The organism is Catalinimonas locisalis (assembly GCF_038039535.1).
Classification (GTDB): Bacteria; Bacteroidota; Bacteroidia; order Cytophagales; family Cyclobacteriaceae; genus Catalinimonas.
Genome location: NZ_JBBPHP010000047.1, coordinates 1 through 50197, shown reverse-complemented (window position 1 = coordinate 50197; position 50197 = coordinate 1). Strand labels below are relative to the sequence as shown.

General features: G+C 44.3%; 34 protein-coding genes and 1 pseudogene. 23 read left to right on the top strand and 12 right to left on the bottom strand.

Annotated elements, in window-relative coordinates:
• Positions 1–132: 132 nt before the first annotated feature.
• Positions 133–417, top strand: coding sequence for a hypothetical protein (locus WJR50_RS29690; RefSeq protein ID WP_341296962.1), 285 nt, complete (start codon positions 133–135; stop codon positions 415–417).
• 299 nt (positions 418–716) lie between these two features.
• Positions 717–1550 (top strand): hypothetical protein, encoded by an 834-nt coding sequence (locus WJR50_RS29685; protein WP_341296961.1) that lies wholly within the window; start codon positions 717–719, stop codon positions 1548–1550.
• Positions 1551–1743: 193 nt separating this feature from the next.
• Here the strand turns inward: WJR50_RS29685 and WJR50_RS29680 are convergent, their stop codons facing one another.
• Positions 1744–2556, bottom strand: a complete 813-nt coding sequence (locus WJR50_RS29680; protein WP_341296960.1) for an SDR family NAD(P)-dependent oxidoreductase — start codon at positions 2554–2556, stop codon at positions 1744–1746.
• Between the two features lie 57 nt (positions 2557–2613).
• Here WJR50_RS29680 and WJR50_RS29675 point away from each other — a divergent pair, with 57 nt between their 5' ends.
• Complete coding sequence (locus tag WJR50_RS29675) at positions 2614–2787, top strand: hypothetical protein (protein ID WP_341296959.1); 174 nt, start codon at positions 2614–2616, stop codon at positions 2785–2787.
• A gap of 3 nt (positions 2788–2790) precedes the next feature.
• Here WJR50_RS29675 and WJR50_RS29670 read toward each other — a convergent pair whose 3' ends face one another.
• Positions 2791–3189: a hypothetical protein gene (locus tag WJR50_RS29670; protein ID WP_341296958.1), complete on the bottom strand. Its 399-nt coding sequence runs from the start codon at positions 3187–3189 to the stop codon at positions 2791–2793.
• 78 nt (positions 3190–3267) lie between these two features.
• Entirely contained in the window at positions 3268–3846 is a 579-nt protein-coding gene (locus WJR50_RS29665; RefSeq protein ID WP_341296957.1) for a Crp/Fnr family transcriptional regulator, read from the bottom strand.
• 714 nt (positions 3847–4560) lie between these two features.
• On the opposite strand from WJR50_RS29665, the gene WJR50_RS29660 reads away from it, so the two are divergent.
• The 13 genes from WJR50_RS29660 to WJR50_RS29600 all read left to right on the top strand — a co-directional run bounded on the left by WJR50_RS29660 (position 4561) and on the right by WJR50_RS29600 (position 24527).
• On the top strand, positions 4561–5130 hold the full coding sequence (locus tag WJR50_RS29660) for an RNA polymerase sigma factor (RefSeq protein WP_341296956.1): 570 nt from the start codon (positions 4561–4563) through the stop codon (positions 5128–5130).
• Between the two features lie 132 nt (positions 5131–5262).
• Positions 5263–6306, top strand: a complete 1044-nt coding sequence (locus WJR50_RS29655; protein ID WP_341296955.1) for a FecR family protein — start codon at positions 5263–5265, stop codon at positions 6304–6306.
• 32 nt (positions 6307–6338) lie between these two features.
• Entirely contained in the window at positions 6339–10001 is a 3663-nt protein-coding gene (locus WJR50_RS29650) for a SusC/RagA family TonB-linked outer membrane protein (RefSeq protein ID WP_341296954.1), read from the top strand.
• Positions 10002–10022: 21 nt separating this feature from the next.
• On the top strand, positions 10023–11612 hold the full coding sequence (locus tag WJR50_RS29645) for a RagB/SusD family nutrient uptake outer membrane protein (protein WP_341296953.1): 1590 nt from the start codon (positions 10023–10025) through the stop codon (positions 11610–11612).
• A gap of 102 nt (positions 11613–11714) precedes the next feature.
• Positions 11715–15143 (top strand): VCBS repeat-containing protein, encoded by a 3429-nt coding sequence (locus WJR50_RS29640; RefSeq protein ID WP_341296952.1) that lies wholly within the window; start codon positions 11715–11717, stop codon positions 15141–15143.
• Between the two features lie 54 nt (positions 15144–15197).
• Positions 15198–17111, top strand: a complete 1914-nt coding sequence (locus tag WJR50_RS29635; protein WP_341296951.1) for a hypothetical protein — start codon at positions 15198–15200, stop codon at positions 17109–17111.
• A 76-nt stretch (positions 17112–17187) separates the two neighbouring features.
• Positions 17188–19404 carry a beta-galactosidase trimerization domain-containing protein gene (locus tag WJR50_RS29630; RefSeq protein WP_341296950.1) on the top strand — a complete coding sequence of 739 codons (2217 nt, stop codon included), beginning with the start codon at positions 17188–17190 and terminating at the stop codon, positions 19402–19404.
• A gap of 211 nt (positions 19405–19615) precedes the next feature.
• Positions 19616–20197 (top strand): Crp/Fnr family transcriptional regulator, encoded by a 582-nt coding sequence (locus tag WJR50_RS29625; RefSeq protein ID WP_341296949.1) that lies wholly within the window; start codon positions 19616–19618, stop codon positions 20195–20197.
• A gap of 83 nt (positions 20198–20280) precedes the next feature.
• On the top strand, positions 20281–20901 hold the full coding sequence (locus WJR50_RS29620) for a hypothetical protein (protein WP_341296948.1): 621 nt from the start codon (positions 20281–20283) through the stop codon (positions 20899–20901).
• A gap of 11 nt (positions 20902–20912) precedes the next feature.
• Entirely contained in the window at positions 20913–21908 is a 996-nt protein-coding gene (locus WJR50_RS29615; protein WP_341296947.1) for an NAD(P)-dependent alcohol dehydrogenase, read from the top strand.
• A gap of 97 nt (positions 21909–22005) precedes the next feature.
• The gene (locus tag WJR50_RS29610; RefSeq protein ID WP_341296946.1) at positions 22006–23295 is read left to right on the top strand and encodes an amidohydrolase family protein; all 1290 of its coding nucleotides are present in this window, start codon (positions 22006–22008) and stop codon (positions 23293–23295) included.
• A 5-nt stretch (positions 23296–23300) separates the two neighbouring features.
• Positions 23301–23780 (top strand): DUF8737 domain-containing protein, encoded by a 480-nt coding sequence (locus tag WJR50_RS29605; RefSeq protein ID WP_341296945.1) that lies wholly within the window; start codon positions 23301–23303, stop codon positions 23778–23780.
• Positions 23781–23966: 186 nt separating this feature from the next.
• The gene (locus WJR50_RS29600; RefSeq protein WP_341296944.1) at positions 23967–24527 is read left to right on the top strand and encodes a GNAT family N-acetyltransferase; all 561 of its coding nucleotides are present in this window, start codon (positions 23967–23969) and stop codon (positions 24525–24527) included.
• On the opposite strand, the gene WJR50_RS29595 is transcribed toward WJR50_RS29600, so the two are convergent.
• Positions 24501–24995, bottom strand: a complete 495-nt coding sequence (locus WJR50_RS29595; RefSeq protein WP_341296964.1) for an AAA family ATPase — start codon at positions 24993–24995, stop codon at positions 24501–24503. The two genes, WJR50_RS29600 and WJR50_RS29595, sit on opposite strands and share 27 nt — an antisense overlap.
• Positions 24996–25957: 962 nt before the next feature.
• Here WJR50_RS29595 and WJR50_RS29590 point away from each other — a divergent pair.
• A complete protein-coding gene (locus WJR50_RS29590; protein ID WP_341296943.1) occupies positions 25958–27895 on the top strand; it encodes a DUF8034 domain-containing protein in 1938 nt (645 codons plus the stop codon).
• 67 nt (positions 27896–27962) lie between these two features.
• Here the strand turns inward: WJR50_RS29590 and WJR50_RS29585 are convergent, their stop codons facing one another.
• Positions 27963–28907, bottom strand: coding sequence for an amidohydrolase family protein (locus WJR50_RS29585; protein ID WP_341296942.1), 945 nt, complete (start codon positions 28905–28907; stop codon positions 27963–27965).
• Positions 28908–29070: 163 nt separating this feature from the next.
• Here WJR50_RS29585 and WJR50_RS29580 point away from each other — a divergent pair, with 163 nt between their 5' ends.
• Together WJR50_RS29580 and WJR50_RS29575 are read left to right on the top strand one after the other, a co-directional pair.
• Positions 29071–30138 carry a PKD domain-containing protein gene (locus WJR50_RS29580; RefSeq protein WP_341296941.1) on the top strand — a complete coding sequence of 356 codons (1068 nt, stop codon included), beginning with the start codon at positions 29071–29073 and terminating at the stop codon, positions 30136–30138.
• A 7-nt stretch (positions 30139–30145) separates the two neighbouring features.
• The gene (locus tag WJR50_RS29575) at positions 30146–33268 is read left to right on the top strand and encodes a PQQ-dependent sugar dehydrogenase (protein ID WP_341296940.1); all 3123 of its coding nucleotides are present in this window, start codon (positions 30146–30148) and stop codon (positions 33266–33268) included.
• Between the two features lie 3 nt (positions 33269–33271).
• On the opposite strand, the gene WJR50_RS29570 is transcribed toward WJR50_RS29575, so the two are convergent.
• From WJR50_RS29570 to WJR50_RS29560, 3 genes are all read right to left on the bottom strand, one after another.
• Positions 33272–33436, bottom strand: a complete 165-nt coding sequence (locus tag WJR50_RS29570) for a hypothetical protein (protein WP_341296939.1) — start codon at positions 33434–33436, stop codon at positions 33272–33274.
• A gap of 205 nt (positions 33437–33641) precedes the next feature.
• Positions 33642–35627 (bottom strand): DUF8034 domain-containing protein, encoded by a 1986-nt coding sequence (locus WJR50_RS29565; RefSeq protein WP_341296938.1) that lies wholly within the window; start codon positions 35625–35627, stop codon positions 33642–33644.
• A gap of 158 nt (positions 35628–35785) precedes the next feature.
• Entirely contained in the window at positions 35786–36700 is a 915-nt protein-coding gene (locus WJR50_RS29560; RefSeq protein ID WP_341296937.1) for a hypothetical protein, read from the bottom strand.
• 705 nt (positions 36701–37405) lie between these two features.
• Here WJR50_RS29560 and WJR50_RS29555 point away from each other — a divergent pair.
• The gene (locus WJR50_RS29555; protein WP_341296936.1) at positions 37406–38704 is read left to right on the top strand and encodes an enolase C-terminal domain-like protein; all 1299 of its coding nucleotides are present in this window, start codon (positions 37406–37408) and stop codon (positions 38702–38704) included.
• 2 nt (positions 38705–38706) lie between these two features.
• Here WJR50_RS29555 and WJR50_RS29550 read toward each other — a convergent pair whose 3' ends face one another.
• The 4 genes from WJR50_RS29550 to WJR50_RS29535 all read right to left on the bottom strand — a co-directional run bounded on the left by WJR50_RS29550 (position 38707) and on the right by WJR50_RS29535 (position 48182).
• Positions 38707–42060, bottom strand: a complete 3354-nt coding sequence (locus tag WJR50_RS29550) for a VCBS repeat-containing protein (RefSeq protein WP_341296935.1) — start codon at positions 42058–42060, stop codon at positions 38707–38709.
• A 10-nt stretch (positions 42061–42070) separates the two neighbouring features.
• On the bottom strand, positions 42071–43543 hold the full coding sequence (locus tag WJR50_RS29545) for a RagB/SusD family nutrient uptake outer membrane protein (RefSeq protein ID WP_341296934.1): 1473 nt from the start codon (positions 43541–43543) through the stop codon (positions 42071–42073).
• Positions 43544–43561: 18 nt separating this feature from the next.
• Positions 43562–46645 (bottom strand): SusC/RagA family TonB-linked outer membrane protein, encoded by a 3084-nt coding sequence (locus WJR50_RS29540; RefSeq protein WP_341296933.1) that lies wholly within the window; start codon positions 46643–46645, stop codon positions 43562–43564.
• Between the two features lie 214 nt (positions 46646–46859).
• Positions 46860–48182: a mandelate racemase/muconate lactonizing enzyme family protein gene (locus tag WJR50_RS29535; RefSeq protein WP_341296932.1), complete on the bottom strand. Its 1323-nt coding sequence runs from the start codon at positions 48180–48182 to the stop codon at positions 46860–46862.
• A gap of 96 nt (positions 48183–48278) precedes the next feature.
• Between WJR50_RS29535 and WJR50_RS29530 the strand changes: the two genes are divergently transcribed.
• The 3 genes and pseudogenes from WJR50_RS29530 (at position 48279) to WJR50_RS29520 (ending at position 50085) form a co-directional block, all read left to right on the top strand.
• A complete protein-coding gene (locus WJR50_RS29530; RefSeq protein WP_341296931.1) occupies positions 48279–49211 on the top strand; it encodes an RraA family protein in 933 nt (310 codons plus the stop codon).
• Positions 49212–49503: 292 nt separating this feature from the next.
• A pseudogene (locus WJR50_RS29525) lies at positions 49504–49731 on the top strand (transposase); the annotation flags it as partial.
• Between the two features lie 54 nt (positions 49732–49785).
• On the top strand, positions 49786–50085 hold the full coding sequence (locus WJR50_RS29520) for a transposase (protein WP_341296963.1): 300 nt from the start codon (positions 49786–49788) through the stop codon (positions 50083–50085).
• Positions 50086–50197: the final 112 nt, after the last annotated feature.

Genomic DNA, 50197 nt, shown 5'->3' with positions numbered 1-50197 from the left:
ATTTTCGCTTGTGTTAGAGATAACCGGAAATATGAAAAAAACTATATACCGGTGCTTGCTTAATCCATAGAAATCGCCCAGCGTGCAAAATCCGTTGAGGGAAATGTCCCGCGTGACACATTGAAAGATCTGGTGGCAAAGAACCAAAAGCCCTGGAAAAACAGTGATTCAGGTACAACGATTCTGCTTACACAGCATAATGCTGCCAAAGGACCGCAAGCCAAGAGCAGCAGAATATGGAAACAAGATATGAGAATGCCCCCTGTTGTATTTGAAGTGCGGGGAGAACTTAAAGGGCTAAAAGCAAAAAACTTCAGTCCCGAACGCGATAAGCATCAGGTAGCGTATCGTCGAAAAAAGAGGAGTTTCAGCGCTAATTTTGCGCTGTTTAATTCAATAGTAACTCCTACTCTTTGAGATGAAAGATGTTAAGCCGGTTTTGGCTCTGACAGGTCAAATCATCCTACAAAATCATTATACTTTAAAACATACCCAATCTACTGCATTCAGATGAGCAGTTGAAAGCCATAGTATTTCCGGATTCAACGCTTCTCTACAGGCCGCCTGGCACTAAATTACTCATCTACACAAAATACGATAGAGGTAGCATGACTACACAGGAAAACCAGTAGTAACGACCAGTAATCAATTATAGGAAATAATGATTTGAGTATTTCTAACTCATAACCTTTTAATAACTAATAACCCTTAAAATCATGAAAATTTATTTTAATTATTTCAGACCTCTGAGCCTGGCTATTATTGTACTTAGCTTGCTCTCCAGTTGTAAAGATGAGGTTGAAGATCTCTTTGGTGGAGATGAGGAAGAAGAGGAGACAGAATTAAAAGTGCAAATAGCCAGTAATGGTGAGTTTGGAGATATTCTGGTTGATCAGGACAATCAGTCATTGTACTTTTTTGCCGGAGATGTAAGTGGCGAGAGTAACTGTAATGGAGGTTGTGCCGGAGTTTGGCCCGCGCTTGCTGGTGAGGCTTACGAACTGGAATTAGGTTCTGGCCTGAGCAACGGTGATTTTAGTGCCATTACCCGTGAAGACGGACAAAAGCAGATCGCTTTCAAAGGATGGCCGCTGTACTACTTTTCACCTGAGGCAGATGGCGTACTGGAAGCCCCCGGAGATACCCAGGGCGACGGACGCGGTGGCGTATTCCACATTGCCAAACCTGACTATTCGGTACTGCTGGGGCAGCAATCCGTTGTAGAAGGCGAAGATCCGGTGGTTTATTTAGTGGATGAGTTTGGCGTGAGTTTGTATCGCTCAATCAACGATGGTGAGAATGTCAGCAATTGTGCGGGTGGATGTGCTGAGGTTTGGCCTCCCTTTGAAGCTCCGGAAGAGTTGATCATACCGTCTTCTTTGAGCCCGGATGATTTTGACAGTTTCTATCGTGAAGATGATTTGGGGCCACAGCTAACTTTCCAGGGCAGCCCACTCTATTTCTTCACTCCTGATGAAGGTAAGCGCGGCAGCGTACTGGGTCAGGGTGGTGCAGGAGAAACATTCTTCGTAGTAGAACCTACTCTCTAACATTTAGTTTTTAAGTACATACATAATAAAAAAGTAGCATAGCTCTGGACAGTGCTACTTTTTTCATTTTTAAGGTTCACCTTTACTTGCTAATAAAAAACCAGTCTTATTGAATCAGATAAGTGGTGTGAAGTCGTAATATTATTTATTCCTGGAAGTTCCGAACAGACAGGTCAGGTAAAAAGAAAAAATATTAGCCTGGTACTAACTTATCCAGTCCAAACTTCTTCATGCTACCAAACTCAAAAAGACGAGGGAAAAGGCTATAAAGAATCGGTAGTAGTCTTCCGCTGGTACCGATGGAGTAGTAAATAGCCGGGTTTCTTTTGCGAAGAATTTCATACACTTTATCAGCCACTTTCTCCACCGGGTCGCCTTTTTGAAGAGATTCAGAAATCTCCTGGTGGACACTTTCCCTAACTGCATGGTATTCGGGCAACTCTTTTTTTCCGTACATAAAAGAGGCATGCATATTGGTACGGATGAATCCGGGCTTTAGCAGTACCACCTTGATATTGAAAGGTTTCACCTCCATGCGGAGCGACTTGGTATAGCCCTCTACGGCATGTTTGGAGGCGGCATAAAAAGCCTGCATCGGGATGCCAATGGACCCGCCCAGCGACGAGATCTGTATTATCTTACCGCTTTGCTGTTGGCGCATATGGGGCAATACTGCCTGCGACATTCGGACGTAGCCCCAGAAGTTAGTCTCCACCTGGAAGCGAGCCTCTTTTTCGCTCATCTCTTCAGCACAACCCATGTGTGCAAAACCGGCATTATTGATGAGAATATCTACTTTTCCGGCTTTTGCCAGGCAAAGTGCCAAGCATTCCTGTACAGAATCCCGAGAGGATACATCCAACGGCAGCATTTTGTAAGGCAGTGCTTCTGTGATTTTTTTAGGCTTGCGGCTGGTGCCAAAAACCTGGTAACCTTGGCGATGTAGTTTATAGGCAATTGCCCGGCCAATACCGGAACTGGCACCGCTTACGAGTACAGTTTTCATATAAATTTAATTTCTGTGGTCATAAAGAATATATAAGTGGCCATAAGCCACTCTCAGGTGGCACATAAGGGGGAATACCATCCTGGCATTTTGCCAGAATCTTACTTTTGTGGTGTAGAACATCCCAGATACCGTGCAGAATCAGGGCTGAAAAATGCAATATCTAGTTTGTCAAGTACCGACCACTCGCCCAAATTGGCTGCCATTGCTCCCAATGGCAACAAAGTCTGAGTCTTAGACTAAGGAGTGCTTTTGAGGAGAGGAGGTGATAGGCTTTTTGGTCAGAAATACCTCAAAATATCCGCGATAGTGGTAAATCAATATGCCGTAAAGCAACAGGTTGACAAAGCCCATGACCATATTCCGGTGATCAATCAGCAGATGGTACAGTAGGATGTTCACCACAATAGGCCCCAGGATGAGCAGTGCTAGCAGGGTATACCTCCTGATAATTAGCAGTAAACCACCTATTATTTCTAATACCTTAACCACTGCAATAAATTCGGTAGATACCATGATCTCCATAAAGGGATGGTATTTGGGTACAGGGATGAAGGTGTAAAGTCCGTTCAGCCCAAATACCACGAAGATCAGGCCCAACAGGATGTGTGCGATGGTTGTGATGAATTTCATATTGACTTTAGCTTTCCAGTTTCCGGTCTGCAAACTAAGAGTATTATCATTAAAAAATCTTGTTGCAGAACAAGATTTCTAAATCGGGTGCTGATTCAGGAGTCTACTGAAGTTGCTGGGATCAATGCGCAGGAAGGAGGCCAGGTACTTATGTGGTACTAAGTTGATCAGCTTGGGGTTCCTCTGCATCAGTGAAGCATATCGCTCTTCTATTGTAAAAGCCATCAGCTCATGATGCCGCTGCACCATATCAACGACGATCAGTTCCAGTGCTTTACGGATCAGACGCTCTACTTCAGGGTACTTGTCCATCATCGCCTGGTGCTGCTGATAACTGATACGTAGCAGGCGGCTGGACGTGATGCACTCCAGGGTATAGCGTGAGGGAAGTTGCATAAGGAAGGACTCGGGCACGGCAATCAGGGCAGGGGAGTAAGTCAGGTGGATGACATGCTCCTTTTCATCTTTGGAAAAATATGAGCGCTGTATACCATCAAGGACAAAGTACATATACTTTTCAGTCTCTCCTTCAGCTACCAGCACCTCCCGCCGGGTACAGTGGACTTCTTCCCAACTGGAGAGATAAGCCTGCAGTATAGGCTCCTCCAAGGGGTGAATTTGTTGTAGAAAAGAGATAAATTGATCCTGCCCATGCATACTTTTTTCAAATCAGTTTGGCTTATTTCTAACCAGATCAAGCTATGAAGTGATCTCAATTTTTGAAGAAAATGAAGGTTGTTGAAGTTTGTGTTTCAAAACTTGCGATTTCTATAAACCATCCTCTTCCATGTACTACGTACTAAGCAAAGATAGGATAAGTTATACTACCATATTTTCTCACAGCAAAATGAGGCTTCAAGACCACGAACAGTCTTTCAAAGGTCGTCAACTGTATTCTTTATCAGCTCCAAACAGGTATTTACCGGGTCGGGAGATAGCTCTTCAGAGAAGAAAGAGATGTAAGACCAGGAACGCTCGGTATCTAACAGACTTCAGAGTGTTCCACTATCAATGGCTGAACTCGTAGCAGGAAACCATAATGACCTTTACAGAAGTCAAATAATTACCATTTATGTAAACCCACTCTAATACTGTGTATGAATTGACTCAAACCTGAATAGTAAATAAGGTCGTAGAGATTTCTTCAGAGAATAGTAAGACAACAGCCCACCTTTTATTGCTAAATACAATCTTTAGGCAAAAAAATGAATATCAATAGTAAAAAGGGTATTTGTAAAGTAAGGTTTATTTTATTAGATATTTAGGAATAATAAAGAAATAAGCATTTATAAATAAAATGAATTAAGAATTTAATATTATTTTTATCAAAGTTATATTTTAGCATGACTGTTAATTTAAGTTCAAAAGCTTATGGATAAGAGGTCTTCTTTACTTTGGCATTCCTTCAGACAAGGGTCAATGTCTGCTTTTGAACAAATCTATCAATCACATTATCATTCGCTATATGTTTACGGAATGAAGATTTATAGTAATAGTGAAATGGTAAGGGATGCTATACAAACTCTTTTTATTGATTTGTGGAGAAGAAGAGATCATCTGGGAGATACTGATCATATTAAATTTTATTTGTTTAAAGGCTTGAGAAGAGTACTGATAAGCTTATTGAAAAATGAAAGGAAGAAACTTGATGTTGATAGCTATCAGCATTTGGTGCACAACAGCATGCAGCATGATACAGAAGATTTACAGGATCAGAGTTTGCACCTTAAAAATGCCGTAAATAAACTCAGCAAAAAACAGCGTGAAGTGATCTATTTGCGCTACTATGAAAATCTAAGTTGTGAAGAAGTAGCGGATATCATGAAGATAAATATCAATACTGTTTACAACAATTTGTCACTGGCCATCAAAAATTTGAGGGTACATATGGATGAAAATCTGCTATATTTATTACTGTTGGTTAGTATAAATTACGCATAATTTAGCTCATAAAATTATGATTTTCATATTTTATAACTTATTATAAAGATAAAATTGTAATTATTAATTTTTTCTTGGCGAAAACCGTGAGATTTTTCATTTCGCTTTCCTATAAGGAAAAAATTAATAGCTGTGCCCCATCAATTTCAACATTACCAGACAGAGGATTTCCTAAGTTGCCCAAAATTCAGGCAATGGGTATTTGAACCTAGCATAGCCCTTGACAAATTTTGGAGTTCATTTTTGGCACTTTACCCGGAAAAAGAGCCAGATCTGAATACAGCAAAACATATCCTGCTCAAGCTCCACCAGCAAAGGCAAGTGCCTGAGGAGACTATGATGGAAGAAGACTGGCAAATAATCAAAAGCACTCTTCTGGAGGATAATAAGAACTCTTCTACGTCTTACTTCTATCGTTACCCTTGGGCTGTCGCTGCTTCTATTAGCCTCATCGTTGGGCTATCATTTATAGTATTTTTCTTTCAATCTTCAAAGGTCATTCATGCTACCAGTTATGGTGAAACCAAAAAGGTTGAATTGCCAGACGGCTCTAAGGTAGTAGTGAATGCTAATTCTAAAATCAGCTATGCAGCCGATTGGGATACCCGAGCAGGAAGCAGAGAGGTATGGCTGGAGGGAGAAGCCTGGTTTGAGGTGGAAGAAGTGTATACCAAAGTCTCTGAGCAGCACAAGCCAGAGAAACTTAAATTCATAGTCTATACCCCCGAATTACAAGTTGAGGTAGTGGGAACTGCATTTAATATTAATAGTCGTAGTACCAAGACACAGGTTACTTTGAGCAGCGGTAAAGTGATCGTGCAAGGAAAACAGGACCAGCGGATAGAGATGGTTCCGGGAGAACAGCTTGAGCTTTCACATGTGAATAATCGGCTTGAGAAGAGAGTAGTGGATACAGAAACTATCGTCTCCTGGAAAGACAATAAGCTGATTTTTGAAAACATGCCGCTAGCACAAGTACTGGAAGTACTTCACGAACGCTACGGATGGGAAATTTCAGTAGACCCTGAAGAAATTAGAAATTACCAATACACAGGTTCTGCCCCTGCAGATCAACCCGAACTGCTCCTTGACAAAATTTCAACCTTGTATCAACTGGAAATTGAGAGAAGTGAAGAAGGAGTAACCATAAGCAAACTACCTGAAAAAATTAATTAAAACATTCATTCTTTTTACAAAACCCATGTACTATGAGTAAACATTTATGGAAACTTAATAAACTGCTCATCTGGGGAGTAGTATTGATCATTTCCCACAACCTACAAGCCCAGGGAATAGCCTCTATACAACAGCCTGCCGGTCTTAAACTCAATAATGATCAGCAGGAAAATCAAAAGTCATTACAGGAAAATCAAAAGTCATTAGTAGAAGTCCTGAGCGAGCTTGAGGATATTTATCAGGTCAGCTTTGATTATGACCTGAATATGCTGAAAGAAAAAAAAGTAGCAAAAATCGGTCAGGAAAAGTATCCTGAAAATTTGGAAGTATACCTGAATAAGATTTTTAAACCACTGAATCTAAAGTACAAAAAGTACAGTGATAATACTTTTTTGATTTTTGAAGCACCTAAAAAAATACAGCTAGCTCCAGCTTCTGAAGAAGACACTAACGAAAAAAGTGATACCAGAAAGGTAAACTTGCTCAAACCACTGAGCCGAAAAGCTGCGCTTATGATGCAAAGCATGGACCAGACAGTGAGCGGTAAAGTGATAGATCAGGACAATAGTGAGCCTTTGCCGGGTGTCAATGTGGTCGTCAAGAATACTACCATTGGTACAGTAACTGATGTGGATGGAAATTATCGTATTACAGTACCAACCGGCTACAACACCCTGGTTTTTTCATCGGTAGGATATCTCAGCGCTGAATATGAAGTCGGTAATCAATCAACGATTGATGTTTCTCTGACGGCTGATGTACAGTCACTAAGCGAAGTGGTGGTGGTTGGGTATGGTACCCAAATGAAGCGGGATATTACCGGATCTATCGCCACCATTAAGTCTGAGGATTTAAGTAATTTCAAAGCGGCACCTTCCCTTGATCAGGCCTTACAGGGACAGGCTGCCGGTGTGCAGGTAACATCAACCAGCGGGGTACCTGGTGCCCCTTCACGGGTACTCATAAGGGGTACCAATTCCATTTCATCAGGTACAGAACCTCTGTGGATTATTGATGGTATGATTTTGAGCGGACAGGGGGGAGGTGAATTGGATGGATTTTCCCGCAATGCTAATACCGTCTCTCAGAATCCTCTGGCAACAATAAATCCCAATGATATTGAATCTATTGAGGTACTCAAAGATGCGGCTGCAACTGCTATCTATGGCTCAAGAGGGGCAAATGGAGTAGTAATTGTTACCACAAAATCAGGCAAAGGAGCTAAAGGGACTACCGATGTGAGTCTAAATTATGGGGTGACCAATGTTCTGAGAGGACCCCAGGAAATAGGATTTGTTGATGGACCCACCTGGTTGTCTGTGGTGGATGAATCTCGTGTAAACCGAGGCTTACCCTTGTTTGACCCCAATACCATCCTCAACGATGCAAGGGACCCAAATGCAGTGCTGAGCAGAGAGCAGATTGCCAATACCAATTGGTTTGATGAAGCTTTACGGCAGGGTAGTTTTATGGACTTTAACCTTTCTACCTCAAACTCAACGGAAAAAGCCAACTATTATCTCTCCGGCAATTACCGTGAAGATGAAGGTATACAGGTGGGTAGCAGAATTCGCAGAATCTCAACCCGTGCCAATGTGGATTTCAGGCCTTCAGAGAATTTCTCAGTCGGGTCCAGGATCAACCTAAGCTATACCAACAATCGCAGGGCTCCCAACGGTGGAGCACCGGGAGGTAATTCAAACATAGCGCTTGGAGGTTATGATATGGCAAATTCGGGTGCTTTACCTATTCTACCCATTTTTCATCCTACCCTAAGGGATACAGAAGGGAATCCTATACTCTTTGACCCGCTTTCCGGCAGAAATCTCAGAGCTTCATTAAACAGAAATAATTATATCAATGATCTGGAAACCTATCGTGCCATTGGAGGCTTAAACCTGAGTTATCAACTACCTTTTGTAGAGGGACTTTCACTGCGCTCCGAACTGTCTTTTGATCTTATCCAATCCAACAATGTTGAGTGGGGAAATACAGTGATACGAGAAAATAGTAAGTATGCATTTGACTTTTCATCCACTTTCCGTCGGCTAAATTATAACCTATATGCTTCGTATGACCGCAATTTTGGTAATTTGCATAACATAGGTATAGTAGCCGGTGTAGAATCTACCGAGCAGCAAAACCGGGCACGTAATATTGAAGCACAGGAATTATTTGGGGAAGCCCCGGAAGTTGGTGCACCAGGAGATGTACAGAGAGTATCTGCCGGATTGGGAGGAGAAATCTATTTTCGTGGATTTTTTGGCAGATTAAATTATAAACTCAAAGACCGCTATCTCCTGGGCTTTAGTTTTCGGAGAGATGCTTCCTCTGTTTTTGCGCCCGAAGAGCGCTGGGGTAATTTCCTGGCTGCTTCAGCTGGCTGGATACTTTCTGAAGAAAGCTTCTTTCAGAATATTGAGCCTATTGAGTTTTTGAAGGTTAGAGCGAGCTTTGGTCAAACCGGCAACTCTTCCATTGATCCTTTGGGTACCACCACAGGCTACGCAGGTTGGGGACGGTATGGTGATGTGGGAGCAGGAGACCTACTTACCAGAATAGGGAATCAGGCTATTACCTGGGAGACTACCAACTCGGTAGATGTGGGGGTGGATTTTGAACTCTATGAAAATAGAATCAGTGGTACTGTAGCCTATTATCAGCAGGATGCCAAGGATCTTTTACTACAGGTAGAAGTACCGCAATCTTCCGGAATTTTTGCCAATAACCCCAGGATATGGAATAACATTGGTGATTTGCGCAATCAGGGATGGGAATTCACTATCAATACCATCAATATTGACAGGGGTGGGTTTACCTGGTCTTCCAGCTTAAACTTTACCACCAACAGGAATGAAGTACAAAAGTTGACAGGAGGAGAAGGTGAGGAGTTGTACAATGTAAATAGTAATGCGTTGGTGACTAAGGCCGGCGAGTCTCTCGGTTTTTTCCGCCTGGCAGAATACGCCGGTATTGATCCTGAAGGAGGCTATGAGTTGATTTATGAAATGGACCTTGAACGTTTTGCAGAAACCGGAGAAAGGGTAAGAACGGGGAACACTATTCCTGCTACCAGGGGTAACCTAAGTAACCATTTATTTGATTTTACAGAAAAGACAGGCTTGCCTACCTATTTTGGAGGATTTACCAATAACTTCCGCTACAAAGGCTTTGAACTTTCTGCCATGCTAGCCTTTTCCGGTGGAAATTACATCTATGATCTTGCCGAAAGATCTCAGGCCTATGTTTATACTGGAGGAGGAATTATCAGAAGCGATATCGTGGGCAATACCTGGACGACCAATAACAGGGATGCAGACTGGCCTCAGCTCAGTTGGAACCAGCGCTATGATGTAATTAATGAAGATGGCAGCATCACCGCTGACGAACGCTTTGACAACCAAAGGTCCGGCCAGGTTCATGATAAATTTCTGAAAAAGGGAGATTATCTGCGTATGCGAACGCTTCAGTTAGCCTACAACCTGCCTACTCCAATGATGGAAAGATTAAAGCTGAGTGGAGTGAGAGTTTATGTATCGGCCAATAATCTGTTTACCATCACCGGATATGATGGTTATGACCCCGAAGCAGTCAACCTGGGAGGCGCAGAGGGGCGTAACCTGGGACAGGGCTGGATTGGGGTAACCCTACCTCAGGTGCGTAGCTGGAATGTGGGAGCAACCATTTCATTCTGATAAAACAACCAAGAAAAGCTTATGAAAAATATATATATCAATTGCTTACTGATCAGCGCTCTAGTCTTTTCTACAGCCTGTGATAATGAAGAATATTTTGAGTTGGAAAGACCCGTTCAGCCCCCCTGGCAAACGCTGGCTGATTTTGAAAAAGCGCCTATAGGAGCATATTATGGCTTGACCGGTAATGGTGGATTTCGTACTATCTTTGGTGCTGGGCGTATTGCAGGCGAAGTGTATGCTGATGGCATCAACCTGGCACCAGTCACCGCCGGTTTTAGTGTAAATGGTGATGTTGAGGAGATGTATGATCGACAGACAGGTATACAGGTACCCCTTTATGATAATTCGGTTTTCAACAGTGGTTACTTTGCGGTAGGGTTTGCCAATGGGGCGCTTGGCTTTATTGAAGAAAACGATGGAAATCCTTATCCAGGTGAAGGCAGGCCCGATGAGGTCAACCGGATCAAAGGAGAACTTCACTTCGTAAGAGCCTATGCTTATTATTGGCTGACCAGGGTGTATATGCCTCCTTATCCTAATGAAGAAAAGCGCATTCCTTTCAGAATCCGGCAGGCAGCAAATTTTGACGAGGCAAAAACTTCAGAACTGGCTTCTACCAACGATCTTTTTACTCTGATCGTAGAGGATCTCAGAATGGCCAAAGACCTTTTGCCTGAGCGTTTTGTAGAAGGGGTCCACAATCCATCTTATGCAGATGGAAGAGCAAATAAGTTTGCTGCAGCGGCTCTTCTGGCCAAGGTGCTCTTTCACATGGGACCAGATTTTCATAATGAAGCACTCGCTGAGCTTAACTTCGTCATTGAGCAAAATGGTGGAGACTATGACCTTAGCCAGGATCCCATAGAAGCGTTTAATAAAACCGGTCCGGAAAGAGGGAACGAAGTGATCTGGTACTATGCGCTCTGGGCAGGTGATGGACTTGGGGGCTCCAGTAACTGGAAGCATCCCAGACGATTTGAGTGGTATAATGCCAACAATCAGTTTTCAAGTGGGCCGGAGACTAACGGAGGGCGTTTTATGTATGCCAGCAACAGTTTCCTACAGCAGGTGGGTTGGGAGGATGCAAATGGTGATCTGACCTCGGAAGCGCTTAATGATAAAAGGTTTTCACAGTTGTTTCTGCGTTTGCTCCCTTCAAGCGAGTCAGACACCTTGGCCGAAAATATTTATCCTGAACCCAACGGGAATTTTCAAACGAATAACACCTATGTATGGGGGAATAAATACTATCGTGCCGGAGACAGAATAACCAACCTACCGATACTCAGACTGGCAGATATGTATCTATTAAGGGCAGTGATAAGGGCACGTGATGGAGACTTTGGGGGAGCGCGCTCCGATCTGAATGCGGTGCGTAACCGTGCCGGCATAGGAGATTTTTCTGGAGCTGATGCGGAACTTGAGAATGCCATCCACCAGGAGCGCTTTAAGGAGATGGCTTTTGAAGGTGACCGCCTATTTTATTTACAGGGGCTGCGGGAACCCATTCCATCCGGAGACAGGGAAGGCAATACAGCTCCCTGGGACAGCCCTTTCTTTTCAGAAATTCCTGAATATGAGAAAAATGTAAACGAAGGCTTTGAGTAGTTTGATTTCATAACAGTAAATGAAGGTGTAGTAAGCACCTTCTTTTATTATTAATGATGACCTTTACTTAAGTCAAATGTTTATACATGACTCCTTGTTGGCATGAAGAAGTTTCTACTAGGTCTGATGATTGTTGCCATACTTTTTTCTTGTAGCCATACCGAAGAAGAAGCTGCATGGATAACGACATCACATCCAAAGCAGGTGCAGGATTCTAATCCAAATTTTGTTGACCGTCAGCCTGATGAAACAGGAATTTATTTTATCAATGAGCTTACGGAAGATGCCTACCGTAATATCCTGACCTATCAGTATTACTATAACGGTGGTGGCGTGGCTGCAGGAGATGTCAATAAGGATGGTAAAACGGACCTGTTTTTTACAGGTAACACAGTGTCTAATAAACTATATCTCAATCAGGGCAATTTAAAATTTCAGGATGTAACCCTGGAAGCAGGTCTAGGAAAGATCAGCACAGACAGCTGGTGTACAGGTACCAATATGGCGGATGTAAATGGAGATGGATGGCTTGATATTTATGTGTGCCGTTCAGGTAATCTACAGTCAGAAAACCGGGAGAATCTGCTCTATATCAATCAGGGTGATGGTACTTTTCTGGAGCAGGCAAAAGCCTATGGACTCAATGATCCGGGTTATTCTATACAGTCTGTTTTCTTTGATTATGACAAAGATGGTGACCTGGATATGTTTCTGGTCAATCATGGAATGGAATACTACAGCGGGATGATTGCTGCTAATGAAGGTGGACGTGATCCCTACATTGGGGATAAACTCTACCGAAATGATGAAGGGTTCTTCAGAGATGTGAGTGCGGAAGCAGGAATTGAGGGAAGCAAACATGGATATGGTCTGGGAGTAGCAGTAGCTGATCTCAATCAGGATGGCTGGGATGATGTGTATGTGGCAAATGACTTTTATGAACATGATTACCTCTACCTCAGTAACGGACTGAATGATAACGGCTATGTAACGTTCACCGAATCCATTCATCAGACTACACAGCACATTTCTTTTTTTGGAATGGGAGTAGATCTTGCAGATTTTAACAATGATGCACTTTCTGATATCGTAGTACTGGATATGAGCGCTGAGGATCATTTTCGGCAGAAGACCAATCTGGCAGGCATCAGCAAAAACAAATTCTGGGATTTTGTAGACAATGGCTACCATCATCAGTACATGTTCAACAGTCTGCAACTTAATCAGGGAAGTACGCCTGTTTCTCCGCTTGCTTTTAGTAATATCGCACAATTGGCAGGGGTAGAGCAGACTGACTGGAGTTGGGCACCGCTACTGGCAGATTTTGACAATGATGGTTGGAAGGATCTTTATATCACTAATGGCCTGAGAAAAGATGTACTCAACAATGATTTTATCCAGCATATTAATGAAGAATTAAAGGAAATGAATACCAGGTTTGTAGACCTGCCTCCCTCACAGGCACAGCAACTTCTGGAAACGATGCCTTCTCAAAAGATTAGTAACTATCTCTACCGTAACAATCAGGACCTTACGTTTAGTAATGTCAGTGAAGCATGGAATGTAGACAAGCCCGGCTTTTCCAATGGTGCTGCCTATGCGGATCTTGACAATGACGGTGACCTGGATCTGATAGTCAATAACCTGGATGATTTCGCCAGCATTTATGAGAATAAACTGCCAAAAGGAAAACAGCACTTTCTCAGAATCCGCCTGGAGGGGAAGAAGGGTAACCCTTTTGCCTATGGGGCCAAAGCTTATGTATACCAAAAAGATAAAGTACAATACCAACAATTATATCCTAGCCGAGGATATCAATCCTCAGTAGAGCCAATTTTACATTTTGGTTTGGGTGAGCATAGCGAGGTAGACAGTCTTGTGATCGTATGGCCAAACGGGATGTTCAGTCTTTATGAAAAGCCAGAAGTAAACAGGCTCATTAATGTGAATGATCAGGATGCTGAGGAACGAATCAAGAGAAAAAAAGAGCAGCAGCCCTGGTTGACAGACGTTTCTGATCTATTACCTACTGATCTCAAGCATGAAGAAAATTCCTATGATGATTTTGACCGGCAGTTTCTCTTGCCACATAAACTGTCCAGCGAAGGGCCGGCCCTGGCAGTGGCCGATGTCAATCAGGATGGCTTAGATGATTTTTATGCAGGTGGTGCCAGTCAGCAAGAAGGTAGGCTCATGCTCCAACAAAAGGATGGAAGCTTTACTTCTGTGGATGGACCCTGGCAGGCCGATGCCCTTCAGGAAGATGTATCGGCCATATTCTTTGATGCTGATGGCGACCTGGATATGGATTTATATGTGGTAAGCGGCAGTGCAGAGTTTAATGCTGATTCTGAACTACTGCAAGATCGTCTTTATCTGAACGATGGAACGGGGAGCTTTAGCAAAGCCAAAAATGCAGTGCCTGAAATCCGGTCCAACGGGTCATGTGTAGCTTCAATAGATTTTGATAGTGACGGAGATGTAGACCTTTTCGTTGGAGCTGGCAGTGTGCCCGGAAAATACCCCTATCCTGATCGGTCTTATCTGCTGGAAAATAAAAACGGTGTTCTGATAGATGTAACCCAGACAAAAAGTCCATCGCTTAACAAGCTAGGGATGATAAAAGACGCCCTATGGACAGATTATGATCAGGATGGCAAGAATGAATTACTGGTGGTAGGAGAGTGGACTGCTCCCTTATTTTTCAGTTGGCAGGGTGGAGAGCTAAAATCAGACAAGCAAATAAAATTTATCAATCAGACAGGAAAGCAAGTTAGTTTGCAAGGTTGGTGGCATTCTGTAATAAGCTTTGACATAGATAAAGATGGTGATCAGGACTATCTGCTGGGCAATGTTGGCTTAAACTACCGCTTCAGTGCAAGTGAAGAAAATCCTTTAGAAATGTATGTGCAGGATATGGACGAAAATGGCACTTCGGAATTGTTCATGGGCTACCATCAGGGAAGTAAACTGCTTCCGGTACATGAAAGAGATGAGATTTTTCAGCAATGGAGGGGAATAAAAAAGCAATATCCTGAGCATACTTCTTATGCCAAAGCGAGCTTGCAGGATATTTTAAGTTCTTCATATGACAAGGCTTTCCATCTACAGGCTGATACGCTGGCACATGTAATCTTATACAATGAGGGCAATGGAATATTTAAGGTAGTCTCTCTTCCTAAGGTAGGGCAGGTTTCAGCTGTTAAAACGGCTTTATTTACTGATATTTCAGGTGATGGAAAAGAAGAGCTGCTTATCGCAGGAAACTTTTATGATACCAATACACAAACGCCTCGTTTGGATGCTTCATTGGGCCAGGTATTCAATATGATGGATGATGAAATAATGCCAGTAAATAGTCAGCAAAGTGGTTTTTTTGCATCGGGTGATGTCAGGAAAATGGTTTTACTTAACACAGCTCATGGTAAAGCAGTACTGATGGCTACTAATGATCAGGCCTACAGATTGTATAAAATCACCAGTAATGCCAACAGAGACTTGGCCCTGTTTAATATACCTGAGAAGCAATGACATGGAACAAACGCACAAAGAGTATAGAAAATACTGAGTAACACTGAGGGTTTGATGATGAATACTATTCACTGGAAAGCAATTTTCTTGTTCATTTATCTATGGTGGAGCCCTTCTTTTACATGGTCCCAATCTAATGCTATCCACCCTCGTGGCATCATCAATCCTCAGGAGATGGTAGTACTTCGTGAAAAGGTCAAACGTAGGCCTTATCGCGCGATGTATCAAAATCTGTTTGATGTTGCCAGCAGACAGATGAAAGAACAAAGGGAACGACCTTATGATCCTTATGCTGATAGCCGCCTTTTGGCTAACCAGTCTTTTCTTTTTATTCTCAGTGGTGATACTGTATGGGCGGATGGTGCATGGAAGACTGCCGAAAGAATTTTATCAGACAGTGTTTATTTTAACGATCCACTATCGCGGGGGCTGACCCGGGCTACCCTCCTTCAAAAGATGGCTTTGGCCTATGACTTTTGTTACCCGGCCTGGAATGAAGCACAGCGGCAGCGTGTGAACCGCCAACTTTTTGAAGTGATGTTTTCAGTGAATGCAAATATGGGTCATTCAGCTAATTATGCCATTGAAAGCAATTGGATGGGTGTACGCTATGGATCAGTGATTCTGGCTTCTTATGTTTGGGATGAGCCTTCTTTACAGCAAACTCACCAATCTCCTCAGCTACCCATAAGGTGGGATGCCATCAAAAGATTGCAAGACCATCTGGAAGCATCTATTTTTAGCAATGGCTGGAATGGTGAGAGTATGTCATACCATATTTACGGCTGGACATTCATTGGTCCGGCTCTGCTTGCCTTAAAGAATAATATAAGTGCCTTTGAACTGGCTGATTTTGCACCGGAAACGATCAATACGCTGCACGGGATTATGAGCTCTACAGTGGCTATTCAACAAAGAGGTGCCAAAGGGATACAAGCTGATCTATCTGACGATGACTTACTATTTAATACCGCAGGGGTACTGGGTATGGCCTTTCGCCTTTATCCCGAAGAACAACAGCCTGCCCTAAAATGGATGCACGACTACCTCATTAATTCCCAGGAATATGTTACCAATGAAGATGGTCACCATGAAGATGGTCACCTTTTCTACAGCATACTGTATTATCCGGAGGCCCTAAAAGCAGAGAATCCTGAAAAGGTAGGCTGGCTTACTTATCATGACCCGGAACAGGGAATTGTGATCATAAGAAATCGCTTTCAGGATGAAGAAGATATTGTAAGCACTTATAACGCCAAGCAAACCCGCATCAAGGGACACGCAGGTCCAGATGCGAATACTTTTCGTCTTATTGGTCTGGGGGTGCCCTGGATTATTGGAGGGGGGAGAACGGCGCAGACTGCCGGGCAGACTAACCTCTTTCCTACTCATGAGAATACTCCTGCCCAGGATACCAAAGGATTGGGAAAGCTACATGAATATCATTTTTCTGATGATCGGTCTGAAGCTTTTGCTATTGGAAGTGGTAGTAGTGTCGGAACGGAAGGACACCAAAGGATTTTCTACAGCAGTTTTAGTGAAGAGACAAATGCAGCAGCAGCTATCATTGTCAAAGATGTATCTCTAAATGGGCGTAGATGGCGTATCAATACACCGGAATTTAACGAATTCAGAAAGATAGAAAAAGGTTATCAGCTAATTTCACCAGATGGAGCAAGTATGCGTGTACAATTTCTACTTCCGGCAACTGATCTGGAAATAGAAAGCGGTTTGCTACGGTACGGCGGTAAGACTGAAAATCATAATCCGGGAATATGGTACAAAAACAAATTCTATTCTTTTAGCAGATACATAGACGTGTTTTGTGAAGCTAATGTAACCGCAGTGATCACACTTCAACCTGCGGGTAAAATACATCCTTCAGTAAGCCTAAAGTCTGATGGTAGTTTCCTAGTAGGAGACAGGAATATTCATCTGCCTGAAACTCATGTATTGAAAAAAAAATGATGATCAAGACAGCTAAACATTAGGTTTTTTACCGACAGAATTCAAACTACATAATTTGACTAAAACAACTCTTCTTATGCATAGAAACAATTGTTATATTTTACTACTGCCTGTTTTGTACTTTTTTCTGTTGCTACCCTTATCTGTTCAGGCTCAAAAAGGTCATGATTTTATGCACGATAAATACGACCAATTGCATGATTCACCCATGCAGCAGAAGTTCCGCAAATTAGCTCCTGTACCCGCGGGAGTAGTTTATATTCAAAGGCCCGGAGAAGGTGAGGAAGAGATTCGCTGGCACTTTCGCACTATGAAAAACCTGGGCTTTACTAACCTCAAGCAAATCATGACTATTCCGCCATGGACTTTAGAAGAGATACAGCTTATTGCACTTGATGAGGGGCTTATCCCCTGGTGGTATGGTGAGGGAGGCTGGGAGCCAATCACCGACGAACTTATCAAAAAGGTTGGCTTACCTAAAAAGATGTCGTTGGAAGAAGTACGGCGACACCCCAAGATGATTGCTTATCAGCAGGGAGTGCTTAAAAATAGGATAGAAAACACAATTGCTTATAAAAATGAATCCACGGATGAGAATGCACTCAGGGGCAGCAGTTCTGCTTACGACCCTACTGTAGGCGAAAGAGGATTGGATCTTACCGAAAAAGGAAAAAAGCTTTTTGTAGCATGGGCGAAAGAAAAATACCAGGATATAGATACACTGAATCACGCATACAATCAGCATCACCACGGCTTGCAGGCAGGAGGAAAAGCTTTTGATTCCTGGGAAGATTTTGCCAGCCGATGGGAGGAGTACAATCACCGTGAATATCGTATTCGTCGGGATATTTTAAGGTTTAAAGCTGATCATGGAATGCAGGAACTTCAGAAAAAAGTTGACGTATTTCATGATTTTGATCCTAATGCGCCATTTCGGGCAGGAGGAGAGTTAGGCTTGTTCAGGCCGCATGCTTACTTTGGCGTAGATTTTCCCGGTATTGCTGATATCATGCGCAATGCCGGCTCATTTTACCCCTCCATTCACTTTACCTGGCACTTTGATCAGGTTAAGGATGAACTGGGCCCCACCGTATACATGCAGGCCAGCTATATCAACGATATGTTTAAAGGAGGATGGAGCGGAGGTTGGGAAACTACCGGGGGGCCACAGCAGTTTGGGGGCGAAAGGTTTGGCCAGCCCAATAAAGGCTTTACAGTAGATGCCGCTGAAATGCAGCAGTTTACGCTGAGCATGCTGGCTTCAGGTTTTAAAGGATGGGGTTTATGGAGTTGGAGTGTGCGTACAGCAGGAGCGGAAGTAGGGGAGTATGCCCTCTTGGATCATCATAATGAAGTGACCGATAGAGCAGTAGCAGTAGGAAAAATTGCCCGGGCGATGCAAAAGTACCGTGAGGAGCTCTGGGCAGCGCACAAAGAGCCAATGGTTGGCGTTTTTTTTGACTGGGACAATGATGCCATGTGGACTGCCTTATCTTTCAAGGGGCAGGAAAGTCTTCTTTATCGTCCTATGCAGGCACGAGTTGGACTTATGCGAGCGCTTATCAACGAAGATATACCATTTGAATACTTGAACCCTGACGATTTGAAAGCTGGTTTGGCTGCTCGCTATCCTGTAATCTACCTGCCGGGGATCATTGCCTTAAACAAGGAGCTTTTGCCACTTTTTAAAAGTTATGTGGAACAGGGTGGTCGTTTGGTGGTTGATATGCCTGGGGCCTGGATGGATACATATTCAGCTTTATTTCCCCGAGGTTCCAATTCTGGATTTGCAAAGTTATTTGGTACTGTCCTTCGTGAGTATCAGTTCTCCGGCCTGAATCGTGACTGGTATCTGGATGACCAAAAGCTCATAGGCTCAATAGGTTCACTCCGTCCTGAAGGAGCTGAAGTACTTGCTTCTTTCAGTAACGGTCAACCAGCCATTACTCAGAATAACTTCGGAAATGGACAGGCAGTACTATTGGCTTATGAAGCAGCCCGCTCCTGTTTTAGCCCTGGCAATGAAGCCCTGGAAGAAATGCTCCTGAAATATGCTTTAGATGGTATGGAACCCCCTTTTCATGCTGATGGGGCTATTGTCTATCGTTTGTCCAGTCCGGCAGCAGATCATTATTTTCTGTTAAATGAAGGAGAGCAAAATGAAGTTAAACTTGAGTTTGATTATTATCAGTATAAAAATGCTCAGGATGTGGTTAGCGGAGAATCACTGCCTCTTGATAGTTCAATAAGTCTGCCCTCGCATGGAGCCAGATGGTTGAGATATGAAAAGTAGGGCCACCTGTTGTTTGTCATGTACTTAGAGATAAAATAGAAATATTTTGTACTCATATTATTGCGAATTAACCTTAATAGATATGGTTCTCGTTATGTAGATTAGCTTAAACTTTTGGTCGAGATAGCAAGGTCAAAATGATCACTTGCGCAATAACTACAATATCAATTGTAACTTTGTAAACAAGTATGATTCAGCAATACTAAAAACCATGCAAAATTTACTTTTTGACTTTATTTCCAGGTATATCTCCATCAATGAAGAGGAGAAAAAGGCACTGATTAATCTGGGAATTTTTCACTTTAAAAAAAAGGGAGCCCTCCTGCTTGAAGAAGGCCAGAGTTCCAGAGATGGCTACTTTGTACTCAAGGGCTGCATTCGTACTTATTACAATCTTGATGGAGATGAAAAGACCACAGCATTTTATACCGAAATGGAAGGCATTACTCCTCATTGTGTACTCAACGGTAAACCATCTGAATACTATGTAGACTGTGTAGAGGACACGATTCTTACGGTTTCCAATCCTGACATGGAGGTGGAGATTTTTGAGAAATTCCCCAAGTTTGAGCAGATGTGCCGGGTGTTGTCAGAAGAGCTGTTGGCTAAAGAACAAATCAATTTTCATCAGTTCAAAACCTCTTCCCCCGAACAGCGCTATCTCAATTTGTTAGAGAAAAGGCCCGACCTGATTCAGCGGGTACCACAGCATCAACTGGCCAGTTATTTAGGCATCAAACCGCAATCACTGAGTAGGTTGAAAGCAAGAATTGTCAAAAACAGCCGGGCCTAAGACTTATTTCTTAACTTAAGTGAACGGAATTCAGGGATCTACCAGGCTTACTTTGCATACACATTAACCAAACAAATAGTGATATGCATACTAAGTTATTCATTCTGATTTTCGCCTCATTTATTTCTGCTGATTTAACCCTAAAAGCCCAATATGCCGCGCAGGATACTACCTACAAAAAGTGCTTTGTGGGCAGCACCTTCTTCCTTTTGGGAAACTTTGCCCAGACTAACAGACCCGATTTTGCCCAGCTCAACTTTGGCTACCGGCTAACAGCCAATGATGCTGTTTCTATTGAAATAAAGACATGGAAGTACGCCTGGCCGCTTGGAATACCGGGTTTTAGCGACTCATACGGAGATCCCGAAGAAGAATTTCCAGGCTTCATTCGCGAAGTCGGCTTTGCCCTGGTTTATCAGCATTTCTGGTGGAAAGGTCTGTACACCGCCGTTCATATGATGCCGGCCTGGCAGCGTTTTGTAGACGAAAATGACAACAAAGTTGATAATGGATTTCAACTATTCAATACCTATCGCCTGGGCTACCATATCAAGCTTTTTAATGATCATTTTTTTATAGAACCTTCTATCGCCATTACCCACCGCCCCTTGCATACAGAAATGCCAGAAGCTTTCAAGCAACAGGATGCTCAGTGGTCCAAATTCAATGGGGAACCGGGGCTACACTTCGGCTTTAATTTCTAATGAAGAGAAATATGAAGGCAGTGATTTGTACCGCCTACGGCCCACCGGAAGTACTGCAAATCCGGGAGTTTGACAAGCCTGAGCCGAGGGAAAATGAAATATTGGTCATGGTAATGGCCTCAGCGGTCAACTCGGCGGATGTAAGGATAAGAAGCCTGGCCGTAAAGGGGCTGATAAAGGTAGTGATGCGGCTGGTATTAGGTTATAGGCGGCCCAGGAAAGCCATACCAGGTTCGGTGTTTTCAGGCATCGTGGTGCAGGTAGGCAGGCGAGTCACCAAATTCAAAGCAGGTGATAAGGTATTCGGAATGACCGGCTTCAGATTCGGCACGTATGCCGAGTACCTTTCAGTGAAGCAGCATAGTAACATAACGGTCATGCCCCGGAACGCATCCTTTGCCGAAGCTGTCTCCCTGATCTTTGGCGGACAAGCCGCTATCTACTTTCTCAACAAAGCCGGTATTTCCCATAGAGCAAATCCTAAAGTCCTGATCATAGGTGCTACCGGTTCGGTAGGTACCTCAGCGATCCTGCTGGCGCATCATTTTGGTGCAGACGTTACGGTAGTGTGCAGTACCGAAGGATCAGGTCTGGTGAAATCACTGGGCGTAGAAAAATTGGTGCTGTATGACCAGGAAGACTTTACCCGGCTAAGTGAGCCATTTGATATCATCTTTGATGCCGTAGGCAAAACCTCTAAGCGTGCATGCAAGCATCTCCTGAACAAAGGAGGTGTCTACCTCAATGTGAACACCTCGGGCTTTGCTTCCGAAAAAATTGAACAGCTACAGCTGCTTAAAAAACTCTTTGAAGAAGGGAGGTACAAAGCAGTGATAGACAAGATTTTTCTCCTGGAACAGGTAGTGGAGGCGCATAGATATGTGGATACGGGCAGGAAAAAGGGAAATGTTGTGCTAAATATTGGAGATAGAGAAATGATCAGCTATGAAAATGAAAGCTTATCAGTCTCTGATAGCCATTCCAGAAATTTGCATTCCGGGAAATAGCATAACTGGAAGGAATATCTTACCAATTCTTGCCCTATGACAGGAATTCGCGGACTTGCTTTCCACATCTTGTCCAGCCAAAAGTACAATTAACGTTATGAATATCATAAAAAATATCCTGAAATGGACACTAGGCTTTGTACTACTGATCATGGTGTTAGGAATAAGTTTGTGGCTGTTTATCAGTGCCGAAATCAGACATCTCTCCGGAGAGAATACACCCCAGGTAGATGCCGCGCAGTTTGAGTCACGCTACGGAAACTTAGCCATTACGAACGTTAACGTCCTTTCTCCAGACGCTGCATCCATGCTTCCCAAACGCACTTTGCTGATCAGGGGAAGCCGCATAGAAGCTGTGGGCGAGAACCTGCTTATTCCTCAGGGTTACGAGATCATTGATGCCGGAGGTCGGTTCATGATACCTGGTCTGATAGATACCCACATTCATCCATACCGAAGTAAAAACGACCTACTGCTTTACCTGGCCAATGGTATTACCCATGTAGCGATCATGAACTCCTGGCGTGGATTGTACCTTAGATGGCGCGAAGAGGCACAGGCCGGGCCATTAAGCCCAAGTATTTATGTAGCCGCTGGTCCTATGAATACCGCCAGAGATTTTAGGAGTAAGGTGTACGGCTTGCTGGGGCCCATTCAGCTTTTCAATACGCCCGATGAGACCAGAAAGGCTGTGCAGGCTTTTAAGCAAAAAGGATATGATGCCCTCAAGGCTTACACCCTGGACAAGGAGAATTATTTTGCTGTAGCCAACGAGGCACAAAAGCAAGACATCACCATGTTGGGGCACCTAAGCCCGGCAGTAACCCTAGAAGCTTTGTACCTTTCGGGACAATTGCAGGTAGCCCATGTAGAGGAAATCACCAAAGCAGTAGAAAGAGAGTTTGGAGGACGTACCAGCATTTACTACGATCATACTGATACCTATCTGGCCTATTTACGGGAACATGCTGATCTGATTGCCCAAAAGCTCAAGGCAAAGAATATTACCGTCTCTAGCACGATCATGGTTTATCCTGCTGCCAAGGCACAGGATGTAGACTTACCGGAATACCTCAAGTCCATTGAACTGGCCTATGTCAATCCCGGCATTTTGGAAGGTTCAATTTTCAGTCCCGGCTGGCTACCCGGAAGCAACCGATACGAAGACCCTGACAATACGGATCCGGAAGGACTACGGAAAGCCAACATTTATTGGAATACTTACACAGAGGTAGTACATATCACGACTCTTGCGCTGGTACGCCATGGCGTAAGGCTCACGGTCGGAACCGATGCCGGAAATGCGGGTATAGTACCGGTTTTTTTGAAAACACCGAGAGTCAGCCGCCCCGCTTTATTTTTGTCCTGTTATCCGCCCTTCTTTTAACCCTTGTGGCTTACCGGAAACTCAGTAGCCAAAACCTTAGCCTGACGTACCTGATTGCGATTCATATCCTGCGCCTTCCAATTGAGTTGATCCTGTATCAGCTTTACCTTAAGGAACTGATACCCGAGTTAATGACCTACCAGGGCTGGAACTTCGACATACTGACCGGTATAAGTGCAGTAATGATTTTGGTGCTATACGCTTTGAACAAACTAAGACGGGAGGTTTTTCTCGTCTGGAACTGGCTTGGATTAGGTTTATTGGTCATCATCGTAGTGCTGGCGGTACTCTCGGCTCCTACTCCACTGCAGCAGTTTGCTTTTGAGCAGCCCAATGTAGCAGTATTGAAGTTTCCCTTCATCTGGCTTCCGGCAGTAGTCGTACCGATCGTGCTTTTGTCGCATTTGCTAATGATCAGACACCTAAAAGCTACCCTCAATGTGGTTAAAAATGGTGAACTACCGAGCTCGAAGTCGGTAAGGTGACGCCACTACTGAATTGTCCAGGTGAAACTTTGTCATGCTGAAAGGTGGATCAATGCAGAGAGAATGTAGTATTGAGCATTTGTTAACTTAAGTGAATGCTTTTTAGATATATGTCTTGCAAGTTTGCAGGTAAGCAAATTAACCGCGATCTATAGAGATGATACTCAGGATAAAAAAAGAAGATCCATGAAGATTGATCAAGTTCATACCACTGATGCTAAAAAATTGACAAAATTAGCTATGAGGTCAAAAGGTCATTGGAAGTATGGTCCCCTTCAGATTGATAAGTGGAAAGTTGAGCTTACCATCACCCCTGATTATATTCTGCAAAATCAGGTTTATCAACTGAAAGTTGATCATAAACTAATCGGGTTTTATGCCTTCAATGTTGTAAAAGGGAAAAAGGTAGTACTGGATTTTCTTTTCGTTGAGCCGGCCTATATCGGCAAAGGATACGGGAAAATGCTGTTGAATGACTTATTGCAAAGAATGTTGAAAACTGACTATGCATGCATTCTCCTGGATGCAGATCCTCATGCTGAAAAATTTTACGAAAGGCATGGGTTATCCTACCTCCCGGGAACGGTAATTGGAATTACCGAAATGCTGAAACTTAATGCGTTGATCTACATAAAAGGAAGCTGTAGCCATGATGTGTTTGATAACTTTCCGCTCGGTGTCGTTTTTGGCATACTTCTCCACATCATTCTGATAGGTGCCCTATATACTTTCGTATACCGAAGGTAACAACTGCATGTTTTGCTCCTGCACATAGGTTCTTACCACTTCAGGCATCCCTCCCATGATGGTATGGGTATGGAATAAATTGAGCAGGGTGGTATGAGCAAAAGCTTTGACCTGCACCTGTTGCAATTGCTCCAGCGCAGTATAAGGCTTAATCGCCTGAAGAAATTCTGAGAAGTTGAGGGGGTATAAGAACAGATATTCCACCCTGCCTACCGGAAAACTCTTAACCTTACGCATGGCAAACTCCAGTAATGATCCCGCCGCGATCACTGGCAGTTCAGGCATCTCCTCATAGAAATAGCGTAATAGCTGAATAGCCTTGGGAGATTCCTGTATCTCATCAATAAATAAGAGAGTGTTTTTCAATTCTGATTTCAAGTTACGCGATAAAAAGAGCGCGTCCATAATCGTATAGACATCCTCATAGGCCTCAAAAAAATTGCGGTCTTCTGGTTTTTTCAGGTTCAGAAAAATAGTTTGTGCATACTTCTTACCAAAAGCCCGAATCAGAGTAGTTTTGCCTACCTTCGTGCACCTTGCAAGATGAGAGGCTTTCGGTGGGCTTTATCCTTCCAGACTTCTAACTGCTGCTCAATATCACGTCTAAATATAAAAGCTGACTATTATTTACATTCTGTAACAAAATAAGGGTAGTTTAAGAGATTTTAAGTATTATAATAAGGGTAAACACTCTTATTTTCCATGCCAGTAGAAGTAGTCAAAGTAATAGTTAACCTATTACTTTAACTACTTCCAAAAAAACAGGATACTTAAGCGAGAGAGCAAAAGTTTTGTAGTATTTGTTTTTTGCTTAAAGATTTAAAGAGGGAAGAAGTAGTTTTGCGATTTATTACCTCACCAATTACTGAAGAGCAAGAGCAACTCCAGACCTAGGTGCTTAAATTACCTCATACTGTCCAGATACATATAAGTCATAAGATTTGGTTGCAGTGGTATTTTTCACTTAATAATTTCTATTTTCAAAAATCTCCCTACATCTGTTTATGACGTATTCCTCTATCGCTAACCTCGCCTCTACATTTTGTGAAGTGAAATAATAAAGGTTGTCCCACTCAAGAATAAAGTCTGTCCCAAGATTCTCCCCGCCTAAGCTTCTAAATTTCTGAAAAAAATGTTTGGTTGCCCCAATGAGTTACATATTTTGAGGTGGTGATCAAATTACGCTTATCAATCTATTCATTCATAAAATTGTACTGTAATAAACATTTGAAAGACTAACCTTTCGTCTATACACCTGAAGATGCATTGTAGTGTTTTCTGAAGACGAGACTAAATATATTTGCGATAGGTGATTTTATCTTTAGGAAGTAAAATTAATCTTGTATTTTCAGAAATCAATGAAAGTAAAGGGCAGCTTGTAAAATAGTATAAGCTTAAAAACTAGTACTCCGAAACAACCTGAATAATCCATGAATAGTTACAAGATATTTTTAGCCTTCATGAAGGGTGCCTTGATTTCTTTCCTTATTCTTTTTTACGCCAGTATTATAAAAGCACAAACTAAGCTTGATATACAATCTGAGCAAGGAGAAATACTGATAAAACTAAATAATAGTGGTACACCACCTGAATGGGCCTTGATGCAGCGGCAACTGATGAATGCTCTCTATCCTGCGGCCATCACATTTGTCAATAAATACACCGATAAAAACGGGCGCCTGATCTGGCGGGATGAATGGCCCGGTATGGATGGTTCTGACGACGGCTACGAGAGTTTTTATAATTTCCCCCTCTATTACGCTCTGGGAGGACCTAAAGAAATTGATAGTATTTCCCGTAAGCTCTGGGATGAGGTGACGGTGCAGTTTACCGAATACGGTCAGATCCATGAGGAATTTGATGCCGGTTATGACTGGATGCATCACGGAGAATCTTACACTTATTTTTACTTTTTCGGGCTGGCTGACCCTACCGATAAGAAAATGCGCGACCGGGCCATCAAATTTGCCGAAATGTACATGGACGACGGCACCGAAAAGTCAAATTATGATGCCGAGCATAAGATTATACGCTCGCCCCTGAATGGCAGCTTGGGCCCTCGTTTTGTCAATACCGCTGAGGATTGGGTGACGCATCGGCCCATCCTGGCGCACTATCCGCTGCCTTATGATGATATCCCCAACATAAGTGCTTCTGCTGACTGGAATGATGATGAGAAATTCCAGTACATACTACAGGCCATTAACGAGCGCATGATGAAAAATGATGTGCCGCTCAATCTAGCATCTACCAGCATGATGGCCAATGCCTACATGTACACCAAAGACGAACGCTACAAGCAATGGGTAAAAGAATACGTAGAAGCCTGGATGCAAAGGGTTGAAGATAACAATGGTATCATTCCAGACAACGTAGGGCAAACCGGCATCATTGGTGAGCATACTGGCGGCAAATGGTGGGGCGGCTACTACGGCTGGCGATGGCCACACGGCTTGCCTAACCAGATGGAAGCCACCACCATCGGAGCCAGCAACGCTTATCTGATGACCGGCGATTCTTCTTACTTGGAACTGCCTTATTCAGTGATCCGGGCAGTATCTAAGCTGGCTAAGGAAGAAGATGGCAATACGTTAGTGCCATATCGCTACGACGACAGGGGCTGGTATGATTACCGACCCATGCGTCCTAAGTACCCCACGCACCTCTGGTACTACTCCCGTTCCGAGGAGGACTGGCAGCGGGTAAAATCCCTGACCGATCCGGAGAAAATAGCCAAACTCAGCTACCATAAAGGTAAAGGAGACTCCGAAAATACAGCTGCCTGGCTCGGTTATCTGGAAGGGCAGAACCCCAATTATCCTACAGATATTCTGAAAGCTACTTACCAGGAGATGCAGCGCCGTCTGGAAGAGGTGAGAAATGATCAAAGTACACCCGACGATATGGATGTACACCACTGGCTGGAACGAAACCCTGTCGTGCTGGAAGGGCTTGTGCAGACTATGCTCGGAGCGCCTAACCATATATATCACGGCGGCTTGTTGCACAGCAGTGTTCGCTATTTTGATCCGGTAAAAAAACGGCCTGGTATTCCCGAAGATGTGGCTGCCTTGGTGCGGCAGGTCAACAAAGGAGGGGTTTCTCTGCAACTGGTCAACCTGCATCCTACTGAAACTAAGTATGTGATCATACAGGGAGGTATGTTTGGCGAACATCAGATCACCCGTATCCGACAAGTGATAGATTACCCCTACCAGTTTGATACGATAGACCAGAAGTATTTTACAGTAGAGCTAGCACCGGGAGCCGTAGGTCAGATAGAGATTGGTCTGGACCGCTTTGTCAATGATCCTAGTTACGCTTTTCCCTGGCATGGTGATGAAATCCCGGTACTGGGTATGAAGTAATCGGTCTAATCTACTCAAAAAGTTTTTGCTACGAAACGGTTTGCGCTTCCCCAACCGGTAACCGAATTTACAAAAGATAAGCCCTGGCTGCATTCTGGTAGAAAATATCTCTTAATTCTTGCTTCTTGAAGTCACCCAGTACTTCATCCAGAATCTGCAACCAGTGTTCAAAAGTGCCGCCTAATGTCAGTACCGGCCAGTCACTGGCGAACACCATCCGTTCTGTACCGAAATAGTCAATGGCTGAGAGTATATAAGGTTTGAGTGTCTGGCTGTTTTTCTGGTCATCCTCGCAGCGGGTGAGCAGCCCGGACAATTTGCAGTACACATTGGGACGCTCGGCTACGGCCTGCATAGCTTTTTGCCAGCTTTCATTCTCACCCTGCTTTACATCCGGAAGTCCTAGGTGATTGATGACGAAAGTCATGTCAGGAAACTTATCAATGATGGGTATAAATGCCTTCAACCCTTCTGAACCATAGTGAATGTCCAGGCTGAGTTGGTGCCGGTTCATCAAATTTAGACTTTCCTGAAAAGCGTAGGAAGCAACCATTTCATCAGGATCTCCCATGCGCCGTATACCTTTGACCAGTGTATTATCTGCCAGTTTTTCCAGGTCGGCCTGCACTTCAGACCCTTTTTCAATGGGAAAGAAAGCTACAATACCGGCAATTTTATCTTCCTTTTCAGCCAGTTGGCTGATCCAGTCGGATTCCTGGAGGTACTCTTCGGGAACACGACCGCTTTCCACGAACACAATTCTTTGCAGCTCATAGTTACTCGTTGCCTTCAGGTAATCATCCGGAACAAAATTACGGCTGATAGGAGAAGAACGATCTTCCAGCCAGGGATATTCCAGGCGATCCAGCTCCCAAAAATGCACGTGCGTATCGGTGATAGGAATGTCTTTGAGGCTGGAAATTCTGTTGTCGGAAAAGCTGGGAAAGGTACTGCTCACGAGACCCGCGGTGAGCCCCAGACCTTGTTTAAGAAATGTTCTCCTTGGCTGCATTGTGCATTGTTTTAGGCTGAAAAAATCTGTATTATTAACTGAATCTAACAATTTTTAGCGTAGCAACTACCAACGTTCAAGTAATTTCACTTTGTCACAACCTAAACTAATTATTTGCTGCCTCAGGGTTTTATTGCTGTGTTACCTTTGCCCAGTCAGCCTTTTGGCTCAGGAGATTGTCCCCAACCTGCTTCGCCCTGAGCTTGATCTTCATATTTTTCAGTTTCCCCGCGACCAGATACCCAGAATTGATGGTAAAGCAGATGACTGGGAAATTTATCCGGATGAACTGATTTACGGCACCGACCTGCTCAAAGATACGGAAGATGGTATGGATTATCCGATTGACACCACCGACCTGGATGTGAAGGTCAGAGTCGGCTGGGTCAAAGGACTCAACCGCCTGTATTTCCTCTACGAAGCCTACGATAATTTCTGGGATTTTGAGCGCTTTAATCCCCGAGGCTACATGAACGATATTTTTGAGATAGTGGTGGATGGTGACCTGTCGGGTGGTCCTTTTATTTTTAACGAAATGCTGCAAAACTCCAACCGTATGGGGGATGCTCAGGCACATATTGCCACCCACCTGCGTTTTAGTGGGGTACATGCGCAAAATTACCATATTTATACACCTCCTGTCAATGGCGCCTGGACACTGGTGTGGGGCAACCAGCCCTGGATCTCGGAATTTCCCCAGTCCAATTACGCTTTTGACTACAGCTTCCGGCAGGGAGAAAGCGGTAAATTGATACTGGAGTTCTGGATCACGCCCTACGACTATGCCCCCCATGAAGGTCCTGAAATGGCTAAGGAAAGTCAGTTTCGAGAAAACGAATACATCGGCCTTTCGTGGTCTATCCTGGATTTTGACGGAGCCCAGAGAGAGGGGCACGTTAATCTTTCTCATAATGTAGAAATGGTCAAGAATGCTTCCTACCTCTGTGCGTTTCGTTTGCTGCCGCTGGAAGCTCGCTTTAAGCCCAAAATTAAGGCAGACTGGACTTTTGAAGTGATAGACGAAGAACGGCGGCTGGTGTATTTTAAGAATGAATCGGTAGGAGATATTCAAAACTGGCATTGGGATTTTGGAGATGGTAAAACCTCGGATGAACCCAGCCCCCTTCACCAGTTTGATGAAGCTGGTGTCTATCATGTAATTACTCTTGAAGTAGAAGGTTCGGAAGGAACCTCCCGAAGAACCAGGTATTGGGAAGTGATGTTGAAATAATACAGGTATGCAGATTAACAGTAAGATGATTTTAGTACAAACTCAGGTATACAGGCAACTGCTGGTGTTCTTGCTGTTTGCCTTCACTCTGGCTTCCTGTGGCTTTGCTCCTGACAGGGAAGGCTTACTGATCATCTCGGGAGAAGAAAAAAAAGCAACAACTAATTGGCTAAACCTGAATACCGGTTTCATGAATGGGGATCTTTCCTGCCTGGCAGAAGACAGCCTGAAAAAATACAGTCAGCTCCTGCTCTCTGACCTATCGGCAGATAGCCTCACAGCCGCCCAACAGCGGATTATTGAACGATTCGTTAGCCAAGGCGGACAATTGTATTTCTGGCAGGTGGATCTGAAATATCAGCGTAAGTGGCCATTGCTGGAAGATCTGATGCATAAGAAAAAAAGAAGTAGCGAAAAGGCTACTAAACTGCTGGCGACCAGCAAAGAGGATATCCAGACTTATGCCTTTGGCAGGGGCACTATTTATTTTCTGCCTGATGAACTGCCGTGGAACAGTCAGGAACTTACAGACATGTTCACCCAAAATGCTCAGAAGGTGCAGTGGAGCACTGAGTCTTCTCGGGTAGCCTATCCTGATTCTAAACGTTTTACTTATACAACCCTTTTCTCTGGCCTGAATGAACCCATGGAAATTGAGGTGCTGCCCAACCGGGATATTCTCCTGATTGAAAGAGGCGGCGCCATCAAATACTATAACCAGCAGGATGATGAGATTAAAACCATTGGTCAGGTGCTGGTCAACAACAGCCAGTCCAATGGCCTGAACGGGTTAGCAGTTTATCCAGATTTTCACAGCAAGCCATGGATTTTTCTTTCTTACTCTCATGCTACAGAACCGTATCAGTACATTTCCCGCTTTTACCTGGCAGGCGACAGTCTGATTATGAATTCTGAAAAAGTGATTATGAAAGTACCCCATAATCCTGACGATGCCAACCATGCCTCAAATGCTTTGGAATTTGATGCTGAAGGAAACCTCTACATCGGCTTCGGCGATTATACCTGGCAACCGGAGGGCTATGCGCCCATAGACGAGAGGTTGGGAGAAGTACGCCGGGATGCACAGCGAACTGCGGGAAACTCTAACAATCCTTTGGGGGGCATATTGCGAATCCATCCCGAAGAAGACGGCTCCTATAGCATTCCAGAGGGAAATCTTTTTCCCGAAAATGATTCGCTCAGTATGCCGGAAATTTTTGTCAAAGGGTGCCGAAATCCCTACCGCTTTTCAATTGACCCTGCCACACAGTACCTGTTCTTTGGCGACGTAGGGCCAGATGCCACCATAGACAGTGAAAGAGGGACGCAGGGTTACGAGGAGATCAACCTTGCGAAAGAAGCTGGCTATTTTGGCTGGCCATACTTTGTGGCTCATAACATCGCCTATCCTGATTATGACTATGCCAAGCAGCAAGTTGGGGCGCCCTTTAATCCTGCTGTTCCGGTGAATGATTCTCCTAATAATAGTGGGTTGAAAGACTTACCTCCGGCTCATCCGGCTATCCTCTGGTATCCTCGGCAGCCAACCAAGGAGTTTCCTGAAATGGGACAGGGAGGTATGAATATCATGGTAGGGCCAGTATTTAGAAGTGATCAGTATCCTTTTTCGGATCAGAAGCTTCCTGATTATTTTGACGGAAAACTGATCTTTTATGATTGGGTACGAGGGTGGGTGAAAACAGCCAGCCTGAATGAAAATGAAGAAGTTGAACAGGTAGAGCCCCTGATAGACACGCTTCACTTTGCGCATCCTACTGATATGCGACTAGGACCTGAGGGTGCCCTTTATGTACTGGATTACGGATCGCAGAGCTATGCCAGAAATCTGGATGCCAAAGTGGTCAGGATATCCTATGCCAGGGGAAACCGAAAGCCGGTAGCCCAGATCACCACCAGCCAGACAGAAGGTGCAGTGCCTTTACAACTCAGTCTTTCTGCAAAAGAATCATACGATTATGATCAGGACTCACTGGAGTACAGTTGGGAAATAGAAGGTAAGCGTCTGTCAGGTAAGGATATCCGCTATAAGTTTGAAGAGCCGGGAGAGCATCCGGTCAGGCTGCTGGTAACCGATGAGCAGGGGGGAGTAGCAGAAAAAACTATTACGATCATGGCTGGCAATGCACCCCCACAGATATTTTTTAACACCACTGAAAACCGTGCCTTTTACTGGGATAGCTTATCCTATTCCATAGAGGTAAAAGATCAGGAAGATGGCAGTTTGTCAGGGTCACAGATCGCTGAGGAGGATGTAAGGGTTCTTTTTTCTTACCAGCCTATAGGCAGCGGTAAAGGTGGCACAGACAATATGCATGATCTACAGGACGGTAAACTGCTGGTGCAGGAGAACGGTTGCGTGGCCTGTCACAGCCTGGAAACTCGTTCTTTAGGGCCATCTTACACCGAAGTAGCCCGGCGATACCGAGGGCAGGATAAAAATGCTATGCTTATGCAGAAAATCACCCAGGGAGGGCAGGGCAACTGGAACATGGGCAGAGCTATGCCCGCGCATCAGTTTATTGAAGAAGCAGAAGTTCAAAAAATGGTTATCTATATTCTTTCTCTGGCTGATCAGCCGGTTACAGAAGAGAAAAAGACCTCCGGCATATTGCATTTTGATCAGGGTAAAACAGATGCATCCGGCGTTTATCTCTTAGAGATAAGCTACCGGGATAAAGGGAGTAAGGAAATAGGGCCTGTCACCAGAACCAACAAATATACATTCATCCCGCCAAGGCTTAGCGCCTCCTCGGCCGACTACTGGCAGGGAGTAGCGTTGCGGGTAAACGGAAATTCACTTGTACAGGAAAATGGAGGCTACCTCATGTATCGGCATATTGACCTCCGACATATCAGCCATATTAGTGTCCGCCTCAGGGCAATGATCAGTGGTACTCTGGAAGTAAGGCTTAACGAAGCTCAGGGAGAAATAGTAGGCGTACAAGCCATTGAAGAAAATACGGAATGGCACGAAATAGAGGTGCCCATCCAGGATACCTCTACCCAGCAGAATCTGTATTTTGTTTTTCGTTCCGATCAGCCTGATCTGCCTACCAACCTATTTATTACCGATACCTTTCTCTTCCTGCGCAAAAAGCCAAACATTTAAAGCCTACTCTATTGCTGTGCGGTACTTGTCTACGTACAAACCAATCTCATGATAAGGTATTTCCTCAAAACCAGGGAGGCTGTCGTAAACAAATGAATAGGGCTGAACACTAAAATTTTGATTTTCAGCATTTTCAAATACTTGCAATTGGTCTTGTCCGAGAATCATGTTTCGTCCTACCTGGATTTCTCAAGAGCTGTTCCTTCGTACCCGGATTTTGGTCATTACCATCGGTTACCACATAAAACTCATTTTCTGTTGCGTACAGAAAGTGTTGAGGAAAATCAGCAAGACAAGCAGGCTGAACTCCTATATTGTTGATTATCATTCATGGAATGAAGGGTTTAGGATGTTATGACGAAAAAATGAATAACTACTTATGCTGCCAAGGAAATGCGTAAGTCGGCTGATTCACATATCGCTCATGCACCAGATTTAGCACAATGGACGCTGAGGGAGGAAGTTCCAGAAGAAAATACCGACCGTCAATGGTGGTAGTTTGATTGCTGCTTTCCTCTCCATAATCTGTCATAAAGCTCGCCTTTTCAAAACTATGTTCTCCAAAAGCTCCAGCCTGCACCAGCAGGGACTTACTTTCGGTCATACTGAGGTTGACTACTTCTACTGTGAGCATTTCAGCTGAAATATCGCTAACCAGTGCCGCTACGTCCGGAGGAAGACCTGGACGTTTTGCCTCAGCATCAAAGTAGCGCACGCTAGCTCTCAGGAGTCCACCGAAGTAGATACTTTGCGGAGCGCCCATGGTAGTTTGTACCAACGCTTTGGTCAGTATCGGATTGTTAGGATGCAGATCATCTCCCTCAATCATGACTGGGTCTCGTTCATCTTTATGCATGAAGTCTACCCTACGTATGACCTCCTGTAAATCCGCTTTGAGCGCTTCTACCGGCCAGTCAGGATTCTTGCCAGCGTAGTACATCAGCCGGGCGTATTCACTTTTGCCCAAAGAGCGATCACCGATGCTCATTTCCTGAGCAGGATCAAAAGCTTCTCCTTTTTCCCAGGTTTTATTATCTAATTCTACTAAAGTATTCTGCCCCCACATACCTTCATCAGACAGCGGACGGTATTTGCTGCCTTTTAGCAGCTTCTCTACCATCTGCCAGTCTTCTTCAGCCAAGGAGGCATGCCAGAGGTGGGTCAGGTCTCTCGCCATCATAGGGCGATAGCTGTACCAGCCTTCTTTTTTCATGCGGAAAGGAACCAGCATTTGTCCCTCTTCAGTATACTGAGCCCGGTTCATCAGCCCCTTAATTTGTGAACGAAGCAGGTCCAGGTACTTTGGATCTCCCGAGAGAAGGTAAGCGCATTCGCTGGCGTTGGACATAGCAGCAAACATCATCATCAGACCATAGCGGGCGTACCAACCATACAACCCGCCCCACCATTGCCCATTACGATATTCACCTATTTTTCCGCTCAGGCCGATGTTATCCGGCAGCAGACCATCATTTTCTTCAATACGCTGCATCCAGGTATCCACATAGTCCAGCACCCACTGCTTGTACTTTTCTTCTCCGGTGTAGAGGTATGCATTAGTAATCAGTCCAGTAATCCCCAGGTTGACCGGTACATCTGTGCGGGTAACGACCTGATCGTAAAGAGTTTGAACTTCCTCCGCCCTCTGTGGATTTTCGTTCCATTCGGGCTCCAGGTTAGGCTCAACGGGGTAAAGTGAAGCGTGTCCGTAACGCAGATTATATACCGCACTGGAGGAAGCCAGTGGGCCTTCGCTACCGGTAAAAATAGATTTGACCAGGGTATGCTCCGGGTCAAAGTTAGGAGCTTCCGGATCTTCGTTGAGATAAAAACCTGCAAACCTCCTGGCGCGGCGGACATTAGCCGGTAGTTGGGGAGCTGCCAGCCCAAGGTTATAGAACAGTGTCATACCCTCGCTGATATGAAAAAAATCATCGTGACGAGGAAATTCTTTGTGCAGGCGGTGATGGTAATTGATGGAGTCCCGGTAAAAAGTTGTATTGGTGCGGGTGATGGCATTGTAGGCCAGCAGGGATTTTTCATAGAGGTACTTATCAGCTCCTATGGTATAAAACTCCGGCCAGTTGTAGAACATCTCATATACATCGTCATATGGTCCCTCTCCGTAAATGCTACCATCCTCCCGCATGAAGCGAGCTACAAAGAAGGGGGCCGCCTCTTCCATTGTTCGGATAAGCTGCCGCTGAACGATGGCCCATTCCGGTGGTGCTTTCACCTGGGTGGCTTTGATGCTAGTTAACTCATTCAGAAAATCTGTGTAACTATCTTTTGTTTGGCCGTGAAGTAAGGTCGTAGAAAAGTTGAAGAGTAGCAGCGAAATGATAAAAATGTTTCTCATGATGGTTTTTAGCTTGTTGCTTTTGATGTTTTATTCTTCAGTAAGTCCGATGGAACCCTAGAGAATTTTCTGAAAGTCTATTTCATCAAAATTCCAGGGTCCTGATAGAATTATCCTTCCTCCACATTTATATAATCAGGAGTCTCCTCCAATATAGATTAATTGGTGATAGTCAACTTGGGAGTACCCACCATTTCTGTAAGGTTAAGCCATTCTCCTCCGTGATCTGCCTCATCGCTGAAAGTACCATCCTGCTGGTTGATGTTGATATTAAGCAGATCATAGGAGAGATAATCGTCGGATACATTTATATCAGGAAAAAAAACCCCGATGAAGTCATGGTAGTTTATATCCAGCCCAAATCCTGCTTCGGTAATTCCTGCATCTCCTGAGATGTCCTTAAAAACCGGATGACCATCCTTACCAATACCCCTATTTTTAAATAATTTATTACTGGTCAGGGTTTGTTGGTCGGTGTGGATTTTATTAATCTGCTTTTCATAAAACTCAGTATTGGCAGCGTTTAACAAATAAATATCAATGTCCTGATCCCGGTCAAAATCAAAAAAAACAGCATGGGGGATGTATCCGTCGTAGTCAACCGCAATCTTTTTAAACTCAGGAATGCCTATGGTATTATTCCCCTGATTGACAAATTGCAGATTCCCTCTTTTTGCTTGTTCTAATCCTGAAATTCCCAAACAGAGATCAGTTAAATGGTCGTGGTTGATATCCACTACGGAAGAAATTCTGGTGAGCCAGCGATCGGTACCACTTTCTGAAAGGAGCATAATATCCTCAAACCTAAAACCTCCTAGGTTTAGATACAATCTGCTGGAAACCATCTTACCTCCAATGTAAATGTTCGGCAGACTGTTGCCATTGAAATCCCCAATGCCTACCTCTCCATGATTATAGAAATAGTTAAAGTTGAAGATATTGGCTGAGTCGGTGGGGCGCAATTGGTAGATAAATTGAATGCTATGTTCACTCAGGGGTATTTGTCTGAAACCAGGCTCATAGCGATACTGACAAGCACCAAAAATAGGTGCTGTAATTAGTACGGTAAGCAATTTTGACTGATAAGTAAACACGGGTATTACTTAGGGTTGTGTATCTCAATAAATTAATGGAAAAAGTGGAAAAACGTAATGAGATTGAAGGCAATTTCTGCTAATTGTCAAAAAAATGGAGGGAGTTGCAAAAAGATTAGAATTTAATTTTCAAAAAAAAATCTAAATTACTATAAATCAGAAAATGCCAGTGATTTTTAAACAGCTAATTTTTGTATTTTTTCACTGCTGCTTAATCTTTCACCTAAACTATAGCACTATGAGATCACTCATTCGCAGGAGAGAAAGTCTTTTTACCAAGAGTTGACCCAATCACGGATTGAGTATAACAATACTGTACATTTGTATTTCACCATTTTCAAAGACCCGCGAAATCCCGAGTTGCTCAATAATCCTGACTTTCATACTTCAGTATCTACATGGTACTCCGATCAGAGTCTTTACCGTCGCTGAGGAAGGAAAGGCACCGAACTGATGACTTTCAATATGGGCGAACTGTTAGACTTATGCCGTAAGTATGAAATACCTGTTACCATCAACGTGCATCCTTGACGTACGGAAGTTTGGTTAGGTGAAGTAGAGGAGCTGCACGTCCAGCACTGGCAAAGACAAAAAAGATAAGACCAAAGGTTCAAGGCTACTGTCAGGCAGGTAAAAATTTGAGTCATTCAAAAACTGAATTTACAATACCTAAACTATTTTCTCATGTACACCAACAACCGTAGAGATTTCCTAAAAAAGTCTGCACTGGCGGCTGGAGCTGGTATGCTTCCAGCTAGAATTCGGCAATCAAACGTACCCCGAACAGCTAGATACAGCCCGCTGGAGGGAATTAGCCGTGAAGATGTCAAAATTACGGATGTTAAAGCTACGCTGCTTTCCTTCAAACTCCCCAATGATCAGCAGTGGGTAAGCTCTACATTCCTGGTACCCAAAACCGATGCCTTCCTGGTAGAAATCTTTACCGATCAGGGGATAGTGGGTATCGGTGAATCCAGTCCTTACCGGGGTATGGAGCGTATGAAGAAGTATGTTGAAGAGATCATTCGCCCCAATTTGATGGGGAAAAATCCTTTTGACGTAGAATTACTTACCGCCAGCAGTGAAGCAGCCTGGGCTGGCGTAGATGTCGCCCTCTGGGACATCATTGGCAAAGTAAAAAATAAGCCGGTGTATCAATTGCTGGCCGGAGAAGGCGACACAGATACCCATATTCGCATGTACGCCAGCGGCGGGGTTCAATTTGCCTGGTACGACAACCCTAATCAACTCATTGAGGAGGCTCTGATGCATAAGGAGAAAGGCTACACCGCCTTCAAGTATCGCCTGGGCACAGACTGGGAAGCTGATGGTATCACGGTAGATGATTTTGTGCCGCTGATCGCTAAGCTCCGGCAGGAGGTAGGCGATGACTTTGACCTGATGCAGGAACACAACATGCGACTTAACCTGGAGCAGAATCTGGCTATGGCACCGGCACTGGAAGAATATGATATTTTTTGGCTGGAAGAGCCCCTGAGTCAAAACCAACCGGATTCAGTGGATAATCATCTGAAAATTAAGGAAAGACTACCTACTGTAATGATTTCCGGTGGGGAAAATTTCAATACCCGCATGCAGTTCAAAGAGTATATAGACCGGGATGCTTTTGACATTGTGCAGAATGATGTGAACCAAACCGGGCTTACCGAAGGCTGGTACATCGCTCATATGGCGAATTTAAAGAACAAATACTGCGTCCCTCACAACTGGCACGGTGGCCTTACCACCATGGCCAACGCCCATCTGGTCGCAGCGATTCCCAATCGCCTGATTTTAGAGTTGAACCAGACCTACAATCCTTTCAAGGAAGAAATTTTCAAAGAACCGCTGGTGGTAAGGAATGGCTATCTGGACGTGCCTGACCGTCCTGGTTACGGCATGGAACTGATTGATGATGTAGCCCGTAAGTTTCCTTATCTTGAGGGAAGCTGGGCAATTACCAATCCCAATTTATCCAACTGATTCTATTCTACCCAGGCTTGTTTCTCTGCCATGGCGGGCAGCCTGTATACCTTCAGACTATCCTGATTTCTGCCTACCAGCAGTAGAGTGGAATTTCCGGCGGTTTTCAGCAATTCCATATCCCTAACCTCTCCATGGGCCAGAAATCCACTTTCCGATAGCGAAAGAGGGCGAAAACCTCGTTTGCCTGTAGAGAGCAGTATCAGGCCGATCCCCGCATCATTCCTAGAGGTCTCAACCTCCCGGTCGTGATGGTTACCTGCCAGAATCAGATCATCAAATCCATCCTGATTCAAATCAGCAGCATTAATTGCCTGCACTGCTGAAATCTGTGCTTGGGTAGGAAGAAGCTGCAAGTTGAATGTTCCGTTTCCCTCGTTGAAAAGAATACAGGAGGCTAATTGGTTGACCTCCAGGTGGAGTAAGCTGTCACTGGTTTCATCCGCCAGAATCTGTTCCATGGTCATGCTGGCAAAGCTGTGGTAATCCGGAAATTTGCGCTGCCAGGAAGGAACACGCCTAAGTATTTTATCTCTTCCTTGTACCGGATATGAATTATCGTCTTGATAGTAAGCCATCAGAGCATCCAGCGAGCCATTATTATCAAAGTCAGCAGCCATCATCTCCAGGGGATGAGAACTGGAGGCTGAGTAGGGACTGTTCAAACCCTCATTGCCAAGCACCAAATCTATTTTTCCGTCCTGATCAACATCCTGAGCCAGTATGCTATTCCACAAGCCTGACATACTGAGCTTTTGTGCGTAATCAACAAAATCAAGATCACGGGCAGGCTGTAAACTGCCATTCTGGTTTTCCAATAACAATGGAGTCATCCAGTGGCCTATAATTAGCAGGTCTTCATCCTTATCTTGGTCAATATCTGCCCACACGGCATCGGTGATCAGGCCTTTAATTCCTAATTCTTGTTGACTAAATATGCCTCCTTCATTGATAAGCAGATAAGCGTTTTCTGCCTGAGGATAAGCTCCCGGAACTGAGGCACCGCCGACAAAAAGATCCAGGTCGCCATCTTGATCAAAGTCCGCCGATGCGATACAGGAATTGTTCTGAGGTAAATCAGGAAGTTTAGCAGAAGAGAAATTACCTTTGCCGTCGTTGAGGTAAAGCCTGTCTTTTAGATGGGGTGAAGCCGTTTCAAACTCATTACTGCCGCTGGCAACATAGAGATCCATATCGCCGTCCTGGTCGGCATCAAAAAATAGCGCATCAGTATCTTCATTGACCCGATCAACTTTCCAGACCGCTTGTTCTCTGGAACTAAATGTTCCATCGGAGTTTTGTAAATAAAGTTTACCCGAAAAGCCCTTACTTCCTCCGAAGTAAAAGTCCTCCAACCGATCATTATTCACATCGGCTATCGCGATGACCGGGCCGTTAGAAGACAACTTATAGGATAGGAGTGGTTCCCTCGCAAAATCATCAAACGCTTCTTCCTGATGTAGGATCTCTACCAGGTCCAACTGCTGTAAGCGTGCTTGACTTACCGGACTTTTATTATCTTTGTCTGGCATCTTAGCATCTTTCTGATCAATAAGAAGTAACTGATCGGTTGTCACATTCTTTAGAGTTTGCTGCTTACCGTTGGGCCAAAAAACTTCTACTTCATCAACCTGCTTAAGGCTGTCGGTACCAAAGTGTAAAATTGGCGGAACGGAAGATTGGAATCCACGGCTCAGGCTGAGTTCCTGATACTGTTGCTGATCCTGGTACCTGATATTAACCCTGGCTCCTAAGCCAAAATGATTGTCCTCTCTACCTCTGAATCTAATTTGCAGGAAATGCTTGTTGGTTTGCTGGCCAGCCACGTTCTCATAAACTGAGGCCTGGGCATTAAGATTATTCATCACAAGATCCAGATCACCGTCATTATCCAAATCAGCATAGGCTACACCATTGCTAGCACCCTGATAATCTATACCGAAAGATGAGGACACATCTTCAAAGCTCAGGTCACCGGCATTGTGGTAGGTATAGTTATGTAGAGGGGCTTCTGGAAAAAAACTCAGCATTTCAGAGAAAGCGGGTCGTTTCTGTCGGCTTTCGTTAATCCTGGTCCAGGCGTCTTTGTTCTGAATGTCACGAGCAATACCATTGGAAACGAACAGGTCCTTCCAGCCGTCATTATCCATATCAAAAAATAAAGCAGACCAACTCCAGTCAGTGCTGCTGACTCCAGCCAGTTGTCCTACTTCACTGAAAAGCGGTAGACCTTGTACATCGTATCCCTGATGAAGTTGCAAAGTATTTTGCATGTACTGGTAGTGATAGTCTTCAGCCAGCATCCTGGAGAATTTATGCCGGTTCATGCCCACCATATTCGCCTGGTAACGGTAGTGATCCGCCGCCCGCATGTCGGCGACAAAAATATCAGGAAGACCGTCATTGTTGTAGTCGGCAATATCGGCGCCCATGCTGGAAAAAGAAATATGCCGGGTGCTCTGTGGTAGCACGTCCCGAAAAGTGCCGTCCTGTTGATTGATATACAAAAAGTCCGGTTCAAAAAAGTCACTGCCTGCATAGATGTCAGGATAACCATCGCTATTCAGGTCGGCAGCTGTGGCACTGAGACCAAAGGCAAAATGCTGGATACCGGCTTCCTGGCTTACGTTGGTAAAATGATCCCCTTCATTGCGGAACAACTGATCGGATTCTTCGGGTAGTGGACTGAATTTATTTTTAAAAATTTCCTCCTGATTAAAATTAAAGCGAATGGAGTGATTGACCAGGTAAAGGTCCAGATCTCCATCCAGGTCGTAGTCAAAAAAAGTAGCCTGAGTACTATAGCCATTGTCGTTGATGCCCCAGTTGCGGGCTTCTTCTTTAAATTTCATGTCTCCCTGATTGATGTACAGCAGGTTATTCCGAAAACCTCTGTCGCCAGAGCGGCAAACATAAATATCCAGCAGGCCGTCATCGTTCACATCTGCCATGGTAACACCCGTTGTCCAGAGGTTCTGGCTGAGAATTCCCGCCTGCCGGGTGATATCTTTGAACTTTAATGATCCCTGATTGTGGTACAGCCTATCGCCTTCCATATTTCCAGTAAAATAGATATCCGGTAACCCGTCATTGTCCAGATCGCCCACTGCCACCCCTCCTCCATTATACATGTAGGGATAAGTAAGGAAATTTGTACGTTCGTTTTCACGAATCAGGTTGGCAAAATCAATTCCTGTGTTTGTGGGGCTTAAAGCTCTGAAAAGGGTAGGAATAGAAGTTGGGGTATCCTCCTGAGCAGGCTTACAGGAAAAATTGAGAAAAAGAAAAACAGCCAGGAAAAGCTGAAGGCTTTTCCTGGCATCTATATCTACTAATAAAACGTCTGATAGATACATCAGTTTAGTTTTATTCAGGGTACTGAGTTAAATTGGGATTCAGGTCAAGTTCTTCCTGGGGTATAGGGAAGTATTCATGTTGGCCTGTTTGCCAGCCCAGTGGTCCCAATACTTCCTGAGCACGTCCCTGACGCTTGAGGTCAAAGAAACGGTGTCCCTCAAATACTAGTTCTATCCTACGCTCATGATAGATTATTTCACGCAATGCTCCCTGTTCACTGATACTGATAGCTGGCAAACTGGCCCTGGCCCTCACCTCATTAAGTGGCACGAGTGCATCTGATGACTCTCCCAGTTCATTTAGTGCCTCAGCGTAGTTGAGTAATACTTCAGCATAGCGAATGATGGGGAAATTAATATCAAAATTGTTGACATCATTCAGGGGTTGGCCTTCCGGAAGAAATTTACGAACGTTAGAATCCGTAAAGAACACAGTATTGGAACCTAGCTCAGGTGCCGGAAAAGGGTCCAGAACACCGTCTCCGTTGAGGTCTATAGAATCATTGGCACCCACCAAAAGCAGTGAAGCTTTACGTCTCATATCATTTTCTTCAAAGGATTCAATGAGGTCAACACTCGGCGTAAACCAGTTGGCCCAGCCAATCATTGGACTCCACATTACACTGTAAAGATTTTCAGACTGTCCGCTCCAGAAACTTGGTGCTCTGGCTACTGACTGCATTTCAAAGATAGACTCTTCGCTATTTTCGTTGTGGCCATTGAACATGCTGCCGTAGTCTTCTATCAGATTATACTGGTTCAGGTTGATCACTTCCTCACTGGCATCAACTGTTTCCTGCCACTTTTGCTGGTAGAGGTATACCCTGCTCAGTAGGCCTAAAGCCGAGCCCCGGGTAGCTCTGCCCAGTTCTGTCGCATCTACGGGCAGGACATCGGCAGCTTCAATGAGGTCCTGCTCTACCTGCGCATAGACCAGTGCCTGATCAGATCTTGAAAGATTACTATACTCATCGCGGGTAAGTACTTCAGTTATCAGAGGAACATCACCGTAGGAGATGATCAGCGTAAAGTAGAAAAGCCCCCTCAGAAACTTTGCCTCAGCTGCAAACTGGCGCTTAATGGCATCATCCATGTCAATTTCAGGTAGCTTTTCCAATAAAATGTTGGCCCTAAAGATACCCCGGTATGAGTCGTACCAGCGAGCTGTAAAAAAGGGGTTATCGGGTACCCAGCGGTAGTCACTGATGGCTTTATAATGAAAGCCAAAGTCGCCATTGTCGCCGGTCTGTTCGTCTATGTTGTCAGAGGAAGACTCACCGAGCGGAAATATAGCATCCCGGTAATAGCCTTTCTGTCCTACAATATCATACACTGCAGTAAGTGCCTGTTCAGCGTCCTGGGCATTCTGGAAAAAGTTCTCGTCTACCACACCATTCTGGTATTCTTTGGTCACAAAGTCTTCGCTACAGGCTATCATGAGGAGTAGTAGTGAAATACAAACTGAATTTTTCAGGTATTGCATAGTTTTTAAAGTTAATGCTTAAAAGCTTACGTTTACACCTATTGTATATGTTCTTGCCTGTGGATACAGATCCTGGTCCAGGCCATTAGCAGCAGTATTATTACCGTCAAAGCCAATTTCAGGGTCATTGCCGCTGTAATTAGTGAAGGTCAGCAGATTTTGCCCGGCGATATAGGCCCTGAGCCTGGTAATCCCCAAGCTGGATAGTAACTCAGGTGACAGATTGTAGCCCAACTGAAGATTTCTTAAGCGAAGAAAAGAGCCATCTTCCACAAGGTGAGTTCCCACTCTTACATTCTGGTTAGGGTCGGTGACTATTGGTCGGGGGATAGAATTACTGCTTCCCGGGCCATTCCAGGCGTTGACCACGGTACTGCTTTTGTTGAAGGCCCTACCGGAAGACTCCCGAATTGACCTGCCCAGGTTGAGTATTTCATTACCTTGCACACCAAAAAGTTGGAAGTTAAGGTCAAAATTACCGTATTGCAGACTACCGTTGATTCCATAAGAAAAATCAGGTACCGGGCTGCCGATAATCTGGCGGTCGTCACCGGTGATACGGCCATCACCATTCAGATCTCGGTACCTGAAATCACCGGGAGCAGTGTCTGACAGCTGAAATGGTGTGCTTTCGTCTCCATCCACTGCGTTGGCCTGCCGTACTTCTTCTGGTGTCTGGAATAGTCCTTCAGTCACCAAGCCATAGAATACGCCCAGAGGTTGCCCCACTCTGATCAGGGCCACAGCACCCGAACCTGAATAAGTAGAAGCTACGATTTCATTCAAGATGTCAATATCTACGACTTCATTGTAGAAAGTAGTGAAGTTAAGTCCAATGTCATAAGTAAATTTGCCGGTTGCTTTGCGGTAATTGGTGCTGAATTCAAATCCTTTGTTGAGTAGTTCACCCACATTATCTACGGTCTGGGTGAGTCCGGAAATTCCGGCCAGCGGCAAGGTGAGCAACATATCGGTACGTGTTTTTTCAAAATAGTCGGCAGTGAAGGTAAGTCGGTTGTCCAGTAGCCCCACATCCGCACCAATACTCCACTCAGTAGCGGTTTCCCATTGTATATTTGGGTTTCCCAACTCTAGCAGTGCAGCACCTAGGCTGGAAGATCCGGTCTGATTACCAAAAGGATAATTAAACCCGGTATTAAGCGCTGCCAGGTATTTGAAATTTCCGATGGCATCAGAACCTACCTGTCCCCAACCACCCCGGAGCTTGAGATCATTGACAAGCTGCGAGTCAAAAAAGTTTTCTTCAGAGATTCTCCATCCGGCAGAAAAGGAAGGAAAGACACCAAATTTATTATTGGGACCAAATTTTGAAGAACCATCTCGCCGGACGTTGGCGGTTAAGAGGTAGCGCTCGTCAAAATTGTAGGTTAAACGACCAAACACAGAAGCCAGTGATTCTTCGGTAAAGGAGGTAGTGGAATTATTAATCAGCGCACTGTTGGTTACTTCGGTAAATGCATCAGAATCATATTCCGCATTGGCAGATATGGACCTGATATCAAAATTCTGGGCTGAAGTACCCACCATGAGAGAGAAATTGTGTTGGCCCAGTGCCTTTTGATAAGTAGCAAAATTTTCCCAGAGCCAAAAGGTAGAGTTAACAGCTGATCGGTTTACATTGGAGTACAGGTCCTCCAACAGTCCTTCATGATAAGGCGGTTCAAAGAAATAAGTATTGCGTCCGACAATATCTGTTGAGAAACTGGTACGAAAAGTAAGACCTTTGATAGGTTCAAAATTTACGTAGAGGTTACCCAGTAGCCGGTTTTCCACATTGTCTCTCTCCGGAAGTAATTCACGGGAGGCGGCATTTCTTCTTCTTTCCAGGCGTGTATCGGTGGGTCCGGCAAAAGTACCATCATCATTGTACACCGGCTGAGTGGGTAGCATCTGGTAGATTTCTGTGAAAGAACCATGAATAAAAGTACGGTTGCCTGAGCCATTATCATAGCGCGATGTACGGCTGAATGCCAAGCTATTTCCTACCGACCATTTATCACTCAGCTGATTATCTGTGTTGACCCGGAAAGACATCCGCTCATGAAAAGTTTCTATCATGATCCCCTGATTATTGAAATAGTTGGCTGAGACAAAATAGTTATGTTTCTCGTTGCCGCCGGAAAGTGAGAGCTGGTGGTCCTGTATGTTACCATTGCGCATCAGTACATCTTTCCAGTTGGTTCCCTCGCCCAGGGCGGCAGGGTTGTCAAAAGGGGCGTCCTGACCTGCTGCGGTGAATGCCTGGTTCATATTTTCGGCAAATTCCTGTGCGTTCAGGGGACGAGGCAGGTTGGTGGTGGGTACCTGTAGGCCGTAGTAGCCATTATAGCTGAGAGTAGGCTGTCCGGTGCTACCCCGCTTGGTAGTGATCAGCACAACACCATTGGCAGCCCTTGCTCCATAGATCGCGGCAGAAGCCGCATCTTTGAGCACCTCAACTGACTCAATATCATTAGGGTTTAATGAGGCTAGCGGATTAGTGGTTTCGCTATTGCCTGCGCCAACAATCACGCCATCAATTACATACAAAGGGTTACTGTTGTTGATCGCACCTATACCCCGGATACGTACGCTAATCCCCCCTCCGGGCTGACCGCTGTTGGATGTCACATAAACGCCAGCCGCCAGCCCCTGAATGGCCTGGTCAAAACTAGCTACCTGTACTTTCTCCAGGTCTTCGCCCGAGACCGAGGCAATGGCACCAGTAATGTTACTTTTCTTCTGGGTACCGTAGCCAACTACCACCACTTCTTCCAGTGAAGCAACGTCTTCAGTGAGTTGTACATCGATCTGGTTACGGTTGTCTACCTCTATCTCCTGCGACAGGTAACCGATAGAACTCACAATCAGAACAGGATTGTCAGACTGTACCGAAAGACTGAATTTCCCCTCTATATCGGTAATTGTACCGTTGGTAGTACCTTTTACAAGAATGTTGACTCCGGGAAGTGGTGAACCATTACTTTGATCGGTGATGGTACCGTTGATCGTTCTGACCTGAGACCAGGCCTGAGGTAAGCTGCTGAACATGAGCAATAACCAGCATACCAAAAGTAATTTGGATTGTGAACTTTTGTGCATAGTAAATATATTTGGTTGTTGTTAAAAGCACGTCTCAGCATAAAGCAAACCATTCATTCATTTTTCAAATGAATGAAAATCTCATAATATTAACGTTATATATGAATGGTTTTTTGATATTATAATAAGGTATGCATTCTATCATTATTATAATTCATTATTTTTTGCATATAGTAATACTGTTTTAGCAAAACAGCACCAAGCAATTCCTTACTTAATTTTTTGTTAATCTGGGATTGGGTTTTAGGTATTTTCCACTTACAAAAGGAAATTTTTTGTCTACGTCCTCAATGATTTCCGTACCAAATCCCGGCTTATCGGGGAGCTTCATATAGCCATTTACGACGACAAGCGGTTCCTTGAAAATTTCGTCTTTTAGCGGATTGAAAGTCTGGTTCAGTTCGCACATATGTCCGTTGGGCACGCCAGCTACGAAGTGCAAATTAGCCATGGTAGTGAGTCCGCCGTGCCAGTTGTGAGGACACTGAAGCCGTCCATAAAGATTGGCCATTTGTGCAATATGCCATCCTTCACTGATACCAGTAAAATTACAGTCAGATTGTATGATATCATAAGCACCGCTATTGATCCACTCCATCAACTGCAGCCGGTTGGTAAAACGTTCTCCACCAGAAATCATCACAGAGGGCATTGCCTCTTTAATCTGAAGGTGGCGTTCTACGGCTCCTTCTTCCCACTGGTTCATAGGTTCTTCAAACCAATAAAACTTCAGGTCTTCCAAAGCCGGAGCCAGTTGGTGTACAATAGCTTCCAGCGAATGGGAATGCTTTTCCAGCATCAGCTTAAAATCCGGCCCGACTGCTTCTTTCAGTTTACGTAGCACATCAATATGCTTTTCCAATGTCATACCGCTGAATTCCCAACTGGTGCCATTTCTTAACTTAAAAGCATCATAGCCTTCTTCCTTATAGCGTAGTGCTTCTTCTATCAACTCCTGTTCGCCGTTGCGATACCATGCATGGTTAACGCCACCACTGGCATATATTTTCATCCGGCCGGGAGGCTCAAAATCCTGTGCCAATAGCTTGTAAACGGGTTGTCCTTTGGCTTTACCAATGATATCCCAGCAGGCATTGTTGATGCCGGCATAGGCTGCCCTGGCCAGGTAATCCTGATGTGGACCACCAGCAGTAAAGAAGTCCATGTCGAAAGGATTTTTACCTTTTATGAAAGGCGTAATCTTGCTATCAATGTAGGCTTTTATTTTGTCCGGCTCGCTATAAGGACTACCTTCCCCAATTCCGACTATTCCCTGATCAGTATATACTTCTACAAGACATGCGTCAGTTTTCCAGACCATGTAATCTCCCACTTCCCAAAGTGTTCCTTCAGGGTGCACATAGGAAAGTGGAGTGATTTTAACATCTGTTATAAAGATCTCTTCCCGGCTTATTGCTGACAATGGATGAGGAATGATGCTCTCTGATTTGATAGTAGACGGCGGTTTTTTCTTAGAGAGTGCCAGAGGAGAAATACCCGCCAATGCAGCATTTCTCAAAAATTTTCTTCGCTTCATAGGTATGAATTAGGTTGTTGCTCAAGTATATTTATTTTTAATTGATGCCTGATCATAAAATACAGGTCTACTGAAACTACCAAATTTTTTACTGACATGAAATACAGACCACAAACCTATTTTCTACTTTTCTTCTTTTTCACTTTAGAGTTTGCTTGTGCCCAGCAACTCACCATGAGCCGTGAGGAAATGATTGCTCTTACACCTAACTGGGAGGGTGAAAGGTTCCCCGATGGCCGTCCCAGAGTTTCAGATGGTATACTGGAAAGAATGAAAAATATCTCGGTGGAGCAGGCGTGGTCGGTACTGAGAGGAGAAGGGTATACTCACCAGTACGAATATGGGTGGCAGAATATCCATCCCGGTGATGTACTGGTAGGTCGGGTATTGACCGCTCAGTATATGCCAATAAGGCCAGAAGTAAGAGCGCAACTGGAAAAGAAAGGGGCAGAAGAAGGACGTATTGGGGATATGGTCTCCTGGCCTATTGACATGCTGGAACAGGGTGATGTATATGTGGCTGATTCTTATGCTAAAATATTAGATGGGCCCATTATTGGGGATAACCTGGGCACGGCAATTGCCGCTAAATCTGGAAATGGAGTGGTACTTAATGGAACTGTCCGCGACTTGGATGGCCTGGCTAAAATTGAGGGCTTCACTTCTTTTATCAGGGGTACTCACCCGTCTTATCAGCAGCAGATGATGCTAACTGGTATTAATGTACCAATTCGTATTGGCCCAGCGACCGTAATACCCGGCGATGTAGTATTAGGTAAACTGGACGGCGTGATCTTCATTCCGCCGCACTTGGCTGAGAAGGTAGTCAAAACGGGAGAATTGGTGATCCTGAGAGATCAGTTTGGACATCAGCGACTACGGGAAGGTAAATATACTCCCGGCCAGATAGACGCTCGCTGGAGCGATGAGATCGAGAATGATTTTTCGCAATGGTTAGAAGCCCATATAGATGAGCTTCCTGTTTCCCGAGAGGAAATACAGGAGTTGCTTAAAACCCGTACTTGGTGATATTTAATACTGCTTAAAAACTAGGTAGTCGTAAAGAGTGTATGATAATGAATAAAAAGAAATGAATGCATTGTGAGGTAGTTATGTGCGAAATAACCATTCAACTCAAATGCGCTTATTGCTCAAGTGTCAGAGCTTGTTAAATTTTGAAAAAGCGGATCGGCGCATAAACTTTAGGTTCACCACAACTCAAAAGTTTATGCAAACACAATACATAAGACTGGCAGATCCACAATGGGAAATTATGAAAGAATATTTGCCTATCCAATAGAAGCGAAAGCGGCAGCCGCCGTACGATTTACGGGATATTTTAGACGCCATCTTGTGGTATTTACACTTGGGAAGAAAATGGCGCAATCTGCCAGAAAGCTATCCACCGTATGCCTGGGTGTACTACTATTTTAAGCGATGGACGCTCAATGGTACATTGGAGAAGTTGAATGCTCACCTGAATCGTCAGGAAAGAAAGCGGCAAGGAAAAGAAGAAACACCTAGCCTACTCTCCGTTGATAATCAGTAGGTCAAAGCCGCCCCTTTTGTTCAACAAGAACTTAGGAGTGGATGACCAAAATATATCAACGGACGTAAACGACATGTCCTGACCGACACTCTCGGCTTAGTGTGGGGTGGGGTAGTCCATGCCGCTAACCAAGCTGACGGAACCACGGCTGAAAGAGTGGTCGCTCCCTTGCAAGGATACCTGCACCGGATGAAAAGAATCTTAGCGGATGCAGCTTACAAACACACATTTATGGACTGGGTCTACGCTAATTTACTAGGTGTAGAGTGGAAATACCCTCCCGTTCCCTACCCCAAAAGGCTTCGTGCCTATTCTTTGGAGATGGGTTATGGAACGCACGTTTGGTACGATTAATTTCTTCAGAAGGTTGGACAAAGATGCGGGGGCCGCCCAATGCCGTTTAGTTAAGGATTTGGAATAGAGGATAAAGAGCATTGTTTGTAAAAGCGGAAACCTATTACAAACT

Excerpts from the sequence above, each read along its gene's own strand:
- WJR50_RS29640 (WP_341296952.1), top strand. The coding sequence starts at position 11,715 with ATGAAGAAGTTTCTACTAGGTCTGATGATTGTTGCCATACTTTTTTCT.
- WJR50_RS29670 (WP_341296958.1), bottom strand. The coding sequence starts at position 3,189 with ATGAAATTCATCACAACCATCGCACACATCCTGTTGGGCCTGATCTTC.
- WJR50_RS29625 (WP_341296949.1), top strand. The coding sequence starts at position 19,616 with ATGCAAAATTTACTTTTTGACTTTATTTCCAGGTATATCTCCATCAAT.
- WJR50_RS29610 (WP_341296946.1), top strand. The coding sequence starts at position 22,006 with ATGAATATCATAAAAAATATCCTGAAATGGACACTAGGCTTTGTACTA.
- WJR50_RS29575 (WP_341296940.1), top strand. The coding sequence starts at position 30,146 with ATGCAGATTAACAGTAAGATGATTTTAGTACAAACTCAGGTATACAGG.
- WJR50_RS29650 (WP_341296954.1), top strand. The coding sequence starts at position 6,339 with ATGAGTAAACATTTATGGAAACTTAATAAACTGCTCATCTGGGGAGTA.
- WJR50_RS29555 (WP_341296936.1), top strand. The coding sequence starts at position 37,406 with ATGTACACCAACAACCGTAGAGATTTCCTAAAAAAGTCTGCACTGGCG.
- WJR50_RS29660 (WP_341296956.1), top strand. The coding sequence starts at position 4,561 with ATGGATAAGAGGTCTTCTTTACTTTGGCATTCCTTCAGACAAGGGTCA.
- WJR50_RS29530 (WP_341296931.1), top strand. The coding sequence starts at position 48,279 with ATGAAATACAGACCACAAACCTATTTTCTACTTTTCTTCTTTTTCACT.
- WJR50_RS29680 (WP_341296960.1), bottom strand. The coding sequence starts at position 2,556 with ATGAAAACTGTACTCGTAAGCGGTGCCAGTTCCGGTATTGGCCGGGCA.
- WJR50_RS29550 (WP_341296935.1), bottom strand. The coding sequence starts at position 42,060 with ATGTATCTATCAGACGTTTTATTAGTAGATATAGATGCCAGGAAAAGC.
- WJR50_RS29615 (WP_341296947.1), top strand. The coding sequence starts at position 20,913 with ATGAAGGCAGTGATTTGTACCGCCTACGGCCCACCGGAAGTACTGCAA.
- WJR50_RS29685 (WP_341296961.1), top strand. The coding sequence starts at position 717 with ATGAAAATTTATTTTAATTATTTCAGACCTCTGAGCCTGGCTATTATT.
- WJR50_RS29585 (WP_341296942.1), bottom strand. The coding sequence starts at position 28,907 with ATGCAGCCAAGGAGAACATTTCTTAAACAAGGTCTGGGGCTCACCGCG.
- WJR50_RS29565 (WP_341296938.1), bottom strand. The coding sequence starts at position 35,627 with ATGAGAAACATTTTTATCATTTCGCTGCTACTCTTCAACTTTTCTACG.
- WJR50_RS29635 (WP_341296951.1), top strand. The coding sequence starts at position 15,198 with ATGATGAATACTATTCACTGGAAAGCAATTTTCTTGTTCATTTATCTA.
- WJR50_RS29620 (WP_341296948.1), top strand. The coding sequence starts at position 20,281 with ATGCATACTAAGTTATTCATTCTGATTTTCGCCTCATTTATTTCTGCT.
- WJR50_RS29545 (WP_341296934.1), bottom strand. The coding sequence starts at position 43,543 with ATGCAATACCTGAAAAATTCAGTTTGTATTTCACTACTACTCCTCATG.
- WJR50_RS29570 (WP_341296939.1), bottom strand. The coding sequence starts at position 33,436 with ATGATTCTCGGACAAGACCAATTGCAAGTATTTGAAAATGCTGAAAAT.
- WJR50_RS29630 (WP_341296950.1), top strand. The coding sequence starts at position 17,188 with ATGCATAGAAACAATTGTTATATTTTACTACTGCCTGTTTTGTACTTT.
- WJR50_RS29600 (WP_341296944.1), top strand. The coding sequence starts at position 23,967 with ATGAAGATTGATCAAGTTCATACCACTGATGCTAAAAAATTGACAAAA.
- WJR50_RS29540 (WP_341296933.1), bottom strand. The coding sequence starts at position 46,645 with ATGCACAAAAGTTCACAATCCAAATTACTTTTGGTATGCTGGTTATTG.
- WJR50_RS29535 (WP_341296932.1), bottom strand. The coding sequence starts at position 48,182 with ATGAAGCGAAGAAAATTTTTGAGAAATGCTGCATTGGCGGGTATTTCT.
- WJR50_RS29665 (WP_341296957.1), bottom strand. The coding sequence starts at position 3,846 with ATGCATGGGCAGGATCAATTTATCTCTTTTCTACAACAAATTCACCCC.
- WJR50_RS29645 (WP_341296953.1), top strand. The coding sequence starts at position 10,023 with ATGAAAAATATATATATCAATTGCTTACTGATCAGCGCTCTAGTCTTT.
- WJR50_RS29590 (WP_341296943.1), top strand. The coding sequence starts at position 25,958 with ATGAATAGTTACAAGATATTTTTAGCCTTCATGAAGGGTGCCTTGATT.